We start from the raw sequence: 56,156 nt of genomic DNA, 5'->3' as shown, positions 1-56,156 counted from the left end.
GGTACGTGCCGATCGGGGCGACGCTCGGCAAGAGCTGGATCTTCGAGAAGGTGTACTCCTCGATGGACCGGGTGCTGGTGCACTCGGCCAGCTTCGGGTCCAACGCCCAGGCGATGGCGGCCGGGCTGGCGACCCTGGAGGTGATGCGCGAGGAGAAGGTGGTCGAGAACGCCCGGCAGGTCGGCGACCGGTTCCGGGAGCGGCTGGCGGCGCTGATCGACCGGTACGAGCTGCTCGCCGAGGTGCGCGGCCGCGGGCTGATGATCGGCATCGAGTTCGGCCGGCCCAAGTCGCTGAAACTGCGCACCGGTTGGACGGCCCTGCAGGCGGCGCGCAAGGGGCTGTTCGCGCAGATGGTGGTCGTTCCGCTGCTGCAGCGGCACCGGATCCTGACCCAGGTGTCCGGGGACCACCTGGAGGTGATCAAGCTGATCCCGCCGCTGATCATCACCGATCGGGACGTGGACCGGTTCGTCGACGCGTTCACGGAGATCATGGACGAGGCGCACCGGGGGAACGGCCTGATGTGGGACTTCGGGCGGACGCTGGTGAAGCAGGCGGTGGGCAACCGCTGACGCTGCGCGGAGTGGGAGGTCGGACGGGCCGACTTCCCACTCCGTGGGAGACACCGCGTCAGAGCTCGGTCCGGCGGCGCCGGACGACCACCACGAGATCGACGACGGCGAACAGGGTGAGCAACCCGAGGGCGATCGCGAAGCCGGTGAGGGTGCCCCGGCTGGGCGCGCCGTCCACCGGGGAGGAGGCTGCCCACAGTGCGAAGCCCGCCGTCCCCAGCGCGAACAGCGGGGTGAAGGTCAGCGAGAGCAGGTAGCGGAGCTTGAGGTCGCTGCGGGCGGTGGCCGGCTCGGTGCCGCTGCGCCACCGTCGCCGCGGGGTCGTGGTGCGCATGCTCGTTCACCTCCGGGCCGCGCGGGTGGGGGCTACGATTCCAGCGTACGTCCGAGGGGGAGAGCCGGGGAGGCACGATGACGGGGTCGGACGCCGGGGGCGCGGGCACCGCGGGGGAGGACGCCGAGGGCTACGCGGGCCTGCGGGTCGAGCGCGCCCGGGAGCTCGCCCGGCGGCACGGCTGGGCCTCGGTCCGGGTGCTGGAGCCGGGGCAGCTGATGACCATGGAGTACCGGGAGGGGCGGCTGAACCTCACGGTGCGGAACGGGGTGGTCGAGCGGAGCTGGGAGGGGTAGGCCCCGGCTGCGTGGTGCCCTCGGTGCACGCGGTGTGCTGGGCGGCTTGGGTGCCCCGGGTGCTCTGGGTGCGCTCAGCGGGATCAACGGGAGCAGCGGGCTCAGCGTGCGAATCGTCGGTGGAGCCGCTGCTCGGCGACGGCGATCAGCGGTTCCAGCAGGGGCAGTGAGAGCAGGACCAGCAGTCCGGCTGCCCAGCCGGCCAGTACGTCGGAGACCCAGTGGGTGCCCAGGTAGACCGTGGTCAGGCCGATCGAGCAGGCGGTGGCGGCGGCGACCACGGTGCCGGTGCGCCGCCAGCGGACCGCGAGGTAGGCGAGCACGCCCCAGGTGACCACGGCGTTGGCGGTGTGGCCGGAGGGGAAGATGGTCCCGCCGGAGAACAGCTCGGGCGAGCCGACGTACTGGGCGTAGTGCGGGCCGAGCCGGCCAGTGATGATCTTGACCGCGCCGACCGTGACGTTGAGCAGCAGCAGCGCGACGCCCATCACCAGCAGCGGGCGCAGCCGGCCGAGGCGGTGGGCGCGCCAGAGGAGCCAGGCGAAGGCGGCGATGGCGCTGGGGCCGCGCTGTCCGGCGACCACCCAGGTGTTGAGCAGTGGCTCCAGGCTGGGCCACCGGTCGTAGGGGCGCAGCAGGCGGACCGACCAGTCGAGGTCTACCAGGTCGGTGTTGAGCAGGACGCCGGCCAGCACCAGGAGGTAGGCGGCGAGGGAGGCCGCGAACAGGGCGGCCCGGCGGCGGCTCATCGGGGGCCAGCCCGGTCCGCCGGGGTCGGTCGCGCCGGGCGCATGTTCGGTCGGGCCGGGGGTGAGGGCGGTCGAGCCGGAGGCGTGCCCGGTCGGGCCGGGGACGAGGCCGGGAGCACGGTCGCGGTCCGGCAGCTCCCGACGGTCGGCGCTGCGGCGTTCCGGCCCCTGGCGCGGAATGCGAGCGGCGGTACTTCTGGATTGCACGGGGTGACCATACCCATCCGGCCGAGGCTATTCCGGAGGGAATTGTCATTTTCCCGGGAAATCGACAATTGGGTCGGCATCGGGTGGCCCGGGGAGTGATTTCCGGTATTCCAGGATCGAATGCCAGTGTGGTCTTCGAATGATTCTTCAAAAGCCCCGGTAAAGAAAACGGAGCGGGAGGCCGGTTCGCCCGGCTTCCCACTCCGTGGTAACCCTGTGTAGGTTCCGTGCTCAGTCGAGGGGGCCGCCAGCGACGTAGATCACCTGGCCGGACACGAAGCCGGCTCCCTCGCCGGCCAGGAACGCGATGGTGTTGGCGACGTCCTCGGGCTCGCCGACCCGCTGGACCGGGATCTGGGAGGCCGCAGCCCGCTTGAAGTCCTCGAAGTCCATGCCGACCCGGGCCGCGGTGGCCGCTGTCATGTCAGTAGCGATGAAGCCGGGGGCGACCGCGTTGGCGGTGATGCCGAACTTGCCCAGCTCGATGGCCAAAGTCTTGGTGAAGCCCTGCAGACCGGCCTTGGCGGCCGAGTAGTTGGCCTGGCCGCGGTTGCCCTGGGCGGATGAGGAGGACAGGTTGACGATGCGGCCGAAACCGGCGTCGACCATGTGCTTCTGCACCGCGCGGGTCATCAGGAAGGCTCCGCGCAGATGCACGTTCATGACCGTGTCCCAGTCGGACTCGGACATCTTGAAGAGCAGGTTGTCGCGGAGTACGCCCGCGTTGTTGACCAGCACGACCGGGGCGCCCAACTCGGCGACCACGCGGTCGACGGCGGCCTGGACCTGCTCGGCGTCCGAGACGTCGGCGCCGACGGCCAGCGCCCGCCCGCCGGCGGCGGTGATCCGATCGACGGTGTCCTTGCCGGCGGCCTCGTCCAGGTCCAGGACGGCCACCGCGTAGCCGTCGGCGGCCAGTCGGACGGCGGTGGCGGCGCCGAGGCCGCGGGCGGCGCCGGTGACGACGGCGACCCGGGGGGCGGTGCTCTGTTCGGTCATGCTCGCTCTCGTCTCTCTCGGGGGTGCCTCCGGGGGAGTGCCCCCGGAGAGGGTGCCCATACCCTACCGGCGAGTAGGGGAGGCGACCAGGGTGGAGAGGCGCAGGTGACGGTCGGTAAGGACCGACCGGTCGGCTTTCTGCTGAGAACGGGTTACTGCACGAGCGTGGCAGCGCGTAAATATGCCAATGTTGCCGAACCTGCGTCTACTATCCGCCCCTGCCTGCCAGCAAGGGCCCGCCGTTTGTATAGTGTCCGCCAGCAGCCACCGGCTGCACGGCTGGAGCGCCCTCCCTCATAGCTGGACGCCCACTCGCCGTTACTGCCCCACCCGGGTGTCCCACACACACCGGGTGTGACATCGGGACGGATACATGGTGCTGGGGGAGATCCCGACAACCCGCGTGTCCGCGCGACTGCAGCAGTCGCCCGGACACCTCATTCGCGTTGCACAGCAGGTTCACACCCGGCTGTGGTCGGAGCACGTCGGAGCCGATCTCACGGCTCCGCAGTTCGCGGTCCTGCTGGTGCTCGCCCTCGAACCGGGCGCGGACCAGCGGACCGTCGGCGAGCGTGCCTCGCTCGACAAGGCCACGATGGCGGAGATGGTCGCGCGGCTGGTCCGCCGCGGCCTCGTGCTGCGAAGGCGTGACCCGGCCGACGGTCGGCGCAAGCTGCTCGCCCTCTCGCAGAGCGGTGCCCAGGCGGTCCGCGAGGCCACCGGTGGTGTGGTCCGCGTCCAGCGGGTGCTGTTCGAGCCGCTCACGCCGGACGAGCAGGTCGAGATCGTCCGGGTGATGGCCAAGATAGCCAGGCTGGAGCCCGCGGCGGTCGCCGTCTTCACCGACGCCCGGCCGATACTGGACGCCCAGCGGGCGATCGGCTACCTGATCAGGGTCGGCCAGCAGGTGCACACCAAGCTCTGGTCCGAGCACGTCGGTGCGGAGCTGACGGCTCCGCAGTACGCCGTGCTGGACGCGCTGGAGCTGGAGCCGGGCGCGGACCAGCGCACGGTCGGCGAGCTGGCCTCGCTGGACAAGGCCACGATGGCCGAGATGGTCAGCCGACTGGTGCGCCGCGGTCTGGTGCAGCGCCGGCGCGACCCCTCGGACGGGCGGCGCAACCTGCTCTCGCTGTCGCCGGCGGGTCAGGACCTGCTGCACCGCTCGGCCGCCGGGGTGGCCGAAGTCCAGCGGCTGCTGCTCGCGCCGCTGGCGGAGGAGGAGCACGAGATGGCGCTCGCGCTCATCGCCAAGACGGGCAGGCTCTAGCCCAAGCTTTGGTAACAACAGCCAAAACGATTCACCAAAGTTCCTGGCGCTCACGGCCGTCGGCATCGGCCGATCGTTGACGTCGGTGAATCCGGACACACCGAAGTGCCGCTCGTCCCTGCGGGGAACGAGCGGTACTTCGATATGACCGACACTCAGGAATGTTGTTGTCGGGGGCGCCGGGCCTGATCGGCCGGCGCCCCCACGGCGTCCGTCAGTTCCAGTCGAACCCCTGCGGGTCCGGCCCGATCCGCTTGCCGGTGGCGACACCGGCGATCGCCGCCAGGTCCTCGGCGTCCAGCTCGAAGCCGGTGACGTCGAGGTTCTCGCGGATGCGCGACGGGGTGACCGACTTCGGGATGGCGATCACACCGCTCTGCAGGTGCCAACGGAGCACCACCTGGGCGACCGTGCGGCTGTGCTTCTCGGCGACCTTCGCCAGCGCCGGCTCGGCGAGCAGCTCCCCGCCCTGGCCCAGCGGGCTCCAGGCCTCGGTGGCGATGCCGTGCTCGGCGTGGAAGGCGCGCAGCTCCTCCTGCGGGAAGTACGGGTGCAGCTCGACCTGGTTCAGCACCGGCACGACCGAGGCCTCGTCCAGCAGGCGGGTCAGCTGCTCGGTGCCGAAGTTGGAGACGCCGATCGACTTGACCCGGCCGCCCTCCTTCAGCTGCTCCAGGGCCTTCCAGACGTTCAGGAAGGTGCCGTGCATCGGGCGCGGCCAGTGGATCAGGTACAGGTCGAGGTAGTCGAGGCCGAGCTTCTCCAGCGAGGCGTCGAACTCGCGCAGCACCGCGTCGCGGCCCTGCTCGCCGGACCAGTCGCGGGTGCCGGAGTTCCACAGCTTGGTGGTGACGTAGAGGTCCTCGCGGGCGAGGCCGCCCTCCAGTGCTTCGGTGATGGCCGCGCCGGTGCCGGCCTCGTTCTCGTAGATCGCCGCGGTGTCGATCGAGCGGTAGCCCGCTTCGATCGCCGTGCGCACGGCGGGGGTGGCCTGGGCGTCCTCGACCTGCCACACGCCGAAGCCGAGCTGGGGGATCTTCGCGCCGTCGTTCAGGGTGATGCTGGGGATGTTGCTCACGGGGAAGGGGTGCCTTCCTGGTCGTCCGTCGGTTCCAGAGGGGGCAACTGGCGCCCCGGCACGATTGTTCCCGCCGTTCGGGCGAATCTTTGGCGAAGCTTTACGACGGCGTGGCGTGCGCCGGAGCCGTACCGCGGGGCCGTACGCGGGGGTGACCGCGGGGTGGCGGGAGCGGGGCGACGGAAAACCTGTTGCGCGGGTCACACCGGGCTTGGCAGTCTCGCAGACATGACCTCCTGAGACCCGGGTCCTTCGTACCCATCCCCCGCCCGTCCGGCGCCCCCGCCGGACGCGTCGACGTCGCCGTGCCGATGCGCCGCACGTCCTGTGCCCGTTCCAGCGCGTGAGCGGGGCGGCCCCTCCGTACGGCCCGCGCGAGTTGATGCGCGGCCGGCTCCGGTGACTCCGCGCCGTCCGCACGTCCTGCACACCTTGCACATCCCGCTCCTCCCGCTCCTCCCGCACCCTTCGCATCGGAGTGTCATGCCGCTCACCCCCCTGCCGCTGGCCGACCCCGGCAGTCCCGACCTCTCCTCACCCCTGGCGTTCCTGCGCTGGCTGCAGCGCGCCCAGCGGCGCGGTCAGATCCGTGCCACCTGCTGGGCGCTGGTCGAGATGGGCGCCCAGGCCGCGCTGCCGATACCGCTCGGGCACGGCGTTCAGGCCGCCGTCGACGGCGACGCCGGCGGGATCTGGCGGGCCGGCGCGCTCGCGCTGCTGCTGTCCGCCACCGCGTCGGTCGGCACCGTGCTGCTGCACCGGCAGGCGGTCTGGAACTGGATCCACGCGGCCTGCCACGTACGGCAGTTGGTGGCCGGGCAGGCCTCGCGCCTCGGCGCCGGGCTGTCCCGGCGGATCGCCACCGGCGAGGTGGTCGCGGTCGGTAGCGGGGACGTCGAACGGATCGGCTGGTACGTCGAACTGGTGGCCCGGGTGCGGGCCGCGGTGATCGTCTGGCTGGCCGTCAGCGCGGTGGTGCTGGTGGTCGAGCCGGTGCTCGGGATCGGGGTGCTGCTCGGCGTTCCGGTGCTGGCCGCCTCGGTCTGGCCGCTGATCCGTCCGTTCGAGCGGCGCTACGAGAAACAGCGCGAACTCGGCGGCAAGGCCACCGAACTGGCCGCCGACACCGTCGCCGGGCTGCGGGTGCTGCGCGGGATCGGCGGTGAGGAACTGTTCCTTGAGCGGTACCGGGCGGCCTCCCAGAAGGTCCGCTCGGCGGCGGTGCGCTCGGCCCGGTTGTGGTCCCTGATGCAGGCCCAACAGGTGCTGCTGCCAGGCCTGTTCGTGGTCGGGGTGACGTGGTACGGCGCCCGGCTGGCGGCCTCCGGGGAGCTCGGCGTGGGCACCCTGATCGCGGTGTACGGCGCGACGGCCTTCCTGGCCGCTCCGCTGCGGATCCTGGGCGAGGCCGCGCACGCCTGGAGCGTCGCCCGGGTCTCCGCCGGACGGGCCGTGCGGGTCCTCTCGCTCACCCGGACCAGCGGCGCGGCCGAGGGCACGCTGACCCGGCCGGGCCGGTCCGACCTGCACGACCCGGCCACCGGACTGACCGCCCGGGCCGGTGAACTGACCGCGGTGGTCTGCGGGGACCCGGACGTCGCCGGGGCGCTCGCCGAGCGGCTCGGCGGCCACGTCCCGTCGGCCGAGGGCGAGCCGGAACTGCCCTCCGCCCGGCTCGGCGGCACCGAACTGGACACCGTGCCGCTGGTCGAAGCCAGGGCGGCGGTGCTGGTCCACGACAAGGAGCCGGTGCTGCTCTCCGGCACGCTGGCCGAGCTGCTGGACATCCCGTCCTCCGGTCGGGTCCCGGTGGCCGAGGCGCTCGCCGCGGCCCGCTCCGAGGACGTGCTGGAGGCACTGGTGGACGGCTCGCCCGAGTGCGCGGGCGACCCGATGCTCGCCCGGATCACCGAACGCGGGCGCTCGCTCTCCGGCGGGCAGCGCCAGCGGCTCGCCCTGGCCCGCGCGCTGCTGGCCGACCCGCCCGTGCTGGTGCTGGACGAGCCCACCAGCGCGGTGGACGCCCACACCGAGTCCCGGATCGCCACCGGCTTGCGGAACACCCGGGCAGGGCGCACCACCGTGGTGTTCGCGACCAGCCCGCTACTGCTGGACCAGGCGGACCGGGTGGTGCTGTTGCGCGAGGGCCGGGCGGTGGCGGCCGGTCGACACCGCGACCTGATGCGCACCGAGCCGGCCTACCGGGCCGTGGTCACCCGGGACGAGGAGGCCGCGCAGGTGGAGGAGGCCGCGCAGGTATGAGCGCCGCCGTCGACTCCGCCGTCGACTCCGCCGTCGAGCCCGCCGTCAACCGTCCGACCCCGTACGTGAGGAGCACGTCATGAAGCCCCCCGTCCATCAGGAGCAGGGGCCGGCCACCACCCTGCCGGTCGGCTCCCCGGCCGCCGTGCGGCGGTACCTGGGGGTGTTGGCGCGGCGCCACCGGGGCGGGTTCGCCGCGGTGGTCTCGCTGCACTCGATGGCCACCCTGGCCGGGCTGGTCGGGCCCTGGGTGCTCGGCAGCCTGGTCGAGTCGCTGGCCACCGGCACCGCCGGGGCGACCATCGCGGTGGCGGTCGGCTGGTACCTGCTGGCGCTGGCGGTGCAATCCGCCTTCACCGGCTGGTCCCGGATGCGCGGCGCGGTGCTCGGCGAGCGCGTGCTGGCCGACCTGCGGGAGGACTTCCTGGTCCGCTCGGTGGCGCTGCCGACCGGGGTGCTGGAGCGGGCCGGCACCGGGGACCTGGTATCCCGGGGGACCACCGACATCGACCGGCTTGACAAGTCGGTGCGCGAGGCCGTTCCCGAACTCGCCGTCGCGGTGGTGTCGTTGCTGCTGGTGCTGGGCGCCCTGCTGGTCACCTCGCCGCTGCTCGCGCTGACCTCGCTGGTCGGGCTGCCGCTGCTGTTGGTCAGCTCCCGCTGGTACTTCCGGCGCGCGCCGCAGTCCTACCGCAACGAGTCGGCCGGGTACGCGGCGGTCAGCAACGTGCTGGCCGAGACGGTGGACGCCGGGCGGACGGTCGAGGCGCTGAGGCTGGGGGAGCAGAGGGTCCGGCTGACGGACCGCAAGCTGGGCGAGTGGCTGGCCTGGGAGCGCTACACCCTGTGGCTGCGTTCGGTCTGGTTCCCGACCATCGACGCGGTCTACACCTCGGCGGTGCTGGCCACCCTGGTGGTCGGCGGGCTGTTCACCCTCAAGGGCTGGCTCACCGTCGGGCAGTTGACCACCGGCGTGCTGTACGCCCAGATGCTGACCGGCCCGGTGGACCTGATCCTGCGCTGGTACGACGAGCTGCAGATCGGACAGGCCTCGCTGGCCAGGCTGGTCGGTGTGCACGAGGTGCCGGAGCACGAGGGCGACGAGTCGGCCCGTCCGGACGGTCGCCGGGTCGAGGCCCGGGACGTCCGCTTCGGTTACCGGGAGGGTGCGGACGTGCTGCACGGGATCAGCCTGGACGTCGCCCCGGGCAGCCGGGTCGCGCTGGTCGGGCCGTCCGGGGCGGGCAAGTCCACGCTCGGGCGGCTGCTGGCCGGGATCTACGCGCCCGGGCGCGGCAGCGTCACCCTCGGAGGGGCGGCGCTGTCCCGGATGCCGGCCGAGCGAGTGCGGTCCGAGGTCGCCCTGGTCAACCAGGAGCACCACGTGTTCGTCGGCACGCTGCGGGACAACCTGCGCCTGGCCGCGCCCGAGGCGGATGACACCGAACTGCGGGCCGCGCTGGACGCGGTGGACGCCGGGGACTGGGTGGACGCCCTCCCGGAGGGGCTGGACACCGAGGTCGGCTCCGGCGGCACCTCGCTGACCCCGCCGCAGGCCCAGCAACTCGCCCTGGCCCGGCTGGTGCTGGCCGACCCGCACACCCTGGTGCTCGACGAGGCCACCTCGCTGCTGGACCCGCGGGCCGCCCGGCACCTGGAGCGCTCGCTGTCCCGGGTGCTGGAGGGCCGGACGGTCATCGCCATCGCCCACCGGCTGCACACCGCGCACGACGCGGACGTGATCGCGGTGGTCGAGGGCGGGCGGATCAGCGAGTACGGCAGCCACCCGGAGCTGGTCGCGGCCGGCGGCCCGTACGCGGCGCTCTGGCGGTCCTGGCGGGACGAACGCTAGAGCCTTTCCGGCGGATCCTGCCGGGCCGGCGCTCCGGTGGGTGCGGCAGTGTAACGGGGGTTCGAAACCCGTACGGGGTCGGATTGCCCCGTGCGGGTTACTCCTTTGTCCGGAAGGGCGCGTAGCCGGGCAAATCGCCACCCCGGCCAGCAGACTGCTCCGGTGACCAAGATTTCAGACGGCTCATCCCGGCCCCAGCGCAGCGAGATCGGCGGGATCCCCACGAGGTACATCGGGATCGGCGTCATCGTCATCCTCGCGGTGTGGTTCCTGTTCGCCAACCTCGACAAGGTCAAGATCCAGTTCTGGGTGTTCACTGTGACCGCGCCGCTCTGGATCGCGCTGCTGGCGACGCTGGTCGCCGGCGGCGTACTGGGCTGGCTGCTGAAGGGACGGCGCGGCCGGTGAGCACCAGCACCCCCGAACCGGCCCCGAGCGGGTCCTCCGCCTTCACGCCGCTGATCGAGCTGCGCGGGGTCAACAAGCACTTCGGTGAGCTGCACGTGCTGCAGGACATCGAGCTGACGGTCGGCCGCGGTGAGGTCGTCGTGGTGATCGGACCGTCCGGTTCCGGCAAGTCCACCCTCTGCCGGGCGATCAACCGGCTGGAGCCGATCGAGCACGGCACCATCCTGATCGACGGCCAGCCGCTGCCCGAGGAGGGCAAGGGGCTGGCCAGGCTGCGCGCCGAGGTCGGCATGGTGTTCCAGTCCTTCAATCTGTTCGCGCACAAGACCGTGCTGCAGAACGTCTCGCTCGCCCAGACCAAGGTCCGGGGCCGCGCGAAGCCTGAGGCCGACGCCAAGTCCCGCGCGCTGCTGGAGCGGGTCGGACTGGCCGCGCAGGCCGAGAAGTACCCGGCCCAGCTCTCCGGCGGCCAGCAGCAGCGGGTCGCGATCGCCCGCGCGCTGGCGATGGACCCCAAGGCACTGCTGTTCGACGAGCCGACCTCCGCGCTCGACCCCGAGATGATCAACGAGGTGCTGGACGTGATGCGCCAGCTCGCGAGTGAGGGCATGACGATGGTCGTGGTCACCCACGAGATGGGCTTCGCCCGGGCCTCGGCGAACCGGGTGGTGTTCATGGCCGACGGCCGGATCGTCGAGGACCGCGCCCCGGAGGCGTTCTTCAGCGCCCCCGAGAGCGAGCGCGCCCGGGACTTCCTGTCCAAGATCCTGAAGCACTGAGGACGGCGCAGTGAACCCCATGACGACGCTCGCGGCGCGGGCGCGCGGACGCCTGGCCGCCGCCCTGCTGCTCGCCGTGCTGGCGACCGGCTGCGGCAAGGCCGGCACCCCGCCGCCCAAGGGTCCCCAGCCCAGCGCGCTGCCCAGCTACCAGGTGCAGGACGCCGCCGCGATCACCGGCTCGCCGACCCTGGACGCCGCCCGCAACCGGGGCCACCTGGTGGTCGGCGCCAAGGAGGACCAGCCGTACCTGGGCCAGAAGAACCCGGCCACCGGCGTGTACTCCGGCTTCGACATCGAGATCGCCAAGATGGTCGGCGCCTCGCTCGGCTTCCCGCCGGAGAAGATCCAGTTCAAGACCATCGCCTCGGCCAACCGCGAGACGGCGCTGCAGAACGGCCAGGTGGACTACTACGTCGGCACGTACACCATCAACGACAACCGCAAGAAGCTGGTCGGCTTCGCCGGGCCGTACTTCGTCGCCGGGCAGTCGCTGTTGGTGCGCAAGAACGACAACAGCATCCACGGCCCGCAGGACCTGAACGGCAAGAAGGTCTGCTCGGCGGCCGGCTCGACGCCGTACCAGCGGATCCAGTCGCAGTACCCGAAGGCGCACCTGATCGGCTACGACACCTACTCGGCCTGCGTGGACAACCTGATCACCGGTCAGGTGGACGCCGTCACCACCGACAACGCGATCCTGCTGGGCTACGCGGCCAAGGTGCCGGACGAACTCAAGGTGGTGGGCCCGCTGTTCTCGACCGAGCCGTACGGGATCGGCACCCCCAAGACCGACACCGTGCTGCGCGGGGCGCTGAACGACGCGCTGGCGCACCACGAGGAGAACGGGGACTGGAAGAAGGCCTTCGACGTGACCCTCGGCCTGTCCGGGGAGCCCGCACCCACCCCGCCGACGATCAACCGGTACTGAGAGGGCCGCGCCGTGAAAACGCTGACCGACAACTGGTCGACCTACTGGGACGGCTTCCTCGGCACGCTCTCGCTGTTCGCGGTGAGCGCCGTGCTGTCACTGGTGCTGGGCGTGCTGATCGCGGGGTTCCGGGTCTCGCCCGTCCGGCCGCTGCGGGTGTTCGGGACGGTGTGGGTGACGCTGCTGCGCAACACGCCGCTGACCCTGCTGTTCTTCATCGTGGTGCTGGGGCTGCCCCGGTTCAACATCACCCTGCCCTTCTACACCTTCGCCGTGCTCGCCCTCGGCTGCTACACCTCGGCCTTCGTCTGCGAGTCGATGCGCTCGGGCATCAACACCGTGCCGACCGGTCAGGGCGAGGCGGCCCGCAGCCTGGGGATGAGCTTCGGGCAGACGATGGGCCTGGTGGTGCTGCCGCAGGCGTACCGCTCGGTGGTGGCGCCGCTCGGCAGTGTGATGATCGCGCTGGCGAAGAACACGGCGATCGCCGGTTCGTTCAGCGTCACCGAACTCCTGGGCACCTACCGGACCATCAACGAGCTGGGCTACAGCATCATCTGGACCTTCTTCTGGATCGCCGTCGGCTACCTGATCATCACCCTGGCCATCAGCGCCGTCTTCAACCTGCTGGAACGACGAGTGGCGGTGTCCCGATGACGGTCGAATCCTCGGCGCTGTACGACATCCCCGGCCCGAAAGCGCTGGCCCGGCACCGGCTGTACGGCGGGATCGCGTTGCTGCTGATCGCGGCGCTGATCGGCTGGGTCGTCTACATGCTGTTCCACACCCACCAGTTCACCTACGCCAAGTGGGAGCCCTTCGAGTACCGGGGCGTGCAGGACCTGCTGCTGCGCGGCCTGGGCAACACCCTGCGGGCTTTCGGCTGGACGGTGCTGTTCGCGCTGCCGTTCGGCGCGCTGTTCGCGGCGGGACGGCTGTCCGACCACCGGCCGGTGCGCTGGGTCGCCACGCTGGTGGTGGAGTTCTTCCGGGCCATGCCGCTGCTGGTGATGATCTTCTTCATCTTCGTCGCCCTCAAGGTGCAGCCGCTGTGGGCGCTGGTGGCCGGGCTGGTGCTCTACAACGGCTCGGTGCTGGCCGAGGTGTTCCGGGCCGGCGTGCTCGCGGTTCCCAAGGGGCAGCGGGAGGCGGCGTACGCGCTGGGCATGCGCAAGACCCAGGTGATGGCGTACGTGCTGGTGCCGCAGGCCAACCGGGCGATGCTGCCGGCCATCATCAGCCAGCTGGTGGTCGCGCTCAAGGACACCTCGCTCGGGTTCCTGATCACCTTCGAGGAGTTCCTGCACGCGGGCAAGCTGATCGCCACCAACCTGGACTACGACCTGCCGTTCATCCCGGTGGTGATGGTGATCGCGCCGATCTACATCGGGATGTGTCTGCTGCTGTCCTGGCTCGCCCGCTGGGTCGAGCGGCGCAGCCGGCGCAGCCCGAGCGTGCGGGGCGGGGCGCCGGTGGCCAAGGCGGGGGTGGCGATGGGGTTGCCGCCCTCGGCGCAGTCGTGAGTGGTGGGCTTCCCATCGGGACGGGGAGGCCGGGGCGGTCCTGTGCGCGCGGGGAGGCCGGGGCGGTCCTGTGGGTGGGGACGCTGGTTCGGGACTGAACCATAGGTGCGGATGGGGTCGAAGCCGAGACCTCCAAATTCCTCTTATGATTGCGAGGGCAGGCGGCAGACGACCGGGCGGAGGGGCCATGGAGCCGGTGTTCGACTCGCGGCACATCAGGACGTTCCACGAAGTCGTCCGGGCCGGTTCCTATTCGGCGGCGGCCCGGGAACTCGGCTACACCCAGCCCGCCATCACCCAGCAGATGAAGGCCCTCGAACGCACCGTCGGCGTCCCGCTGTTCACCCGCGCCGGGCGCGGACTGCGGCTCACCGAGGCTGGCGAGGCGCTCTCCCGGCACGCCGAGCTGATCCTCGGCAGCCTCTCCGCCGCCCAGCAGCAGCTCGCCGCGCTCGCCCGGCTGCGGGCCGGGCGGGTGCGGGTCTGCGCCTTCCCCAGCGCCAACGCCACCCTGATACCCGAGGCGATGGCCCGGCTGCTCGCCGAGCACCCGGGCGTCCGGGTCGAGCTGCTGGAGGCCGAGCCGCCGGACTCCGTCCAGCGGCTGCTGCGCGGGGAGTGCGACATCGCGCTGGCCTTCCGCTATCCCGGCCAGGCGACCGAGGTGCCGGACGGCCTGGACGAGATCCCGTTGATGGAGGACCTGCTCACCGTGCTGCTGCCGGTCGGGCACCCGCTCGGCCGCCGGCACGCCGTCCGGCTGGTCGACCTCGACGGCGAGCGCTGGATCGCCGGCTGCCCGCGCTGCCGGGCCAACCTGCTGCACGTCTGCGCGGAGGAGGGCTTCGCGCCGGATATCGTGTTCTCCACCGACGACAACCTCGCGGTGCAGAGCCTGGTCGCCGCCGGCGTCGGGATCGCGCTGATGCCCGCGCTGGTGCTCTCCTTCATGTGCCACCGCAAGGTCACCGGGCGGGCCGTCGAGCCGCACCTGCGGCGGCAGGTGAGCGCGTACGTCCTGCGCGAGCACCGGCGGATCCCGGCCACCGGGCTGGTGCTCGACCACCTGCGGCAGGCGGCGGCGAGCCGGGTCGGGTGCTGAATCGGGACGCACCCATAAGCAGGTATGGGGGTAATGCTTAGGAACCCTCCTTGGACGTGATAGGTCAGTAGGTCCCAACCTGCTGGTATGACACCCCCAGCCACGGTCGGCAGCGACCGGCTCACCGAGCGGATGACCGCGCTGGTCAGTGAGATCCGCGCCGTCGTGGACCGCGGACTGCCCCCCGAACTCACCGCGTACCTGGTCGGCGAACGCCTCGCCCTGCACCTGCACGCCACTGCCGACGGGCCCGACGCGCTGCTCACCCCCGCCCAGCGCGAGGGCGACCCGCAGCGCTACCGCCAGCACGTCCTGCACGCCGAGGCCGACGGCAGCTTCTCCGTCGTCGCCCTGGTCTGGCTGCCCGGCCAGCACACCCCGATCCACGATCACGTCTCCTGGTGCGTGGCCGGCGTCCACCAGGGCCAGGAGAGCGAGACCCGCTACCGGCTGGTCTCCGACGGGCGCAGCTCTCGACTGGTCGAGACCGAGCACGTGGCCGGCCCGGCCGGGACGGTCGCCGCCTTCGCCCCGCCCGGCGACATCCACCTGGTGCGCAACGCGTGCAGCAGCACCGCCATCTCCATCCACGTGTACGGCGCGGACGTCTCGCGGCTCGGCACCAGCATCCGGCGGGTCTACCAAATGCCCGCGGACCAGGAGCGGTGAGCGGCGGCGTGTCACTGACCCTCCGGGAGCGGGCCACCCGCACCCGCTCACTTCCCCCGCTCGGCGGGGACGCCCCCGGTCTGCTGCTCGCGGCGGTCGGGGTGGCCGCCGCGATCGCCGTCCACGCGGCCGTCCCCGCCGTGCCCAAGCTCACCGCCGCCGTCGTGCTCGGCATGGCGGCGGCCCACCTGCCCGGGCTGCGCCCGGTGGTCCGCGGGGTCGCCAGGCCCGGGCTGTCCACCGCCGGGAAGCGGCTGATGCGGCTCGGGATCGTGCTGCTCGGGCTCAAACTCAGCCTGGACGACGTGCTCGGCCTCGGCTGGGCCACCGTCGCCATGGTGCTCACCGTGGTCGCCGCCACCTTCGCCGGCACGATGTGGCTCGGCCGGAAGCTCGGACTGCCCGGGGACCAGCCGCTGCTGGTCGCCACCGGCTACTCGATCTGCGGGGCCTCGGCGATCGGCGCGGTCAGCCAGGCGGCCGGCAGCGAGGAGGAGGACGTCGCCTCCTCGGTCGCGCTGGTCACCCTGTGCGGGACGCTGGCGATCGCCGTACTGCCGCTGCTGCAACACCCGCTGGGGCTCGGTGAGATCGAGTTCGGGCGCTGGGTCGGGGCGAGCGTGCACGACGTCGGGCAGGTGGTCGCCACCGCGCAGACCGGCGGGCCCGGCGCGCTGCGGGAGGCCGTGCTGGTCAAGCTGATGCGGGTGGTGCTGCTGGCGCCGCTGGTCGCGGGCGTGGCGGTGGTGGCGCGGCGCAATCTGCGCCTTGCGCGCGCGGGTGCGGTGGACGGTGTCGTGGGTGAGGCCGGTAAGGCCGGTGGGGCCACGACCGGCAGCCGGCCGCCGATCGTGCCGCTGTTCGTCGCCGGGTTCCTGGCGATGATCGTGCTGCGGACCACCGGGGTGCTGCCCGACCGGGCGCTCACCCTGGCCGGGGACGCGCAGGAACTGCTGCTCGCCGCCGCGCTGTTCGGGCTCGGCAGTGCGGTGCACCTGCCGACCATGGCGCGGACCGGCGGGCGGATCGCGCTGCTCGGCCTCGGCTCGTGGGTGGTCGTCGCGGGCGTGTCGTACGCGGGGGTGCTGATCACGACCTGACGGGGGCGGCGTGCGGGTGGGCCGGGCCCCTTCGTGGGCCCGGCCGCGGCGGACTCGGTTATTGTCGGGCGGGTGATCGTCCCTACGGGGACGGCCAGCTGCCGAGTCAGTCGAGGAGGATGCATGACCACCGCACTGCCCGAACGGGACGGCCACGAGGCCGTCGTCACGCTCGACCGGCGGGAGGGCCCGTACGGTGAGGTGGTACTGCGGCAGCGCGGACGGCACCACGAGATCATCGCCAACGGCTGCTTCCTGATGGACACCGCGGACGGGCGCTCCGAGCGGCTGCTGGTCCAGGCGGCGCTGGACGAGCTGGACCGCACCGGGGAGGGTGTGGCCGTGCCGTCGGTGCTGATCGGCGGGCTCGGGGTCGGCTTCTCGCTCGCGTACGCGGTGGCCGAGCCGCGCTGGGGGCGGATCGCGGTCGTCGAGCGGGAGAGCGCGATCATCGAGTGGCACCGCTCCGGCCCGCTGGGCGCCTACTCCTCCGGTGCCCTGGACGACGAGCGGGTCGCGGTGATCCACACCGACCTGCTGGAGTACCTGGCGGCGGCCGACGGTGAGCGCTACCACGCGCTGTGCCTGGACATCGACAACGGGCCGGACTGGACCGTCACCGACTCCAACTCCGGCCTCTACGGGGCCGACGGGCTCGCCGTGCTGTGGCACCGGCTGCAGCCGGGCGGGGTGCTGGCGGTGTGGAGCGCCCAGCCGTCGTCGGACTTCGAGGAGGCGCTGCGAAACGCCGGGTTCTCGGACGTCGTCACCCAGGAGATCCCGGTCAGCCGGGGGGTGCCGGACGTGGTGCACCTGGCGCGGCGCGGCGGCTGAACGGGCCTGCTGCTCACGCTCGTTGGGGGTGGGCCGGCTGCTAGCGTGTGCGCTGCGGTGCACTAGTGCGGTCGAGCGGGCGGTGGTGGGTGTGGTGGACGGCGGGACGCCTTCGGAGCGGATCACGGACGAGCTTCGACGCCGGATTGCGGCAGGGGAGCTGAAGCCTGGCGCCCGCGTGCCGTCGACCCGGCGGATCATGCGGGAGTGGGGCGTCGCGATGGCCACCGCGACCAAGGTGCTCAACCGGCTCCGGGAGGAGGGGTTGGTGCGGGCCGTGCCCGGGGTGGGGACAGTGGTGGCGGCGGCGCCGACTGCGGCTGTGGCTTCTGGCGGGGCTGCGGGTTCTGTTCCGGCGGGTGCGGGGGCGGCTTCTGCTCCAGTTCGGGAGGCGGGGCGGGCGGCGGCTGCGACGGGTCCGAGGGGTCCGACGGCCGAGGCCGGGCCGACCGGCGCGACGGCCGGGGCGGGGGTGCGGCGGGCCAAGGGCGGGGAGCGGGACCTCGGCCGGGAACGGATCGTCGCGGCGGCGGTGCGGGTGGCCGACGCGGAGGGGCTGGCGGCGCTGTCGATGCGCCGGGTCGCCACCGAGCTGGGCGTCGCGACCATGTCGCTCTACCGTCATGTGCCCGGCAAGGACGAGCTGTTGCGGCTGATGATGGACAAGGTCTTCGGTGATCAGCCGATCCCCGAGGGGCCGGTGCCGGACTGGCGGACGGGGCTGGAGGAGGTCTCCCGGCTGCAGTGGCGGATCTACCGGACCCACCCGTGGCTGGCGTCCACGATGTCGTTCACCCGGCCGGTGCTGGCGCCGGACGCGGCGCTGCACACCGAGCGGGCGATGGCGGCGCTGGTGGGGACGGGACTGAGCGGGGAGGAGATGGCCCAGACCTCGGTCAGTCTGGCGGCCTTCACCTGTGGGCTGGCGGTCCACTTCGAGCGGGAGGCACAGGCCGAGCAGGACAGCGGGTTGTCCGCGGACGAGTGGATGGACCGGCTGGACGACGAGGACCATGACCGGTTGATGGCGGACCCGGAGCGGTTCCCGATGTTCGACGCGCTGAACCGGGGGCCGGAGATCGACCTGAGCCTGGAAGCGCTGTTCGAGTTCGGGCTGGCGCGGATGCTGGACGGGGTGGGGGCGTTGATCGAGGTGCGGGGGAGGGCGGGAGGGAACGGGTGACGACCGGGCTCCTCACCCGACCGTCACCCGTCATCTCTCGGCCGCCAGCCGTCAGCCGAACGGCCGGTGCTCCGGTTCCGCGGCGGCCTCGGCCGCTGCCTCCGGTGCGTCCGTCGTCGTGGGGACGCCGGAGATCCCGAAAGGGTCGAAGTCCGGCGGGGGGATCATCACCGGAGTGCCCTTGCGGGGAGCCGGCTCCGCCCCGCCCGTCGCGGCGGACGCCACCGAGGCGGCCTGGGCCGGGATCAGCGGCGGGGTGGTGGGCGGTGGCGGGACGGCTGGGCCCTGGGCGGCGACGGTGGTGCCGAAGGGGTCGGGCTTCTGCTCGGAGGCGACCGTCGTCCCGAACGGGTCCGGGGCCGCCGTGCCTGCGGTGGGCTGGGCGGCGGGGTCGTTCGTGGCCGCGGCGGTGCCCGCGATGCCGAAGGGGTCGAAGTCCGGCGGGGGGATCATCACCGGAGTGCCCTTGCGGGGAGCCGGCTCCGCCCCGCCCACCGGGGCGGCCGGTGCCGCCTCCTCGGCGACGGGCGCGAAGGGGTTGAAGTCGGCGGGGGGGATCCGCACCGGAGTGCCGCGCAGGTGCACCGGCAGTTCCTCCGGCTCCGCGACGGGCTCCGCGACGGGCTCCTTCACCGCCGGAGCGGCGGGCGCGCCCGGCGTCGCGACCGGCTCGCCGTCCCAGCCGAACTGGATGCTCTTCAGCAGCTCCGCGAACGCCTCCGTGTAGAACTCCCAGTCCTCCGGCCGGGCCGTTGACAACTGGGCGCACAGCACCGTCCCGCTGTCCGGCAGCGGTACGAAGGCCTCGACGGCGGAGGTGACCACCCAGCGGCGCTGTCCGTCGGCCGCCAGCGCCCCGGGCACCGGGACGGTCCGTCCCTCGACCAGGACGGCGGCCGGCCCGGCCGGCAGCAGGACCGTCCAGACCTCGGCGTGCCGCCGGACGGTGGCCAGTTCGGTGGCGAGCGCGGTGATCGGCAGCGGGTGCCGGGCGAGCGAGATGACCAGGGTGGCCTCGGAGGCGCGCCCGTCGAGGTCCAGGGCGCACATGCCCGCGTAGCGGACGCCCGCGTCCTGGATCAGGTCGGTCAGGGTCGCGGCGATCACCGCGAAGTCGCGGCGCGGCTCCCGGCCGGTGGCGCTGAACAGCTCGTCGGCGACCTCGGCCAGGTGGCCGGTCAGCTCGACGGCCGCCGCCACGGTGGCCCGGTCGGCGCCGTCGCCGTCCGGGGTGTGGTCGCCGTCGAGCGGGAGCGCGGGCACCGTACGGGCGGAGGCCCCGGCCGGTCCGCCGGGGGAGGTGAGCGCGTGGAAGCCCGGGGGGACGACCAGCCGGACTTCGGTGCCCGCGCCGGTGGCCAGTTCGACCGGCCGCCGGGTCTGCTGCCCGGCCGCGAGCGCGGCCAGTGCCGGGGCGAACGACGGGCGCAGCTTGGCGTCGGCGAACTCGCCGGTGACGGGCAGCTGGAACAGCGCGGCCGAGGTGGTGCCCCGGTCGGCGATGGCGCCGCGCACCGCGCCGCCGCCGTAGCGGTTGAGCAGGGCGGCGGTGACCCGGTCGGCGACGCGTGCGCCGGTGCCGGGCCGGGCCGTTCCGGCGGTGATCACCGTGCCGAGCCGGTCGAGGGCCTGGTGCACCGGCCCGTTGGGCGCCATCGGCAGGCCGAACAATGCCTCGGCGGCGGGGTGTTCAGCCGGTTTCGGGCTGCTCAGCGCGACCGCTGGGTGGCGCGAGGTGTGCTCGTCGAAGAGGGCGTCGGTGAGCGTGCCGAGGGTCGCGCAGACCTGCTCGGCTGCCGCGAAGGGGTTGGCCTCCGCACTGAACTGGACGTCCTGGGTCAACTGGTGAGCCCCCCGCTCTGCTCCGTCTGCTGTCGGTGGTTCGGGTGGGACCGGGCCCGCCCGGGCGGCGGTCCGTCAGGTCCCCGCCCATTCCTATCAGAGCCCACCGTCGTCACCGAACCGCAGGATCACCCGATGATCACTCCGAGGAGGCCTCGGCGGGACCCTCGGCGGCCTGGGCGGACGGTTCGTCCACGGGCCCGGTGGCCGGTGGCTCGGTGGACGCCTGCTCGGTGGGCGGTGGCTCGGGGGGCGGCACGGCCGTGGCCAGTGCGGTGAGCGCGTCCAGGATGCCGGGGACGGCCAGCAGTCCGGCGAGGTCCCGGACCAGCCGTCCTGACGGCCCGTCGGGCCGCTCGTCGGCGAAGAACGAGGCCAGCTCGGCGGCCAGCGCGGGCTCCCGCGCCGCGGTGAGGGTGAGCGAGGCGACGAACTCCTGCACCAGGTGCAGCTGCAGCTCCTCCAGCGGGACCGACCGCTCGGCCAGCCACTCCAGCGAGGTGATCTCGGCGTTGGCGATCCAGGCCCGGACGGTGAGCCGCAGCCCGGGGCTCGGGGAGGGGATCGCCAGGTGGGCGAGGATCTGGTCGTGCGCGGCCCGGCGCACGTCGTCGATCACCGCCGAGGTGCCCGCGCTGGCCGCCACCGAGCCGCCCCGCAGCAGCGCGGCGAAGCCGGGCCCGTGGCTCTGCACGAAATCCAGGTAGCGGCCCATCACTCGGTACAGCCGCTCCGAGAGCGGGCCCTCCATCGGCTCCTCGAACCGCGCCGAGAGCTCCCGCCCGGCGCGCCGCAGGGACGCCTCGTACAGCGCCTGCTTGCCCGGGAAGTAGTGGTAGACCAGCGGCCGGGAGGCGCCGGCGGCGGCGGCGATGTCGTCGATCGACACCTCCTCCGGTGGGCGCCGGCTGAACAGCTCCAGCGCCACGGCGATCAGCTGCTCGCGCCGTTCGTCCACGCTGAGCCGTCGGCGCGGCCGGTCGGCGGCGGCTCCCGGGGCGGGCGCGGTTCCCCGGTCGGGTGCGGCGGCGGTCCGTGCTGCGCGGTCGGCCGTCGGCGACGGCGTGCGGGGGGCCATGCACGTCAGCCTATCCGGCAGCCGTCCGCGGGCCCATGCGGCCCGTCCTGCCGACCGGTTCCCGGCCGGGCGGCCGGAAGGGAACGGCCAGGCCCCGGCTATTCGGCGCGGAGCTCCAGGTACCGGCGGTACGCCTCCAGGCCGTCGGGGACGAAGGTGTCGCGGGCGAGGCGCTCGGACAGTTCGGCCGGGGTGAGCCAGGCGTGCCAGGCGACCTCGGACTCCTGGGGGGAGACCGGGCCGTCCCACTCCGCCTCGTACATGTCGCACCACCAGGAGAGCTTGCCGCCGTCGGGCTCCCGGAACAGGAACTTGAAGAGCGGGCGCGGGGCGATGCCCCGCACGCCGAGCTCCTCCTCGGCCTCGCGGACGGCGGCCTCGGCGTAGGTCTCGCCGGAGCCGACCACGCCGCCGACGAACATGTCGTACGCCCCGGGGGAGAACAGCTTGGTGTCGGTGCGGCGGTGGACGAAGATCCGGCCGGCCCGGTCGCGGACCATGACGAAGACGCAGCGGTGGGTCAGGGCCTGCCGGTACACCTCCCCGCGCAGCGCCGTCCCGATCACCCGGTCGTTGTCGTCGACGATGTCCAGCAGCTCTTCGGAAGGGTCGGTCATGGACGACAGGTTAGGGTTTCGGGGCCCGCTTCGAACGCGGGACCGATCGATTCGGCGGCGACGAGCGACCTGAGGGCGGCACGCGGTGGTGGAGATCTGGGGCGAGACGGCCGAGGGATTCGAGCCCGTACGGGAGGCCTTCGCGCGGAACTTCGCGGAGTACGGCGAACTGGGCGCGGCCTTCGCGCTGTACCTGCGCGGCCGCAAGGTGGTCGACCTGTGGGGCGGTGACGCCCGGCCCGAGGTCGGCGGGCGGCCCGCGCCCGCGGTGCCCTGGACGGCGGACACCGCCCAGGTGCTGCGCTCGGTCACCAAGGGTCTGAGCGCGGCGACCGCGCTGCTGCTGGCCGAGCGCGGACTGCTCGACCTGGACGCGCCGGTGTCCTCGTACTGGCCGGAGTTCAAGGCGGCCGGCAAGGAGGCGGTGCCGGTGCGTTGGCTGCTGTCGCACCAGGCCGGAGTGCCGGCGCTGGACGTGCCGCTGCGCCTGGAGGACGTGCTGACCTGGGAGCGCGCCGTCGCCGCGGTAGCCGCGCAGGAGCCCGCCTGGGAGCCGGGGGCGGCGCACGGCTACCACCCGTACACCTTCGGCTGGCTGGTCGGTGAGGTGGTGCGCCGGGTGAGCGGTCGGACGATCGGACAGTACTTCGCCGAGGAGATCGCCCGGCCGTTCGAGCTGGACCTGTGGATCGGACTTCCGGCCGCCGCCGCGCCCAGGGTCGGCAAGCTGGTCGACCTGCCCGCCCCGGAGGCGGCCCGGAGCGGCCCGAGCGGCTTGCGGCTGCGGCCCAAGCAGTCCGTCCAGGACGCCTACCAGGACCCGACCTCGCTGACCGCCCGGGCCTTCGCCTCGGTGCTGCCCGGGGTGAACATGAACGACCCGGCGGTGCAGGCCGCCGAGATCCCCGGTGCGAACGGCATCGGCACCGCCCGTTCGGTGGCCCGGTTCTACGCGGCGCTGATCGGCGAGGCCGACCGCCCGGACGGCTCCGGCGCGCTGCTGCCGCCGCTGTTCGGCCCGGAGGTGCTGGCCCGCGCGGTCGGGCCGGCGGTGAACGGCCCGGACCGGGTGCTGATCGTCAACTCCACCTTCGGCCTGGGCTTCTGGCGGCACGGGCCGACCGCGCCGATGGCCTCCCCGGCGAGCTTCGGCCACCCGGGCCGGGGCGGTTCGCTGGGCTTCGCCGACCCGGAGCTCGGGCTCGGCTTCGGTTACGTCACCAACGGCATGCAGCCGGGCGTCACCGGGGACGTGCGGTCGCGCAACCTGATCCGCGCGGTGCGGGGGTGTCTGGGGCTGAGCGTCTAGCCCGGGCGTCAGGCCTCCGGCTTCGGGCCCCAGGGCTCGGGTCTCAGGGTTCAGGCCTGGCCGGTCTCGAAGCGGCTGATCTTCCCGCCGTCGACCGTGAAGCGCCAGGCGGTGCGCATCGCGCCCCAGGTGTCATTGGTGAACTCGGCGACCAGCGCGTGGCCGCCGTCTGACTCGGTCTGGACGGCCATGCGGCCGCGCGAGGAGAAGATCTCCCGCTCGGTCCAGTCGGCGAGGTCGCGGTCGGAGCCGTCGTCGGACATGGTCGCGCCGGGGGTGAGGGCGGCGGTGAAGGCGTCGCGGTCGCCGGCGTTGATGGCGATCACGAAGGCGCGTACGGCGGGGTCGGTGAGCTTGGCGGGGGCGATGGTCATGCCGGACTCCCTGGGAGGGGTTGCGGAACGGGGAGTCCTGTCTACGGCGTTCGCGCGGGCCGTCCGGGCATGTCGGCGGCGCGTCGGGGAAATCAGCGGATTCATGTGCTTAGATCCCGCAAAGGGTGATTTGCCCGGTAGGCCCGCCACGGGGAGTGGCGGTGGAGCGGGAGGCCGGACGAGGTCTCCCGCTCCACTTTCTGTCCGGGGAACCGGCGGCCTGTCCGGGGAACCGGCGGTCTGTCCGGGGGACGGCTTTCCGTCCGGGGAACGGCCTAGAAGAAGCCGACCGCGTCGGTGGAGTAGCTGACCAGCAGGTTCTTCGTCTGCTGGTAGTGCTCCAGCAGCGCCTTGTGGTTCTCCCGCCCGATGCCGGAGTTCTTGTAGCCGCCGAAGGCCGCGTGCGCCGGGTAGGCGTGGTAGCAGTTCGTCCAGACCCGGCCCGCCTGGATGGCGCGCCCGGCCCGGTGGGCGGTGTTGATGTTGCGGGTCCACACGCCGGCGCCGAGCCCGTACTGGGTGTCGTTGGCGAGCGCGACCGCCTCGTCGAAGCCGTCGAAGCGGGTGACCGAGACGACCGGCCCGAAGATCTCCTCCTGGAAGACCCGCATGCTGTTGACGCCCTCGAAGACCGTCGGCGTCACGTAGTACCCCCCGGCCAGCGAGCCGCCGAGGTCCGCCCGCTCGCCGCCGACCAGCACCTTGGCGCCCTCGGCCTGGCCGATCTCGAAGTAGGAGAGGATCTTCTTCAGCTGCTCGGCACTGGCCTGCGCGCCGACCTGGGTCTCGGTGTCCAGCGGGTCGCCCTGGCGCATCGCGCGTACCCGGGCCAGGCCGTCGCCGAGCAGCCGCTCGTAGACCGGGGACTCGATCAGCGCGCGGCTGGGGCAGGTGCAGACCTCGCCCTGGTTGAGGGCGAACATCGCGAAGCCCTCGACGGCCTTGTCGTAGAAGGCGTCGTCGGCGGTGGCGACGTCGGCGAAGAACAGGTTCGGGCTCTTGCCGCCGAGCTCCAGGGTCGCCGGGATCAGGTTGTCGGCGGCGGCCCGGGCGATCAGCCGGCCGGTGCCGGTCTCGCCGGTGAAGGCGAGCTTGCGGACCCGGGGGCTGGCCGCCAGCGGGGCGCCGGCCTCCTCGCCGAAGCCGGTGACGATGTTGAGCACACCCGGCGGGACCAGGTCTGCGGTCAGCTCGGCCAGCAGCAGCACCGAGGCCGGGGTCTGCTCGGCAGGCTTGAGGACCACCGCGTTGCCGGCCGCGAGCGCCGGGGCGATCTTCCAGATCGCCATCAGGATCGGGAAGTTCCACGGGATGATCTGGCCGACCACGCCCAGCGGCTCGTGGAAGTGGTACGCCACGGTGTCCTCGTCGAGCTGGGAGAGGCTGCCCTCCTGGGCCCGCAGCGCGCCGGCGAAGTAGCGCAGGTGGTCGACGGCGAGCGGGAGGTCGGCGGCCAGCGTCTCGCGGACCGGCTTGCCGTTCTCCCAGCTCTCGGCGACGGCCAGTTGCTCCAGGTTGGCCTCCATCCGGTCGGCGATCCGCAGCAGCACCTGCGCCCGCTCGGCGGCGGAGGTGCGGCCCCAGGCCGGGGCGGCGGCGTGGGCCGCGTCGAGGGCGGCCTCGATGTCCTCGGCGGTGCCGCGGGCGACCTCGGTGAAGACCTCGCCGGTGACCGGGGTCGGGTCGCCGAAGTACTCGCCGCGCACCGGGGGCTTCCAGCCGCCGGCTATCCAGTGGTCGTACCGGGAGCGGTAGGCGACGATGCTGCCGGGTGCGCCGGGGGGCTGGTAGACCGTCATGCTCTGTGTCTCCTCGCGACGTCGGGCGCCCCCGGCGCCGATCGGGCGGGGGCGGCACGCCGGACCGCCGCCCGGTCGGGGGCGGTCCGGCGGGAGGGTGCGGACACGCAGTCGGGCCGGCGCCCCGCCGGGGCGCCCGCCGACGAGCACGATAACCGCCGGGCGCGCGTGCGGCTACGGTCCGTACCACCGGCTCGTACGGACGGTGTGCGTTCCGGATGTCGCCGGGCCGGACGCCGCGGGCCCGGGCGTGCGCGGGGGGCGCGTTCACCGTCTCGCGGACCCCGGGTATGCATCAGGGCGCGGGGGCGCGCGCATGGGGTCGCGCCGGATCGCATCGGACCGGGGCGGCGCGCGGCAGGTCGGGCCGCGCCGTCCCGGACGGCACCGGAGGCCGGCGGGCGGCGTCTGAGGGCCTCGGACGCCGGCGCGCCGACGGTCGGGGGTCGGGTCAGACCGCGTGGTACCGGCCGGTGCGGGCCTCCCAGCTCAGGTAGCCGGCCAGCCAGGTGAGCAGTCCGTCCGCGTACCGCTGGGCGATCGCGCGTTCGATCCTGGACAGCCCCAACTCCCGGTAGACGTCCGGGAGTCGCTCGTGCAGCTCGGCGCAGCGCTCGACCATCAGCTGGGCCTCCGCCATCACCGCGGAGCAGGCCTCCTCGGCCGAGCAGTGGCGCTCGCGCTGGACGATCATGACCAGGTTGTTGACGTCACCGCGCGGGGCTTCCAGCGGGAAGGAACGCACGTCGTTGCTGAGCGACGGTATGTCGGCCGCCAGCTGCCGGAGTTGACGCAGCACCGGGTGGTGCAGGACGGAGGCGGGGACCTCGAACTGGCCGAGCCGTTCGACCATGTCGAAGATCGTCTCCATGGCCGCGGTGCCCCGTCTGAGCTCCAGGTAGCCGTCCCGGTCCGGTGGCCGGGTGGAGATCCGGCCCGCCGCCTCGGCCGGGTGGCTGGCGAAGTAGTACTCCCAGTTGTAGGCGGCGCGGGCCTGCCAGCGGGCGGGCATGCCGCGCACGCTCCGGCTCCAGAGGTCGGCGAATGCGGTCTCCACCGGGGAGCGCTGGTCGGGGCGGGCGCCGTGCAGGACGGCGATCAGCCGCTCGCAGATCGGGGCGACCTCGGTGGGGCGGCGGCCGAGCGGGCCGTCGAACTGGTCGTCGAAGAGGAAGTAGAAACCCATCAGGTCGGCCGCCAGGGCGAGTTCGTCCGGTCCGGCGTCCGGGTAGCCGAGCGCGGCGAGGTCCACCACCTCCCAGTGGGCGTAGCCGGGGTGATCGGCGTCGGGGAGCAGCGGGTGGCGGATCAGCCAGTCGCGGTGCAGGGCGGTGGCGTACCGACCGTGCGGACTGCGTCGGTGCGGGAACGGAATCTGAAGTGAGGTGTCGTCAGACATCGGACTCCCGGTGCAGCGGTGGGTGGGGGCGCTTGTGGTTCGATCACTGGGCGTGGGGGAGTTGACGCAGCGAGGCGCACGGGGTGAGGGTGGGTGCGCAAGATCATCCGTGCCTCGCGGGCCGTAGGGTATCTGATGCAATGATCGGACGTTAGGGATATAGGGCAATTGCCCTTGGCAAGCCGTCCGAACCCTCGCCGTCCGCCCCAGCCTGCGCGAATGCCGCACAGTCGGCCGAACGCGGCGCTAACCTCGGCTCCACGAACAGTGATGGACCGGCTCCGCGCGCGCGACGGGTGGAGCCGTGCCGCGAGCGGGTGAGGCGGAGGCACGTCGGTGACCGATCAGGGCAACGAACTTCGGACGGGAACCGGTTCCGAGCGGAACGAGGACGATCCCGCCCCCCGGATCCGGCTGCGCGACCGCGACACCGAACTGCGCTCCGTGGAGGCCGCCGTCGACCGGCTCTGCCGCGAGTTCGCCGCCGGCGGCACCGAGATCGGCGAACTGCTCGCCTTCTCCGGCCGCCCCGGCATCGGCAAGACCAGCCTGCTGCACGAGGTCCGGCGGATCGCCAGCCTGCGCGAGGGCGCCACCGTGCTGTTCGCCCGCGGCGGCGAACGGCAGTTCAAAGAGCCGTACCACGTGCTGCGCCAGCTCCTCCAGCCCGTCCTGACCCGGCTGGAGCCCGACGAGTTCGGCCAGGTCATGGGCACCTGGGAGGAGGTCGTCGGACCGGCCATGGGCCTCAAGCAGCCCAAGGCCGGCGCCCGCCGCCTCGATCCCCAGGGCGTGCGAGACGGCCTCGACTACGTGCTCACCCAGCTCGCCCCGCGCCGCGCGCCGATGGTGATGATCGTCGACGACCTGCACTGGGCGGACGCCGAATCGCTCTCCTGGCTCGCCAAGTTCGCCGTCCGGTCCGGCGAACTGCCCGTCCTGCTGGTCTTCGCCTTCCGCGAGGACGAGAACGACTGGCCCACCGAGACCCAGGACCTGCGCCGGGGCGTCCTCAACCTCGCCAGCCGCAAGCACGAGCTCAGCCGGCTCACCCTGAACTCCGTCACCGACATGATCCGCGCCGAACTCGGCGACCGGGCGGAGGACGCCTTCTGCTACGAGTTCTGGAACGTCGTCAACGGCAACCCCTTCGAGGCCGTCGCCCTGCTCGACCAGGTCCGTGACCAGGAACTCGAGCCGGTCGAGGAGAACTCCCGGCAACTGCGCGAACTCGCCGTCGACGCCACCGGGATGACCCTCAAGAGCTGGCTGGACCGGCTCGGCCCCGCCACCCTGCGCTTCGCCTGGGCCTGCGCGATGCTGGGCACCGACATCCGGATCGACCTCGTCACCCGGATCTCCACCCAGAGCGCCGAGGCCGCCCGGGAGTCCATCAAGCAGCTGCGCAAGCAGCGCGTGCTCACCCAGTCCCCCAACGGAAACCTCGAGTTCGTCCACCCGCTGATCGCCAGCTCCATCTACAACACCATGCCGGAGGCCACCCGGCTCGGCATGCACGGCATCTCCGCCGTCGAGATCGAGAACGCCGGACTCGGCCTGCTCGCCGCCTCCCGCCACCTGGTCGAGACCCACTCCGGCGAGGGCGACGACCGGATCGTCAAGAAGCTGCGCCGCGCCGCCGTCGAACACCAGCTGATCGGCGCCCCCGAGGCCGCCCAACGCTGCCTCCACCGCGCGCTCAACGAGCCGCCCGCCGACGACATCAAGGCCGAGGTGATGTACGAACTCGGCTGCTCCGCACTGCTCACCGACCCCGTCGCCACCGTCAACCAGCTCAAGCTCGCCCTGGACCCCGACGAGGGCCCGCTGCGCCCCGAACTGCGGGTGGACGCGACCTTCCGGCTCTCCGAAGTGCTCGCCCACAGCGGTGAACTGGGCCAGGCCGCGCTGGTCTGCCAGAAGGAGGCCGAGCAGACCCCCGACCCGGTCCGGCGGCAACGGCTGCAGGCCGCGTCGTTCATGTGGCACGCCTTCCGCAAGTCCGAGGAGGACGGCCCCGGCCGCTCCGCCCGGCTCGCCGAGCTGTACGAGAACCTGACCGGCCGGGAGGCCGCCGACCGGGCCGTGCTCGTCATGCGCGCCTGGGACCTCACCCTGCGCGGCGAGCCCTCCACCGAGGCGCTCGCGCTCGCCGACGAAGTCCTGGAGGGCGGCCGGCTGCCCAAGGGCCTCGGCTGGACCGACACCACCTGGGGCTTCGAACTGCCCGCGATGCTCTGCCTCACGTACATCTACAACGACCGCATCGCCCAGGCCGAGCGGCTGGCCGCGGACGCCATCATCCAGTTCGAGCTGGCCGGTTGGAGCGGTGCCCACCGGGGCTTCGCGTACTTCCTGATGGGGCTGGCCCGGTTCCGCCGCGGGCTGCTCGCCGAGGCCGAGGACTTCCTGGGCCGGGCCTACCGCATCTCCGAGCGGATCGGCGCCAAGCTGCCGCTGGCCTGGGACGCCGTGGGCGTGCTGGTGGACACCCTGATCGCCCGCGGCCGGGTCGAGCAGGCCTGGGAGCTGGCCAACGAGTTCGGCTTCCATCCGCCGTACCACGCGACGGCCATGGTGCTACCGGACGCCGCCTCGCTGTACGGCAAGCTGCTGGTCGCCAAGAACCGCTACGCCGGCGCGGCCGCCGCGCTCACCGAGGCCGGAGCCCAACTGGAGGTCCGCGGCTGGCACAACACCGTCTGGGCGCCGTGGGCCGGGCACCTGGCCGTCGCGATCTCCGCCGACGAGCCGGAGCGCGCCCGCGACTACGCCCACAAGGCCGTCCGGGACGCCCGCAAGTTCGGCACCGCCTCGGCGATCGGCAGCGCGTTGCGGCTGCAGGCGCGGATCGAGGACGGTCAGCAGGCGGTGGAGGTGCTGGAGCAGGCGGTCGAGCACCTCGGGCAGTCCCCGGCCGGGTACGAGCACGCCGTCGCGCTGGTCGACCTCGGCGCCGCGCTGCGCCGGGTCGGGCGGCTGGAGGACGCCCAGGAGTACCTGTACCAGGGCATCGAGCTGGCCCAGCACTGCTCGGCGGAGAAGCTCGTCGACCGGGCCCGGCGGGAGCTGGCCAACTACGGTCTGCGGCCCAACCGGTTGGGGCTGCACGGCTTCGGGGAGACGCTGGAGGCGCTCAGCGGGCCGGAGCGGGAGGTCGCCGACCTGGCGGTCAAGGGCGTTCCGCCGCAGCGGATCGCGGAGGAGCTCGGGGTGCACCTGAGCCTGGTCAACCGGCGGTTGGCGGCGGTCTACCGCAAGGCGGGCACCGGGCCGGACGGGCTGGCTTCGGCGCTGGGGCTGCGGCCGGAGCGGGGCGGCGAGGAGCCGGGGGCGTAGCGGCTCGGGGGGCTGCCGACCGGCGCCCCGTGGGCGGTAGCTCGCGGTGGCGTTCGGGCGGCGCGCGGAGGCGTGAGAGCGCCCCTGCCGGGCCCGCCCTCGCTAGGCTGACGGACACCACGGGGGGCCGCCTAGACGCCCCCCGGACGGAACGGGACACCGGGCGGAAGCGGCGGCACCGCTGCCGCCAGTGAGGAGCAGGCCATGGCGAGCGAGGCCACCAGTGTGCGCCGCGAACCCCTCGACCCCTCGGGCGCGGGCGCGGCGATCCAGCGCTGGACGCTGACCGCCGGCCCGTACGAGGCGAGCGTGCTCACCCTCGGCGCCACCCTGCACACCCTCAGCGCTCCGGACCGCGCCGGGCGCACCGCCCAACTGCTGCTGTCCACCGACGAGTTGGCGCAGATCCTGGGCCCGGCCCGGCACTACGGCACGGTGGTGGGCCGGTACGCCAACCGGATCGACGGCTCCAGCGTCACCATCGAGGGCGAGGAGCACCCGCTCGCCCCGACCGGCGGCGGCCTCACTCTGCACGGCGGGCCGGACGGCTTCGCCCAGCGGATGTGGGCGGCCGAGCCGGTCGAGGGCGGGGTGCTGCTGAGGCTCCACAGCCCGGACGGCGACCAGGGCTTCCCGGGGGCGCTGGACGTCACCGTCACCTACACGCTGTCCCACACCCCGGGCACGGGTGGCGAGCTGGTGATCGACTACCGCGCCGTCACCACCAAGCCGACCGTCGTCAACCTGACCAACCACGCGTACTTCAACCTCTCGGGTGAGGGCAGCGGCGACGTCCTGGGCCACCTGCTCACCCTGGACGCCGACGGGTACACCCCGGCCGACGAGCGGCAGATCCCGTACGGGCGGACCGAGCCGGTGGCCGGCACGCCGTTCGACTTCACGGTGGCCACCCCGATCGGCAAGTCGGTGCACGACGAGCACCCGCAGCTGGCCGGCCCGGGCGGCTACGACCACAACTGGGTGCTGCGACCCCGCCCGGCGGACGGCGGCCCGGCGCGGGCGGCGCTGCTGGAGGACCCGGTCAGCGGCCGCACCCTGGAGGTGCTGACCACCGAGCCGGGTGTCCAGGTCTACACGGCGAACAAGTTCCAGGGCGCGGTCACCGGTGCGAGCGGGGTGCCGTACGGGCCGTTCGCCGGGATCGCGCTGGAGACCCAGCACTTCCCGGACTCCCCGCACCACCCGGCCTTCCCGAGCACCGTGCTGCGGCCGGGGGAGGAGTTCCGCTCGACCACGGTGCTGCGGCTGGGCGTCAGCTGATCGGTGCAGGTCCCGGTGATCAGCGCAGGTCCCGGCGCATGCAGAGCCGGGGCCAGCGGTCGAGGCCGTGCTCGGCCTCCTGGCGGCGGATCCCGCGCAGGCCGGGGGTGAGTTCGGCGTCGGTCAGCGGGCGGAAGCCGCAGCGGGCGTAGTAGGGGGCGTTCCAGGGGACGTCGGCGAAGGTGGTCAGGGTGAGTGCGGGGGCGTCGGTGCCCGCGGCGAGGTGCTCGATCAGGGCCCGGCCGATGCCCTGCCGGGCGTGGTCGGGGTGGACCGAGACCTGCTCGACGTGCAGCGCGCCGTCCACCGGTTCGGCCAGCAGGTAACCGGCGATGCTGCCGTCGGGCGCCTCGGCGACCAGGGCGGTGCCGTGCTGCAGGTAGCGGGCCAGGTCCTCCGGGGCGGGGGGTGCGTCCTCGGCGACCTCGGGCATCCCGATCTCCGCGAAGGGGGCTCCGGCGGCCCGCTCCAGTTCGCCGAGCAGGGGCAGTTCGTCCTCGGTGACGGCTCTGATGCGCATGCGCACCAGTCTGCTGCAAGCGCCTTCCGGCCACGCAGGGTGGTTCTGTCGGCCGGTCCGGATCGGGGTGAAACGGACGAAGGCGGACATTGCACCGCGCCGTCAACTACCGTGCGGCCACGCCCAGGACACGCGGGCGTAACGATCCCGGTTTCTTGCAGAAACTTGCTGCAAGACCTTTCCGTTGATCTTGCGCCGCTGTTAACTTCCTTCCCGAGCCCGACGGCAGCAACGGTGCGGTCGGCACGAGGCAGCCATTATGCGCCTGTCTCCGAACATCTCGGGCACCCCCACCCTCCCTAGGAGTTCTCATGCGGCGTGGCATCGCGGCCTCTGCCCTCGTTGTGGCCCTCGCGGTCTCGATGGCTGCCTGTGGCAGCAGTGGCGGCTCCGGCTCGGACGGCAAGGCCGACGGCCCGGTCACTCTCACCTACTGGGACACGTCCAACGCCACCAACGAGGCTCCTAACTACCAGGAACTGGTCAAGAAGTTCGAGGCGGCCAACCCGAACATCAAGGTCGACTTCGTCAACGTGCCGTTCGACCAGGCGCAGAACAAGCTGCAGACGGCCATGGGGGCCAAGGGTGCGCCCGACGTCTTCCGCTCCGAGGTCGGCTGGACCGCCGCCTTCGCCAAGGCCGGCTTCCTGGAGCCGCTGGACGGCACCCCGGCCGCCGCGGACGCCTCCGCCTTCCAGCCCAGCCTGATCCAGCAGGCCAAGTACGAGGGCAAGCTGTACGGCGTCCCGCTGGTCACCGACACCCTGGGCCTCCTCTACAACAAGGACCTGTTCGCCAAGGCCGGCATCACCGACGCCCCCAAGACCTGGGACGAGCTGAAGACCGACGCCGCCGCCGTCAAGGACAAGGCGGGCGTGGACGGCTTCTGGATGAAGGCCGCCGACGGCTACTACGCGATGCCGTTCCTGTTCGGCGAGGGCACCGACGCGGTCGACGCAGCCAACAAGAAGATCACCATCACCTCGCCCGAGGCCGTCAAGGGCATCGAGACCTACAAGTCGATGTTCACCTCGCCCGGCACGGCCAAGGCCGACGTCACCACCGACGCCTACGCCCACATGATGGACGCCTTCAACAGCGGCAAGGTCGCGGCGATCATCCAGGGCCCGTGGGAGATCACCAACATCTACAAGGGCTCCGCGTTCGCCGACAAGAAGAACCTCGGCATCGCCCCCGTCCCGGCCGGCTCCAGCGGCAAGGCCGGCGCCCCCACCGGCGGCCACAACATCGCCGTCTACGCCGGCGCCGACAAGGCCCACAAGGCCGCCGCCGAGAAGTTCGCCGCCTTCATGACCTCGGCCGAGAGCCAGGCCTTCATCGCGCAGAAGAACTCCACCCTGCCGACCCGCTCGGACGCCTACACCGCGGACGTCAAGGCCGACCCGGGCATCGCCGGCTTCCAGGCCATCCTCGGCAGCGCCAAGCCGCGCCCCGAACTGCCCGAGTACAGCTCGCTGTTCGACTCGCTCGGCACCAACCTGGGCAAGACCGTCCAGGGCACCGGCACCCAGGACGCGCTGAACACCGTGGCCACGGACTACGCCAAGCTCCTGCCGGGCTTCGCCAAGTAGTCACCACCGCCCGGCCCGCCGACCCCGGCGGGCCGGGCCGTCGGCTCCCCCGAGAAATCCCCCCGAGAAGGTGCAAACGATGTCAGTCGCCGTGCAGGGCGCCACCGGCAAGGGCAGCCGGGAGCGCGATCAGCGTCCGGGTCCGCTGGAACGCCTCAAGCGCTCCTACGCGAGGCACTGGTACGCCTACGCGATGATCGCCCCGGTCGTGCTGGTGCTCGGCGCACTGGTGTTCTACCCGCTGGTCCAGGGCATCTGGCTGACCCTCACCGACGCCAACAGCCTCAACGTCGCCCGCAAGATCGGCGTCAACGAGATCCCGGCCAGCTACCAGTACATCGGCTTCCACAACTACGCCGACATCCTCTGGGGCCCGGGCTCGTACGACCGCTTCTGGTCCCACTTCGTGTGGACCATCGCCTGGACGGTCATCTGCGTCTGCCTGCACTACACCCTCGGCCTCGGCCTCGCCGTACTGCTCAACAAGAAGCTGCGCGGGCGCGCCGCCTACCGGATGATGCTCATCCTCCCGTGGGCCGTCCCGACCTTCGTCACGGTCTTCTCCTGGCGTCTGATGCTCTCCGACGGCGGCGTGGTCAACACCCTGCTCTCCACCCTGCACCTGCCCGAGCCCGGCTGGCTCACCGACCCGTGGGCGCAGAAGGCGGCCGCGATCCTGGTCAACACCTGGGCCGGCGTGCCGTTCATGATGATCTCGCTGCTCGGCGGGCTGCAGTCGATCCCGGCCGAACTGTACGAGGCCGCCGAGATGGACGGCGCCACCCGCTGGCAGCAGTTCCGGCACATCACCCTGCCCGGGCTGCGCAGCGTCTCCTCCACCGTCGTGCTGCTCGGCGTGATCTGGACGTTCAACCAGTTCAACGTGATCTTCCTGCTGTTCGGCAAGGGCGCCCCGGACGCCCAGCTGCTGGTCACCTGGGCCTACCGCCTGGGCTTCGGCCAGATCCCCCGGGACTACGCCGGGTCCGCCGCGTACGGCGTGATCCTGCTGTCCATCCTGATCGTCTTCACCGCCTTCTACCGGCGCTGGCTCGCCCGCAACGAGCAGGCCAACGGCTGAGGCCCCGGACCGAGTCCACCCGGACCCCAGCCGACCCCCACCGGTCGACCCACGAAGGCAGGTAACCCCGATGAGCACCACCACCGAACGCCCCGCTCCCACGACGACCGCGGCCCCGGCCGCGCGGCCCGTCAAGTTCCGCCCGCGCGGCGAGAGCAGCCCGCTGTCCAAGGCGCTGTCCCACGGCGTCCTGATCCTGGCCAGCCTGATCGCGCTGTTCCCGGTCGCCTGGATCCTCTTCGTCTCGCTCGGGCCGGACAAGAACGACTACCTCCACCCCGGCCAGATCTTCGGCAAGCTCACGCTGTCGAACTACCAGCACGTGCTGGGCGACACCGACTTCTTCACGTGGTTCGGCAACTCGCTGCTGGTCGCCGGGGTGACCACCGTGTTCGGCGTGCTGCTCGCCGCCACCGCCGGCTACGCCGTCTCCCGGATGAGGTTCCCCGGGCACCGGCCGCTGATGTGGTCGCTGCTGGTCACCCAGATGTTCCCGATCGCGGTGCTCATCGTGCCGATGTACACGATGCTCTCCGAGCTGGACCTGCTGGACAGCTACGCCGGCCTGATCCTGGTCTACTCCACCACCACCGTGCCGTACTGCGCCTGGCTGATGAAGGGCTACTTCGACACCATCCCGGTGGAGATCGACGAGGCCGGCCGGGTCGACGGGCTCAGCCCGTTCGGCACCTTCTGGCGGCTGGTGCTGCCGCTCGCCCGGCCGGGCCTGGCGGTGGCCGCGTTCTACTCCTTCCTGACCTACTGGGCCGAGGTGCCGTTCGCCTCCACGTTCATGCTCAGCTCCGACAAGTACACGCTGGCCGTCGGCCTGCAGAGCTTCGTCAGCGAGCACGACGCCCAGTGGAACCTGATGGCCGCCACCGCAGTGCTGATCGCCATCCCGTCCGCGGCCTTCTTCTACCTGGTGCAGCGCCACCTGGTCACCGGTCTGACCGCCGGTGCCTCCAAGTCCTGACGCCGCGCGCCGGCCCGGCGCTCCGCACGTCCCAGCGCTTCCCGATGACCAAGCGCTCCCGCTCCTCTAGTCCCCAAGGGATACCGTCCATGACCCAGAACCTGGCCGACACCTCCCGGCCTGCCGCCGAGACCGCTCACGAGGCGAACGCGGGCGTGTCCAGAGGCTGGTGGCGGGACGCGGTCATCTACCAGGTGTACCCGCGCAGTTTCGCCGACTCCAACGGGGACGGCATGGGCGACCTGCCCGGCATCCGCAGTCGCCTGCCGTACCTGCGGGACCTCGGCGTGGACGCCGTCTGGCTCTCCCCGTTCTACGCCTCGCCGCAGGCCGACGCCGGCTACGACGTCGCCGACTACCGCGCGGTGGACCCGATGTTCGGCACCCTGCTGGACGCCGACGCGCTGATCCGCGACGCCCACCAGCTGGGGCTGCGGATCATCGTCGACCTCGTCCCCAACCACTCCTCGGACCAGCACGAGTGGTTCCAGCGCGCCCTGCGCGAAGGGCCGGGCTCCCCGCTGCGCGAGCGTTACCACTTCCGCCCCGGCAAGGGCGAGAACGGTGAACTGCCGCCCAACGACTGGGAGTCCATCTTCGGCGGCCCGGCCTGGACCCGCACCGAGAATCCGGACGGCACCCCCGGCGACTGGTACCTGCACCTGTTCGCCCCGGAGCAGCCCGACTTCAACTGGGAGAACCAGGCCGTCGCCGACGAGTTCCGCTCGATCCTGCGCTTCTGGCTGGACATGGGCGTGGACGGCTTCCGCATCGACGTCGCCCACGGCCTGGTCAAGGCCCCCGGCCTGCCCGACCTCGGCGGCGCCGACCAGCTCAAGCTGCTCGGCAACGACGTCATGCCGTTCTTCGACCAGGACGGCGTGCACGAGATCTACCGCAGCTGGCGCAAGATCCTCGACGAGTACCCGGGGCAGCGGATCGGCGTCGCCGAGGCCTGGACCCCGACCGTCCAGCGCACCGCCAACTACGTCCGCCCGGACGAGCTGCACCAGGCCTTCAACTTCCAGTACCTGGGCACCGATTGGGACGCCACCGCGCTGCGCGAGGTGATCGACCTCTCGCTCGACTCGATGCGCCCGGTCGACGCCCCCACCACCTGGGTGCTCTCCAACCACGACGTCACCCGGCACGCCACCCGCTTCGCCAACGAGCCCGGCCTCGGCACCCAGATCCGCACCCCCGGCGACCGCGCGCTCGGTCTGCGACGGGCCCGCGCCGCCACCCTGCTGATGCTCGCGCTGCCCGGCTCCGCCTACGTCTACCAGGGCGAGGAACTCGGCCTGCCGGACGTCACCGACCTGCCCGACGAGGTCCGCCAGGACCCGTCCTTCTTCCGCCAGGCCGGCCAGGACGGCTACCGCGACGGCTGCCGCGTCCCGATCCCGTGGTCCGGCACCGAGGCCCCGTACGGCTTCGGGCCGGTCGCGGGCGGACCGTCCTGGCTGCCGCAGCCGGCCGAGTGGGCCGAGTTGAGCGTCGAGGCGCAGACCGGCGACCCGACCTCCACCCTGGAGCTCTACCGCAGCGCGCTGGCCGTCCGACGGGCCCAGCCCGACCTCGGCGCCGGCACCGAGGTCCACTGGCTGGAGGGCCCCGAGGGCACTCTCGCCTTCCGGCGCGGCTCCTTCGTCTGCACCGTGAACACCACCGGCGAACCGGTGCGCATCCCCGCACCGGGCCGGCTGCTGCTCGCCTCGGCCGAACTCGTGGTGGACGGCGGCGAGACGGTGCTCGCTCCGGACGCCACCGGCTGGTGGGCGGTCTGACGTGGTTGCAATAGGCTCTGGGACCGTGACTACGGCGCGACTCTCAGACATCGCGGCGCAGGCGGGGGTCAGCGAAGCCACCGTCTCCCGCGTACTCAACGGCAAGGCGAACGTCTCCGCCGCCACCAGGCAGACCGTCCTGGCGGCGCTCGACGTGCTCGGCTACGAGCGGCCGACCCGGCTGCGCCAGCGCAGCGCCGGGCTGATCGGGCTGATCACACCGGAGTTGAGCAACCCGATCTTCCCCGCGCTGGCGCAGGTGATCGAGCAGGTGCTCAGCCGGCACGGGTACACGCCGGTGCTGTGCACCCAGACCCCCGGCGGCTCCACCGAGGACGAACTGGTCGACATGCTGGTGGACCGGGGCGTAGCGGGCATCGTGTTCGTCTCCGGACTGCACGCCGACTCCACGGCCGACCACGACCGCTACGCCCGGTTGTCCGGGCGCGGGGTGCCGTTCGTGCTGATCAACGGCTACAGCGAGAAGATCGACGCGCCGTTCATCTCGCCGGACGACCGCTCCGCGATGTGGATGGCCGTCCAGCACCTGGCCGAACTCGGGCACGAGCGGATCGGCCTGGCGGTCGGGCAGCGGCGGTACGTGCCGGTGCTCCGCAAGATCGAGGGCTTCACGGCGGCGATGCGCGAGGTGCTCGGGCACAGCGAGGAGCAGGCCGAGGGCCTCGTCCACCACACGCTCTTCAGCGTGGAGGGCGGGCACGCGGCGGCCGGCGCGCTGCTGGACAAGGGCTGCACGGCGATCGTCTGCGGGAGCGACATGATGGCGCTCGGGGCGATCCGGGCGGTGCGGCAGCGGGGGCTGTCGGTGCCGCAGGACGTGTCGGTGGTCGGCTTCGACGACTCGCCGCTGATCGCCTTCACCGAACCGCCGTTGACGACGATCCGGCAGCCGGTCGAGGCGATGGCGACGGCCGCGGTGGACGCCCTACTGGAGGAGGTGGGCGGGAACGCCGCCCAGCGTGGGGAGTTCATGTTCCAGCCGGAGCTGGTGATGCGGGGTTCCACGGGAGCCTGTGCGCGCTGAGGCCGGCGGGTGCCGTCCAACTGACGGGCCCCGGAGGGCGGTTGCTCTCCGGGGCCCGTCGGCGTGCGCGCGGGGTGGGCCGGCTGCTCAACCCTCCTGGGCGGCCGGGCGGTCGGTGCTGACCCGGTGGCCGTCGGTCGCGTCGCCGGTCCGGGTCTCGGTGCGGCGGCCGCGGGCCAGGTAGTCGCGCAGGACCAGTTCGACGGCGTCCTGGGGGTTCTTGGTGCCGGAGAGCAGCATCGCGTCGATCGCGAGGTTCGCGTCGAGCGTGACGGTGACCTGGGCCATGGTGACTCCTCCTCGGGTGCGGAGCAGCAGCATGCCCCGCGGACCGGGGTTTGACCATGCGGCGGTCGGCACGTGGGTACGCCGAAGCCCGGGGGGAGCGACCAGACTCTCCCCGGGGCTGTCGGGCGACGGCGGCTGACAGCTGACAGATGATGAAATCTGTTATCCGTCAGCTGTCATTCGTCAGCCGTGCGGTGCGCATGGTGCGCGTGGTGTGCGCGGTGTCCTCAGACCCGGCCGGCGAAGTCCGGAGCCCAGTTGGCGATGGTCTGGAGGCGGACGCCCGAGCTCGGGTTGGCGGCCTCGACGTACTGGCCGTTGCCGATGTAGATGGCGACGTGGTAGACGCCGGAGTCCTGGCCGTTGTTCGACCAGAACAGCAGGTCGCCCGGCTGCAGGCTGTCCAGCGAGACGTGGGTGCTGGCGGCGGCCTGGTCGGCGGCGACGCGCGGGATGTTGATGCCCGCGGCGCGCAGCGCGGCCTGGGTCAGGCCGGAGCAGTCCCAGCCGCCGTTGCCGGTGCCGCCGTAGACGTACGCCTGACCGATCTTCGACTGGGCGAAGGAGACGGCCGCGGCCATGCTGCCGGTGGCGGTCTGGGCCGGGGCCGGGGTCTGCGCCTGGGCGGTCGGCTTCGAGGCGGGCTTGGAAGCCGGCTTCGAGGCGGTGGACGTGCCCTGGTCGATCGGCTTGGCGTTCACGGCACCGCCGTTCGCGGCCTGGCCGGACTTCTTCGAGCGGTCGAACCAGGCGAAGTCCGAGCCGGACGTGGTGGCGGTGGAGGACTGGTCGGCCTGGGCCGAGCCGCCGTCACCGAAGGTCAGCTGCTGGCCCGGGTAGATGGTGTCCGGGCCGTCGGTCAGGGTGCTGCGGTTGAGGTCGTACAGCCGCTGCCAGCCGCCCTGGACGTTGTGCTTGGTGGCGATCGAGGACAGCCAGTCGCCGTCGACGACGGTGTAGCTGCCGCCCTGGGCCTGCGCCTGACGCTTCTGCGCCCAGCTGCTGTTGGCGGAGGAGTCGGCGGACGAGGCGGAGTCACCCGAGGTCTGCGCCTGGTCCTGGGCGGGCGCGGCCGGCTTGGCGGGCGTCGCCGCCCGGGTCGGTGCCTGGGCGGGCTTGGTGGCCGGCTTGGCGGCGGTGGAGCCGGCCGAGGTGTCGACCGCGGCGGCGGCGCCGCCCTTGGTCAGCCCGGCCTGCACCGAGCAGACCGGCCAGGCGCCGGGGCCCTGCGAGGCGAGGACCTTCTCGGCGACGGCGATCTGCTGGTCCTTGGTGGCCTGGTTGGCCTGCGGGGCGTACGCGGTACCGCCGAAGGCGGCCCAGGTGCTGGAGGTGAACTGCAGGCCGCCGAAGAAGCCGTTGCCGGTGTTGATGCTCCAGTTGCCGCTGCTCTCGCACTGGGCGACCTTGTCCCAGGTGGCGACGGAGGCGGCGTTGGCGGTGCCGGTGGTCAGGCAGGGGACGGTGAGGCCGACGCCGGCGACGCCGAGGGCGGCGATCACGCGACGGGTGCGGCTGGACAGGCGGTTGCCGTTGGAAGGCAGCATGAAGACGCGGTCCTCTCCCACGCCTGCGAGGTGAGCTGTCGGATTCGGGCTGGAGTTGCCCGGCCGCGCTGTGGGCGCGGCTTCACCCCTAGCCCTGGACCGTTCCGGAAAACGGTCTAGGGCGACTTACCTGTGGTTCCCCCGCTCCTGCCGTGATGCGTTTTCGCGCTGCCAGGACATCCGACGGCAGGACTCGGCGTCGCGGATGAACTGGGTCCGTGTGGTCACGAACGGGGAGCACGTTATGCAGACGTAAGTTAAAACTGCAAATACCTGTGACGCACATCACGGTTTAGCGGGAAACGCCAAAAGGCTCGAAATTCATGATCGTAAATGATCGTTTTCTTGCAAATTAGCAGTGGATCGCGATAACTGGCTGCGTCTCAGGAATGAAGTGACGGAGCGTTGGAGCGTGACGGGGGCGCTCCCGCGCGCCGGGGGAGCGACGGCGAATCGAGTGCTGGACGGCGCGCCGACAATTCATCGACAAATGGCACCAGAACGGACATTGCGTCGTATTGCCCGCTTAACTCTCCTGTAGGGCGATCCGAACACGTCGAAAGGGCCCGGAACGCAGTCGTTCCGGGCCCTTCGGTGGTGCGAGTGCCGCGACGGGCGGTCGCGGGCTCTGCGGCGGGCGTTCCGCCGGGTCGTACGGGGAGGTGTCCGTCAGCCTTCCAGGGGCCCTTCGGCGGCCGCATGGGCGCGGCGGGAGCCCTCACCGGCCGCGGCGGTGGCGGCGGCTTCCGCCTCGGCCTCGGCCAGCTCCTCCGCCGTCGGCGTGGGCAGCGCGGCCAGGTAGGTGGAGGCGATCAGCTGGCCGACCGTCGGGTACGCGCCCAGCGGCGCCGCCGACGGGCAGCCGGTCTCCTCGGCGGCCGTGGCGAGCAGCTCGGAGTCCGCCTCCGGGCCGATCACGAGCGGGGCCAGCGCGGGGCGCTGGGAACCGGTCTCCTTGAGGTGGTTGACGGCGGCGGCGACCGAGCCGGGCACGTCGAGCGCCGCGGGGACGACCGGGACGGCCAGTCGGGCGGCCAGCAGCACGCCGGTGATCCCGGCCGCGGCGGCCGCTTCCTCGCCGCCGACGGTGGTCAGGACCACGCCGTCCGCGGCGGTCGCGATGGCGAACAGCCGGGCCCGGTCGGCCCGGGCCAGCCCGGCCTCGGACAGTCGCACGTGGACGGCCTCGGCCAGCAGCGGGTGCGGGCCCAGGGCGTCGGTGACGGTCGCGCCGTACTCGGTCGCGAGGGCCTGAAGCCCGGTCAGGAAGCCGTGCGGGCCGGGCACCAGCGGCACCACGACGGGCGTCGGCAGTCCGGCCTCGGCGGCCGCTGCCAGCAGCTCCGCGACGGTGCGCTCCTCGGCGCCCCCGGTGGTGGCGCCGTCGGTCGGGAGGTAGCCGACCGCGGCCTGGACGCCGGTGTGCTCACTGCGGACGATCGAGAGCAGTTCCTCGACGACCGAGCGGGACTCGGGCCCCGGGGTCGCGGGTACGGCGAGCACCAGGGCCGGCGAGCCGGTGCGGATCTCGGGGCGCTCGGGGCGGCGGTGGCGCCCCCGCGCACGGGAGCCTGGAGTGCGGACGGGCAGTGGCGCGCCCGGGATGGCTGCGGTGCTCATGCCGGAGATCGTAGGACATCTGCCCGTCAGGCCTGCAGTCGGCTGCCGTACGGGTTTCGGGTGGTCGTGGTGCGGAGGCCGTGTCCCTGCCGCGCCGGTCCGGGCCGTTTGCCTACAATCCGGACATTCCTCACCCAACCCCCGTTCGGACTCGCACGGTTGCCCGGACGTGCGCCGCGGGGCGTCGCGTTGCACGAGGGGTGCGTGAGATGTCTCACAGCCGGAGGATGGACTGACGGAGGGTCACGAAAGTGCGACTCCCGGCATTCGAAGATCAACATTCAGCGGGGGGCCGCTCACGGCCGGTTATGGACAACCCGTCGATTCCATCGGCTATGTCCGTTTACGTACCGTCAGGAGAAGGGCCCGTGAAGAGTTCGCGGCGACCGGTAAAAGGCCTCGTGCACCTGCAATGTCCCGTGCTGATGCACGTGCACTGCAGCTATCATCGCGTCAAGTGAGGCGTTGTGCCGGACCGGTACGGGGCCGGTCCGTTCGGCGGGTGCCGGGGCGCCGCGCTGGACGACAACTCCGGAGCTCTTCGGGAGACTTCTATGCACGACTCGCAGGTAACGCACGGCTCGAACCACACCTACAACGGGATGGCCGCCGCAGACCTCAAGGGGGTGGTCTGGCAGAAGAGCCTGCACAGCAACTCCCAGGGCAACTGCGTCGAGTTCGCGGCCCTGCCGGGCGGCGACGTGGCGATGCGCAACTCGCGCTTCCCGGACGGTCCGGCGCTCATCTACACCCGGGCCGAGATCGCGGCGCTGCTGCTGGGCGCCAAGGACGGGGAGTTCGACCACCTGGCGGTCTGACCGGCCGCCGGGCCACCATCGGGGGGCCGTCGTGGGTGCTGACACCACGACGGCCTTTGTCTTTGTCCGGCGGCCCTGCCCGCGTCCGGGCGGTCCCGCGGCGGGATGTGCCGGCCGTACGGGATGTGCCGGCGGTAGGGAACGTGCCGGCCGTACGGGATGTGCCGGCCGTACCGGACCGGGGCCTGGCTGAAGGGCCCGGGGTGTGGTCCTCCCGGGTCGCCCCTCGGTCGGCCGTGCGCCGTGCGGCGCTAGGCCGAGCGCCGGTGCCGTCCACCGACGTCGACTCGTCCGTCGAGCGCGTGACCGTCGAATCCGGCGCCGTCGAGCCGACTGCCGCCCAGGCCGCCGCAGTCGAGTCCGCTGCCGCCGGCCGGCCCCGCCTCGAACATGGCCCAGACCACCTTGCCGCTGCCCAGCGGGTGCCAGCCCCAGGAGTGGCTGAACGACTCCACCAGGTGTAGCCCGCGCCCGGATTCGGCGACGAAGTCCGCCTCCCGCGCCACCGGGCCGGTGCTGCTCGGATCGCTCACCGCGCAGACCACCTGGGGTGCGCGGTGCACCAGGCTTATTCGGATCGGCAGTCGCCCCTCCGGGGTCGGCCGTGTGGGAGAGTCGTACTCGCCCAGGGCGCCGCCCGACGGGTCGGGCCGTGCGCCGATCGCATGCCGGAGCGCGTTGGTGACGAGTTCCGAGGCCACCAGTGCGACGTCGTCGAACAGCTCCATCAGGCCCCAGCGCTGGAGAGCGGTCCGGGCGAAGTCGCGAGCGGATCTCACGGCTTCGAAGCGAGGAGCGAGCGTACAGGTGACCACGTGTGGGTCAACTGCCAAAGCCGTACCGGTGCTCATGAAGAGCTCCTCCCATAAGGGGGCGGACACGGCTGGACCCGCCGGGGTCATGCCGGTCACCTCCGACTCGCTCGGCCGCTCGGCCGCCCCTTCGACCAGACGCGCGCGCACTCGAACGCCCGATGGCGCGGGGGACGCCGCCGGGTCGGTGCACGGAGTCGCGCGTGGGGTCGACGCGGAGCCCGCGGGATTGCCAGGGATGTGCAGGTGCACGTGCACCATGGTGGTGTGCGCTCACTGCAGATGCAAGAGTCGATTCACGTGCAGTCGCACTATTGGCATATGCAAGCGCCGGATGCACGTGCATCCTGGTGTGCGGAGTGTGGAACTGATAGGAACATCCGTCAGTATCGGCACCGTGAGCGCTCAACTGATGGCAGACTGTGCGCTGTTTGCCCTAGGTGGAGGTTTCGACCGCATGACCACAGTTCAGCCGGGCGGCGGCTCGATGGTCCGCCGGATCCTCCTCGGCTCGCAGCTGCGTCGCCTGCGTGAGGCGCGCGGCATCACCCGTGAGGACGCGGGCTACGCGATCCGCGCGTCCGAGTCCAAGATCAGTCGTATGGAGCTCGGCCGGGTCAGCTTCAAGGAGCGCGACGTCGCCGACCTGCTCAGTCTCTACGGCGTCGACGACGGCCTGGAGCGGGAGGCCCTGCTCGGGCTGGTCCGCGAGGCCAACAAGTCCGGCTGGTGGCACAGCTTCAACGACGTGCTGCCGGGGTGGTTCCAGACCTATGTCGGACTGGAGGAGGCCGCCCAGCTGATCCGCACCTACGAGGTGCAGTTCATCCCCGGGCTGCTGCAGTCCGAGGAGTACGCACGGGCGGTTTTCGGCCAGAGTCGGCCGGTCATCAGCGAGGAGGAGGTCGAGCGGCGGGTCAGCCTCCGCCTGCGCCGCCAGAAGCTGCTGACCGAGGGGGCCAGCCCGCGCCTGTGGGCGGTCATCGACGAGGCGGCCCTGCGCCGGCCGGTCGGCGGGCCCAAGGTGATGCGGGGTCAGGTGCAGTACCTGATCGACGTCGCCGAACAGGCCAACGTGGTCATCCAGGTCATGCCGTTCCGCTTCGGCGCGCACGCGGGCGAGTCCGGGGCGTTCTCGATCCTGCGCTTCCCGGAGCAGGACCTCGCGGACGTGGTCTACCTGGAGCAGCTCACCAGCGCGCTGTACCTGGACAAGCGGGACGACGTCGACGCGTACATCCAGGTCATGGAGCGGCTCTGCGTGGACAGCCTCACGCCGGAGCGCACGATAGACCTGCTGTCCTCGATCCTGAAGGAGCGCTGAGCAACTCCCTGTCGGGGCGGGGGAGATCGTCCCTCGGGCCGCTCCGGGAATCGCTCCGCCGGTCGTGAACCCGCTCGGCCGCCGCCCGTCAACCGCGGGTCGGCGGCCGTTCGCGTTCCGGCGGCAGCGGCTGCGGCGGGCGGCCCAACTCCCAGGGCAGGTCGTAGCGGCGGAACAGGTCGGCCCGGATCGGCGCCAACGGGATCTCGGCGCCCGGCAGCAGCACCCCGATGCAGCCACCCATCAACGCGCTGCGCAGCAGCGCGTGTTCGGCGACCGGGTCCGGTGCACCCCAGTCCTCGAGCAGGTTCTGCAGGATCGCGCCGAGTTGCTGCTGCTCAGGGTCCTGGACGAAGGCGCCGGTGTCGGGGTCGAGGATCAGGGCGAGGTGCGAGCGCATCACCCGGGGGTGGTCCATGGCCAGGCCGAGGACGGCGTCGATCGCGCGGGCCAGGCGGGCCCGGGGGGAGGCGTCCGGCGGCAGTTCGGCGAGTGCGCCGGACAGTGCCTGGTGCATCATCCGGTGCGTCGCGGCCTGCATCAGCAGTCGTTTGCCGTCGAAGTAGTAGGAGAGCAAACCGCGGGCGAGTCCGGCCCGTTCGGCGATGTCGGTCAGCGTGGTGCCCGCGTAACCGTGCTGGTCAACCAGCTCGACCGTGGCCCGCATGATGCGTCGGCGGGAGCGCTGCCGCATCTCCTCATTGACCGAATCCCCGCGAGGTGCCATCGTGTCTGCTCCGAACGTTCGTTGACTCCGGGCCAATATACTTGCGAAGCCAGTAGCCGCATCGTGGAACCGTGTCCCGACGGGCACCGGCCCGGCGGCCGGTACAAAACCGGTACAAAAGACGGCCGGCTCCACCAACACGGGGGTTTGGTGGAGCCGGCACCAGGGCCCGGCGGTCGGGTCGGCCGTGGGCGGGGCCCGGTGGGTCAGCGCTCGGTCAGGACTTCGGCCCGGGCCACGGACGGTCCGGCAGACGGGTAATCATAATCCGGCACTGAAACGGGAGTGACGTTTCGGCGGCGGTCCACCACTGCTCCCACCGTCGCCACCACCAGTCCGACCACTGCGACCGCCGTGACCAGGACCAGCGCCGGCCGGTAGCCGTCCAGCTGGGCCTGGGCGCTGTCGCCGCCCGCGCTCCCGGCCGTGATCATCGCGGTCGCGCCGGCCAGCACCACGGCGGTGCCGACCTGGATCGCCGTGTTCACCAGTCCCGAGGCCAGTCCCTGCTCATCGTCGGCCACCCCGTCGGTGGCCGCGATGTTCACCGAGGGGAAGGCCAGCGCGAAGCCCACGCCGAGCAGCAGCATCGAGGGCAGCACCAGCGCCAGGTACGAGCTGCGCTCGTCCAGGCGCAGGAAGAGGGCGAAGGCGCCGACCAGGGCCAGCAGGCCGATCGGCAGCAGTCGGCCGGTGCCGAAGCGGTCCACGATCGGGCCCATGAACGGCGCCGAGAGGGCGATGAAGGCGCCGGCCGGCAGCAGTCCCAGGGCCATCTGGAGGGCCGACCAGCCGAGCAGGTGCTGGAGGTAGAGGGTGACGACGAACTGGAAGCCGCCGTACGCGCCGGCCATAGCGAAGGCGACCACGTTGGCGCGGGCCACCGACCCGTTGCGGAAGATGCCGAGCCGGACCAGCGGGTGGGCGGCACGGCTCTCGATCAGCAGGAAGGCCGCCGCCAGTGCGGCGACCACCACCAGCGAGCCGAGGGTGCGCAGGCTCAGCCACCCGGCGCCCTGGGCCTCGGTCACCGTGAACACCAGCAGCAGCACGGTCGAGGTGCCGGTGATCGCGCCGAGCACGTCGTAGCCGCCCTTGGCGGGCTCCTCGACCGGGCGGGGGAGCAGGCGGACGGCGAAGAGCAGGGCGAGCAGTGCGACCGGGACGGGCATCAGGAAGGTCCAGCGCCAGCCGACCGAGGTGAACAACCCGCTCAGTACCAGGCCGAGCGAGAAGCCGCTGGCGCCGCAGGTGGTGTAGATCGACAGCGCCCGGTTGCGGGCGGGGCCCTCCGCGAAGGTCGTGGTGATGATCGACAGGCCGGCCGGGGCGGTGAAGGCGGCGCTGACGCCCTTGAGGAAGCGGGCGGCGATCAGCAGGCCGCCGTCGTCGACCAGGCCGCCGACCAGCGAGGCGGCGGCGAAGACGCCCAGCGCGACCAGGAAGACCCGGCGGCGGCCGAGCAGGTCGGCGGCCCGCCCGCCGAGCAGCAGCAGGCCGCCGTAGCCGAGTACGTAGCCGGAGACCACCCACTGCAGGGTGGAGGTCGAGAGGTGCAGTTCGGAGCCGATGGACGGGAGGGCGACGCCCACCATCGAGACGTCCAGGGCGTCCAGGAACATGGCGGCGCAGAGCACGATCAGGGTGCCCCAGAGGCGGGGTGTCCAGTTCAGCCCGCTGGTTGACGGAGCGTCGGTTGGCGTGACGGTCGCGGTGGTCATGGGGAGGACATTACATGCGCGTGCATTCAATGCAAATGAATAAGATGTGAACGCATAAATTTACGCTGCACCTGCTAGGGTGGCGGGGTGGCTGAACTCGACCCCTTTGAAGCCTCGGCGGAGGCCGGTCTCATCGCGGAATGGCGTGAGCTGCTGGCCCGCCACGCCGTTGCCGTCTGTACGCTCGACCGCGAGCTCGGCGAGAAGCACGGGCTGGGCATGAGCGAGTTCGAGGTGCTGGAACGCCTGGTGGAGGGGTGCGAGGCCGACGGTCGGGCCGCCCTGCGGGCGAGCGAACTGGGGCCCACCGTCCATCTGAGCCAGAGCGCGCTGTCCCGGCTGATCGCCCGCCTGGAGAAGGGCGGACTGGTGACCAGGGCGATGTGTCCGAGCGACCGGCGGGGCATCATGATCGCCCTCACCCCGGCCGGGCGGGAGCGGTACGACCAGGCCCGGGCGTTGCACCGCGAGGTGCTCGGGCAGACTCTGGGTGGCCGGTTCGCGCCGCTCTGCGGAGAGTCCGACCTCGACTGACCCTGCGTCAACGCCCTGGCGGGGATTGCTTCTCGGGCTCTCAGAGCAGTGAGTGGAGCCCTGGTGCGACGGCCAGCAGAACGGCCGCGGCGGGCGCCGCCAGGGCGACGGCGGTCAGCCGCAGCCGGTGCGGGACGGACAGTCGGGGGCGCCCCGCGAGCAGCCGGTCCACCCGCTTCGGGGACTGCGCCAGACCGGGCGGGCAGGAGCCGAACACCCCGCGGTCCAGGTTGAGTTCGGCCAACGCCAGGGCAGTGGTGTGCCGGCCGTGCCGGCGCGCGGCCCGGTCGTCGGCGGCCAGCTCGACCAACTCCGCCACCTGGTCGCGGAAGGCCCGGAACACGCCGATGCCGGGGAAGCCGGAGGCGAGCGCCTGGGCGAACTGCTGGAGCCAGTGGTGCCGGGCCCGGACGTGCCCGCGCTCATGGCTCAGCACGGCCGCCAACTCCCGGTCGGTGAGCTGCTGGAGTGCGCCGGTGGTGACCACCAGACGGGAGTTCGGGCCGGGCAGCGACCAGGCCTCGGGGCGGACGTTCTCCAGCACCACCAGCCGCTCCTTGCGGTTCCGGGCGGCCTCGATGGCATCAGGCAACTCCGGTGCACGGGTCGCCAGTTGGGCGTGGCGCCGGTTGCGCAGGGCCTTGGCCGTACGGACCTCGCGGGTGAGCGCCAGCACCGTCTGCAGCGCGCCCGCGGCCAGTACGGCGGCGCACAGCCGGCCCCAGCCCTCGGCGTCCTGCAGACCGTACGCGGCCTCCACGCCGTACGGGGCGCCGGCGAACACCCAGTCGCGCAGCGCGGGCTCGGCGGCGGACGCGGCGAGCACCAGGCCCAGGGCGCAGCACAGCAGGACGGCCACCACGATGCACTGCCACACCAGCAGCGCCAGCACCGGTTCGCGCTCCACCCAGCGGGCCCGGGCCAGCAGCCGGGGCACCACGGTGGACAGCAGCAGGCCGAGCAGCAGCAGGCCGATCAGGGCAGTCATCGCATGGGCTCCCCGAGTACGCACGGAACGCGACAACGCGCTCCCCGCCAACCTATGCGCTGTCGACGCCCGGTGGAACGGCTTTCGGCCGGCCAGTGACCAACGCCACCCGCCGGTGCGGGCCTTGGGGCCGTCCTCGAACTGCCGTCCGCGGGGCGCGTCACATGGCCAGGAGCATGGCGAACATGCCGATCCCCATGGTCAGCCGACAGGCCCGGGGCAGTCCGGTGGTGCCGAGGGCGAGGGTGCCGGCGGGGGTGTGCAGCAGCCGGGCGCCGGCCCAGAGGGAGTAGCCGCCGAAGTAGAGCAGCAGGGCGCCGGTCAGCAGCGGGGTGCCGAGCGCGGCGGCGTGGTGGTGGCCGCCGGGGGAGGCGGTCATCGCGAGGGCCATGTACGTCATGGCGAGCGCGCCGACGGCGTGGTGCAACCGGTGCGCCCGGCCGGCCGGGGCGCACAGGGCGGCGAGCAGGAAGGCGGCGGCGGGCAGGCCGAACAGGCCGGCCCAGACGGCGGCCGGGACGGTCGCGCCGGTGACGGCCATCGCCGCCATGCCGAGCCCCATCAGGGCTTCGGCGGCGTCGGACTCCCGGGTGAGCGAGGGGTGGGCGCGGCGTGCGCCCGGCGTCGTGGTGGCGCAGGGGGAGTGTCGCAGGCGGGTCAGGCAGGAGGCGCCGGCGGTGGCGGTGAGAAGGGCGAGGAGCCAGTTGACCAGGGTGGGTCCGTGCAACGGCGGCCTCCCAGGGGGCGGACGACGGGCGACGATCGTCCCGTCCACGATCACCGCTCCGCCCCGGCGCCACCAGGGCGCGCACAGGGGCGCACAGTGGTGACCGCCGCGGTGCGGTCCACCCCGGCAGGCCCACACCCCCGACCGCCGGCTCAGCCCTGGAGCCGCCCCGAGGCGACGACCCGACTGAGGAACTCCCGGGTCCGCTCCTCCCGGGGATCGCCGAGCACCTGCTCCGGCGGCCCCTGTTCGAGCACCACCCCGCCGTCCAGGAAGCAGACCTGGTCGGCGACCTCGCGGGCGAAGCCCATCTCATGGGTGGAGAGGACCATCGTCATCCCCTGCTCCTTGAGGTCCCGCACCACCGACAGCACCTCCCCGACCAGCACCGGGTCGAGCGCCGCGGTGATCTCGTCGAGCAGCAGCAGCCGGGGCCCGGCCGCCAGCGCCCGCACGATGGCGACCCGCTGCTGCTGCCCGCCGGACAGCCGGTCCGGGTACTCCCCGGCCTTGGCCGCCAGCCCGAGCCGGTCCAGCAGCGCCAGCGCCTTCTCCTCGGCCTCCGCCCGTCCCACCCGGTGCACCCGGCGCGGCGCGAGCGTGACGTTCTCCAGCACCGTCATGTGCGGGAACAGGTTGTACGACTGGAACACCACCCCGATCCGGCGCCGCACGGCGTCCTCGTCCGCACGCGGGTCGGTGATCTCCTCGCCGTCCAGGAAGATCGCCCCGTCGTCGATCCCCTCCAGCAGGTTGACGCACCGCATCAGCGTGGACTTCCCGGAGCCGGAGGCCCCGATCAGCGCCGTCACCGAGTGCTCGGGCACGGCGAGGCCCACGTCGCGCAGCACCACCTGACCGCCGAAGGTCTTGCGCACGGACTCCAGCCGGAGCACGTCCGTCCCGCTCACACCGCACCTCCCTGCAACTGCCGACGGTTCGTCCGCGTGGTCAGCCAGTCGGCGAACCTGGTCAGCGGAACGGTCAGCACGATGAACACCAGCCCCGCCACCAGGTACGGCGTGAAGTTGAAGGAGCGCGCCGCGATGATCTTCGCCGCGTACACCGCGTCGATCGCACCGCCGATCGAGACCAGCCCGGTGTCCTTCTGCAGGCTGACGAGATTGTTGAGCAGCGGCGGCACCACCCGCCGCACCGCCTGCGGCAGCACCACGTACCGCATCGCCTGCGCGTTGGTCAGCCCCAGCGACCGCGCCGCCGCCCGCTGGCTCGGGTGCACCGACTCGATGCCCGAGCGGAACACCTCCGACACGTACGCCGAGTACGTCAGCACCAGCGCGGCCCCGCCGAGGAGCAGCGGATCGGTGGTCACCCCGGTGAGCCGCAGCGCCGGCACCCCGGTGATCATCACCAGCAGGCAGATGATCATCGGCAGCCCGAGGAAGAAGTCCACGTACGCGGTGGCCAGCAGCCGCACCGGCAGGAAGACCGGCCCGCGCAGCGTCCGCAGCACCGCGAGCAGCAGCCCGAACACCAGGATCAGCACCCCGCAGCCGAGCATCAGCTCCAGGTTCAGCCGCAGCCCCCGCAGTACCTCGGGCAGGGCCTGGCGCGCGTAGTCCAGGTTGAAGAAGGTCCGCCGAGTGACCTCCCAGCCGGGGGAGTTGACGATCAGCAGGTAGAGCACGACGGCCGTCGCCGCGGTGGAGGCGGTGGCGATCAGCGCCGAGCGGCGGGCGCGGGCCCGTCGGTACGCCTCGTGCGCCAGCCGCCGATCGGAGGGGCGGTACCCGGCGTCCGCCGCCGTCCGGTCCTTCGGTTCCCCCGGCGCCGCCGGGCCCTCCGCGGTGCCGGCCGGCCCGGCCGTGCCGGTGCCCCCGCTCACTTCAGCACCGATGCGGAGACGGCGTCCGACAGCCACTGCTTCTCCAGCTTGGCCAGCGTCCCGTCCGCGCGCAGCGCGTCCACCGCCTGCGAGACGCACGGCGTCAGCCCGGAGCCCTTGTCCAGCACCAGGCCGAACTGCTCACCCTTCGAGGCGGATTCGAACTGCCCGACCACCTGGGCCTCCGGCACCTCGGCCCCGGTGATGTAGAAGGCCGTCGGCAGGTCGACCACCAGCGCCTCGACCTGACCGTTCTTCAACGCGGCCTTCGCCAGGTCGTTGGAGTCGAACACGGCCGGCTGGCCGCTGGGCTTGATGGTGTTGGTGATGGTGTCCAGGCTGGTGGTGCCGACCTGCGCGCCCAGCTTGGCGCCCTTGAGGTCGGCGATGCTCCTGGCGCCCGCCGCCTTGGAGCCCTTGAGCGCGATGACGGCCTGGCGCACGTCGTAGTAGCCGGAGGAGAAGTCCACCGCCTGCTTGCGCTCGTCGCTGATGGACACCTGGTTGACGTCGAAGTCGAAGTCCTTGGCGCCCGGCGCGGTCGCCTTGCCGAACGGCGCGACCACCCAGCCGACCTTGTCCTTGGGGTAGCCCAGCTTCTCCGCCACCGCGTACGCCACCGCCGACTCGAAGCCCTTGCCGTTCTCCGGCTTGTCCTCGGAGAACCACGGGTCGTACGCCGGCTTGTCGGTGCCGACGGTCAGCTTTCCGGCGGTCCGCGTCGCCAGCGCCCCGGGCGCGCAACCCGCCGTGGCCCCGGCCGTACTGGCGGCCCCGTCGGACTTGGCGTCCTGCGGCGCGCACCCGGTGAGCACGGCGGTGGCGACCACCAGCGCGGCGAGGGGCAGGACGGCGGACGGCTTGCGGAGGCTCATGGCAGGGCTCCAGGGGGAGGGACCGGGCGGGAGAGCGCGGTACGGGCAGGGCGGGGAGGAACGAGACGGGGCGGGCACGGGCGCTGCGCGGGCCGGGCCGGGCGGGCCGCTTCCCGGCGGGTCACTTCCCCCGGTGGCGGCGCCGGAACACACACGGCATGGTCGGCGTACGGGCCCGCGTCCGCGGCGCCCCGGGCCGGATCAGCGGCAGCCGGCCGGTCGCGGCCGGCCCGACCACCGCGGCCGGGTCAGCGACGACAGCGGCGGCGACAGCAGTGCGCGCGGCAGCGGCGGCGACAACAGGCCTGCTGACGGGCGGGCAACCGGCACGGGCCGTCGTGGCGCTCGGTCACCGTGATCACCTCCGGGAACATGCGGGGAGGTTCGCATCAGGACGGCTCGTCTGTCCAGGACATCCAGGACACCGTCCACATGTCGGACACAGGCCCGAAGGCGTGCGCCCGGCGCAGGTTTTGGGGTCGGAGCGGCGGTGCACGAGAGTTTTGTCGGTCCAGGCCCCCTTGAACGGGAGAACCTTTCGTACTTATGGTGTCCTCGTTGAAATAACTCCTGTCGAAGTGAGTCCACGATGCAGAATCTTTCGCCAAGGCTCGCTGCGGCGGCCGACGCCCCGGTCTCGACCCTCGCCACCCACCCGGCGTGGCTGCGCCTGAAGGAGGCCGTCGAGACGCTGCGCCCGCTGCAGTCCAAGGACGGCTCGATCGACCTGTCCGTGGTCCAGCGGCACACCGTCGACCCGCTGGTCGCCACCGTCCGGGCCGCCGTCGCGGAGCTCGCCCCGAACTTCCCGCACGACGCCGCCTACCTGGCCGCCGTCGACGTCGACCTGGCGAAGTGGGCCGACACCGGGTACCGCGAGCCCGACTTCCTGGACTCGCTGCTCGCCTTCCAGCCCGCCGACCAGCGCGAGGACGGCCTCGAGCACCTGGTCCTCTTCCCCATGTACACCCAGAACGGCAACCCGGACCGCAATCTGGAAGCCGTCCTGCTGCGCGTGGTGTGGCCCGAGTGGCTGGACGAGCTGGAGCGCACCCGCTTCGACAACCCGATGTTCGTCCCGATCACCTTCACGGACTTCACGGCCGGGTACGACACCAACTCCGCCGTCCTCTTCCCCGAGACGGTCTCCGTGCGCAAGGCGCCGGAACGTTTCACCTGGGGTGGCATCTTCTGCGACCGCGAGGCCGCCCGCTTCCGCGCCGTCTCTACCAGCGCCGTCCAGCAGCTCGGCCTGGAGATCCCGGCCGACGCCGAGGGCCTGCTCCAGGACCAGCAGCGCGCGCAGGAGACCTTCGTCCTGTGGGACCTCGTCCACGACCGCACCCACAGCCACGGCGACCTGCCGTTCGACCCCTTCATGATCAAGCAGCGCAGCCCGTTCTGGATGTACGGCCTGGAGGAGCTCCGCTGCGACCTCACCACCTTCAAGGAGGCGGTGAAGCTCGAGGCCGAGGGCAACCCGCACGCCCGCGACGTCCAGTACGCGATCCTCTTCGACCGCATGTTCCGCTTCCCGGTCAGCGGCGACCGCGTCCGCAACTACGACGGCCTCGGCGGCCAGCTGCTCTTCGCGTACCTGCACAAGCACGGCGCGCTGCGCTGGCGCGACAACCGCCTCACCATCGACTGGGACCTCGCCCCGCAGGTCACCAACGCGCTGTGCGGCGACATCGAGACCCTCTACCGCGACGGCATCGACCGGCCCAAGCCGGCCCACTGGCTCGCCGCGTACGAGCTGGTCTCCCGCTACCTCACCCCGCACCCGGCCTCCACCTGGGCGAAGGGCCCCGAGGCCCTCCCGCTCGACATCACCGACGGCAAGGCCCTGAACAAGGCGCTGTGCGACGCCGTGCTCCCCGACGAGTTCCCGCTGAGCATGTTCTACGAGGCCCTGTCCAAGAAGCTCCGCGGCGTCATCGCCGCCACCGCCGGCATCACCGGCGCCGGTATCCAGGGAGTCGCCGCGTGACCACCACCCCCTCCACCAAGCTGGCCGGCAAGGTCATCGCCGTCGCCGGGGCCAGCGGTCCGGCCGGGCAGGCAGTGCTGCGCCGCCTCGCGGCCGACGGCGCCACCGTGATCGGGGCCGACATCGACCCCCAGCGCCTGGAGTCCGCCCTGGACGCCACCCGCGTCGCGGTGCGCGGGGCGAAGGTGAGCGGCCAGGTGATCGACCTGCTCGACCCGCAGGAGGTCCACGACTGGGCCGACCACCTGGAGGCCGAGCACGGCCACGTCGACGGCCTGTTCCACCTGGTCGGCGGCTGGCGCGGCAGCAAGACCTTCTTCGACAGCCGCCTGGACGACTGGGACTTCCTGCACGACACCGTCGTGCGCACCCTCCAGCACACCTCGCTGGCCTTCCAGCCCGCGCTGGTCCGCAGCCCGGCCGGCCGCTACGCGATGGTCTCCGCCGCGGCGGCGCACAAGCCGACCGCCGGCGGCGCCGCCTACGCGGCCGCCAAGGCCGCCACCGAGGCCTGGACCCTCGCCATGGCCGACTCCTTCAAGAAGGAGACCACCTCCCCGGACGGCGAGCCCACCGCGGCGGCTGCGATCCTGGTCATCAAGGCGCTGGTCAGCCCCGAGATGCGGGCCGAGAAGCCGGAGGCGAAGTTCGCCGGCTTCACCGACACCGCCGACCTCGCCGGACACCTGGCGGACCTCTGGGACCGCCCCGCAGCAGAACTGAACGGACAGCACCTGTGGCTGACAGCCCGATGACCGACCTCACCCGTACGGACGCGGTACGGCGGCACGACCCCGCCGTCCGCGGCTTCGCCAGCGACAACTACGCCGGCGTGCACCCCGAGGTCCTCGCCGCGATCGCCCTCGCCAACGGCGGCCACCAGGTCGCCTACGGCGAGGACGACTACACGGCCCACCTCCAGGACGTCTTCCGTCGCCACTTCGGCGACAAGGCCGAGGCCTACCCCGTCTTCAACGGCACCGGCGCCAACGTGGTCGCCCTCCAGGCACTGCTGCCGCGCTGGGGCGCCGTGGTCTGCGCCGACACCGCCCACATCCACGTGGACGAGGGCGGCGCCCCGGAGAAGATGGGCGGCATCAAGCTGCACACCGTCCCGACCCCGGACGGCAAGCTCACCCCCGAGCTGCTCGACCGGCAGGCCTGGGGCTTCGGCGACGAGCACCGTGCCCAGCCGCTCGCGGTCTCCATCACCCAGAGCACCGAGCTCGGCACCCTCTACACGGTCGACGAGATCCGCGCGATCACCGAGCACGCCCACCAGCTCGGCATGCTCGTCCACATGGACGGCTCCCGGCTGGCCAACGCCGCGGCGGCGCTCGGCCGGCCGATGCGGGAGTTCACCACCGACGCCGGCGTCGACGTGCTGTCCTACGGCGGTACGAAGAACGGTCTGCTGCTCGGTGAGGTCGTGGTGGTGCTCAACCCGGAGCGGGTGCGCAACATCAAGTACCTGCGCAAGACCTCGATGCAGCTCGCCTCGAAGATGCGCTTCGTCTCCGTCCAGTTCGAGGCGCTGCTCTCGGGCGACCTCTACCTGCGCAACGCCGGCCACGCCAATGCGATGGCCAGCCGGCTGGAGGCGGCGGTCCGGAAGATCGACGGCATCGAGGTCGTCCGTCCGGTCCAGGCGAACGCGGTGTTCGCGATCCTCCCGCGTGAGGTGAGCGAGCGACTGCAGAAGCGTTACCGCTTCTACTTCTGGAACGAGCACACCGGCGAGGTGCGCTGGATGTGCGCCTTCGACACCACGGAGGCCGACATCGACGCCTTCGCGGCGGCCATCGCCGAGGAGATGGGCCGCGTCTGACAGCGCCCCTGACAGCTGATCGCCTCCGCCCGGAGCGCCGGGCGGAGGCGATTTGCATGTGGCGGGTCGGTCCCCGTACAGTTCCGGAGTCGCCGCGGGAGACCGGGGCGACAAAGCGGAAAGCGAATCCGATGAATGAAACTCCGGAAAACGGAGCGGAAAACATCTGATAAGCTGGAAACACGAAAGAACGAAGCGCCCGGAGGGTCCGCTGGAAGGCGGTCCAAAGGAAGTGTCCGTTCCTTGAGAACTCAACAGCGTGCCAAAAGTCAACGCCAGATATGTTGACATCCCCGGCCTCGATCGCTTGATCGGGGTTGG

The 56,156-nt window shown here is 72.2% G+C and carries 50 protein-coding genes, 2 pseudogenes and 1 riboswitch (1 of these 53 running past the window's edge); of the genes and pseudogenes, 30 read left to right on the top strand and 22 right to left on the bottom strand.

The features are described 5' to 3' along the window. A protein-coding gene (locus ACZ7BZ_RS05400; RefSeq protein ID WP_465750331.1) for an aspartate aminotransferase family protein crosses the window boundary here: on the top strand, positions 1–575 show its end. The gene continues 826 nt to the left of window position 1, outside the view; only the last 575 of its 1,401 coding nucleotides appear in the window; the start codon falls outside the window, past its left edge; the stop codon is at positions 573–575. Positions 576–633: 58 nt separating this feature from the next. Here ACZ7BZ_RS05400 and ACZ7BZ_RS05395 read toward each other — a convergent pair whose 3' ends face one another. Continuing rightward, positions 634–909 carry a DUF6343 family protein gene (locus ACZ7BZ_RS05395; protein WP_465750328.1) on the bottom strand — a complete coding sequence of 92 codons (276 nt, stop codon included), beginning with the start codon at positions 907–909 and terminating at the stop codon, positions 634–636. Positions 910–986: 77 nt separating this feature from the next. Here ACZ7BZ_RS05395 and ACZ7BZ_RS05390 point away from each other — a divergent pair, with 77 nt between their 5' ends. After that, positions 987–1,205, top strand: a complete 219-nt coding sequence (locus tag ACZ7BZ_RS05390) for an I78 family peptidase inhibitor (RefSeq protein WP_380453232.1) — start codon at positions 987–989, stop codon at positions 1,203–1,205. Positions 1,206–1,306: 101 nt separating this feature from the next. Here the strand turns inward: ACZ7BZ_RS05390 and ACZ7BZ_RS05385 are convergent, their stop codons facing one another. Both ACZ7BZ_RS05385 and fabG read right to left on the bottom strand, forming a co-directional pair. Beyond that, complete coding sequence (locus ACZ7BZ_RS05385; RefSeq protein WP_470357205.1) at positions 1,307–2,161, bottom strand: phosphatase PAP2 family protein; 855 nt, start codon at positions 2,159–2,161, stop codon at positions 1,307–1,309. A 231-nt stretch (positions 2,162–2,392) separates the two neighbouring features. Beyond that, positions 2,393–3,160 carry a 3-oxoacyl-ACP reductase FabG gene (fabG, locus tag ACZ7BZ_RS05380; protein ID WP_380453228.1) on the bottom strand — a complete coding sequence of 256 codons (768 nt, stop codon included), beginning with the start codon at positions 3,158–3,160 and terminating at the stop codon, positions 2,393–2,395. 403 nt (positions 3,161–3,563) lie between these two features. Between fabG and ACZ7BZ_RS05375 the strand changes: the two genes are divergently transcribed. Beyond that, on the top strand, positions 3,564–4,430 hold the full coding sequence (locus ACZ7BZ_RS05375) for a MarR family winged helix-turn-helix transcriptional regulator (RefSeq protein ID WP_470357204.1): 867 nt from the start codon (positions 3,564–3,566) through the stop codon (positions 4,428–4,430). 214 nt (positions 4,431–4,644) lie between these two features. Here ACZ7BZ_RS05375 and ACZ7BZ_RS05370 read toward each other — a convergent pair whose 3' ends face one another. After that, positions 4,645–5,508 carry an aldo/keto reductase gene (locus tag ACZ7BZ_RS05370; protein WP_470357203.1) on the bottom strand — a complete coding sequence of 288 codons (864 nt, stop codon included), beginning with the start codon at positions 5,506–5,508 and terminating at the stop codon, positions 4,645–4,647. Between the two features lie 483 nt (positions 5,509–5,991). On the opposite strand from ACZ7BZ_RS05370, the gene ACZ7BZ_RS05365 reads away from it, so the two are divergent. The 13 genes and pseudogenes from ACZ7BZ_RS05365 to ACZ7BZ_RS05305 all read left to right on the top strand — a co-directional run bounded on the left by ACZ7BZ_RS05365 (position 5,992) and on the right by ACZ7BZ_RS05305 (position 18,151). After that, positions 5,992–7,770 carry an ABC transporter transmembrane domain-containing protein gene (locus ACZ7BZ_RS05365; protein WP_470357202.1) on the top strand — a complete coding sequence of 593 codons (1,779 nt, stop codon included), beginning with the start codon at positions 5,992–5,994 and terminating at the stop codon, positions 7,768–7,770. Positions 7,771–7,849: 79 nt separating this feature from the next. Next, positions 7,850–9,622: an ABC transporter ATP-binding protein gene (locus ACZ7BZ_RS05360; RefSeq protein ID WP_470357201.1), complete on the top strand. Its 1,773-nt coding sequence runs from the start codon at positions 7,850–7,852 to the stop codon at positions 9,620–9,622. A gap of 162 nt (positions 9,623–9,784) precedes the next feature. Then, positions 9,785–10,030, top strand: coding sequence for a LapA family protein (locus tag ACZ7BZ_RS05355; RefSeq protein ID WP_470357200.1), 246 nt, complete (start codon positions 9,785–9,787; stop codon positions 10,028–10,030). Positions 10,031–10,080: 50 nt separating this feature from the next. Beyond that, positions 10,081–10,809, top strand: a complete 729-nt coding sequence (locus tag ACZ7BZ_RS05350) for an amino acid ABC transporter ATP-binding protein (RefSeq protein ID WP_470357537.1) — start codon at positions 10,081–10,083, stop codon at positions 10,807–10,809. Positions 10,810–10,828: 19 nt separating this feature from the next. Then, positions 10,829–11,740 (top strand): glutamate ABC transporter substrate-binding protein, encoded by a 912-nt coding sequence (locus ACZ7BZ_RS05345; RefSeq protein WP_470357536.1) that lies wholly within the window; start codon positions 10,829–10,831, stop codon positions 11,738–11,740. A gap of 12 nt (positions 11,741–11,752) precedes the next feature. Further along, on the top strand, positions 11,753–12,397 hold the full coding sequence (locus ACZ7BZ_RS05340; protein ID WP_470357199.1) for an amino acid ABC transporter permease: 645 nt from the start codon (positions 11,753–11,755) through the stop codon (positions 12,395–12,397). After that, positions 12,394–13,263: an amino acid ABC transporter permease gene (locus ACZ7BZ_RS05335; protein ID WP_380453215.1), complete on the top strand. Its 870-nt coding sequence runs from the start codon at positions 12,394–12,396 to the stop codon at positions 13,261–13,263. Before ACZ7BZ_RS05340 ends, ACZ7BZ_RS05335 begins: the two co-directional genes overlap by 4 nt. 196 nt (positions 13,264–13,459) lie before the next feature. Continuing rightward, the gene (locus ACZ7BZ_RS05330) at positions 13,460–14,365 is read left to right on the top strand and encodes a LysR family transcriptional regulator (protein ID WP_380453304.1); all 906 of its coding nucleotides are present in this window, start codon (positions 13,460–13,462) and stop codon (positions 14,363–14,365) included. Between the two features lie 87 nt (positions 14,366–14,452). After that, positions 14,453–15,034: a cysteine dioxygenase family protein gene (locus tag ACZ7BZ_RS05325; protein WP_470357198.1), complete on the top strand. Its 582-nt coding sequence runs from the start codon at positions 14,453–14,455 to the stop codon at positions 15,032–15,034. 14 nt (positions 15,035–15,048) lie between these two features. Next, positions 15,049–16,134 carry a YeiH family protein gene (locus ACZ7BZ_RS05320; protein ID WP_470357535.1) on the top strand — a complete coding sequence of 362 codons (1,086 nt, stop codon included), beginning with the start codon at positions 15,049–15,051 and terminating at the stop codon, positions 16,132–16,134. A gap of 123 nt (positions 16,135–16,257) precedes the next feature. Beyond that, complete coding sequence (locus tag ACZ7BZ_RS05315) at positions 16,258–16,968, top strand: spermidine synthase family protein (protein ID WP_470357197.1); 711 nt, start codon at positions 16,258–16,260, stop codon at positions 16,966–16,968. A 28-nt stretch (positions 16,969–16,996) separates the two neighbouring features. After that, a pseudogene (locus ACZ7BZ_RS05310) lies at positions 16,997–17,257 on the top strand (winged helix-turn-helix domain-containing protein); the annotation flags it as partial. Between the two features lie 183 nt (positions 17,258–17,440). Continuing rightward, positions 17,441–18,151, top strand: coding sequence for a TetR/AcrR family transcriptional regulator (locus ACZ7BZ_RS05305; protein WP_470357534.1), 711 nt, complete (start codon positions 17,441–17,443; stop codon positions 18,149–18,151). 51 nt (positions 18,152–18,202) lie between these two features. On the opposite strand, the gene ACZ7BZ_RS05300 is transcribed toward ACZ7BZ_RS05305, so the two are convergent. The 3 genes from ACZ7BZ_RS05300 to ACZ7BZ_RS05290 form a co-directional block, all read right to left on the bottom strand. Further along, positions 18,203–19,993: a hypothetical protein gene (locus ACZ7BZ_RS05300; protein WP_470357196.1), complete on the bottom strand. Its 1,791-nt coding sequence runs from the start codon at positions 19,991–19,993 to the stop codon at positions 18,203–18,205. A gap of 139 nt (positions 19,994–20,132) precedes the next feature. Next, on the bottom strand, positions 20,133–21,071 hold the full coding sequence (locus ACZ7BZ_RS05295; RefSeq protein WP_470357195.1) for a TetR/AcrR family transcriptional regulator: 939 nt from the start codon (positions 21,069–21,071) through the stop codon (positions 20,133–20,135). Positions 21,072–21,169: 98 nt separating this feature from the next. After that, positions 21,170–21,688, bottom strand: coding sequence for an NUDIX hydrolase (locus ACZ7BZ_RS05290; protein ID WP_470357194.1), 519 nt, complete (start codon positions 21,686–21,688; stop codon positions 21,170–21,172). A gap of 85 nt (positions 21,689–21,773) precedes the next feature. Here ACZ7BZ_RS05290 and ACZ7BZ_RS05285 point away from each other — a divergent pair, with 85 nt between their 5' ends. Continuing rightward, positions 21,774–22,997: a serine hydrolase domain-containing protein gene (locus ACZ7BZ_RS05285; RefSeq protein WP_470357193.1), complete on the top strand. Its 1,224-nt coding sequence runs from the start codon at positions 21,774–21,776 to the stop codon at positions 22,995–22,997. A 50-nt stretch (positions 22,998–23,047) separates the two neighbouring features. Here the strand turns inward: ACZ7BZ_RS05285 and ACZ7BZ_RS05280 are convergent, their stop codons facing one another. The 3 genes from ACZ7BZ_RS05280 to ACZ7BZ_RS05270 all read right to left on the bottom strand — a co-directional run bounded on the left by ACZ7BZ_RS05280 (position 23,048) and on the right by ACZ7BZ_RS05270 (position 26,569). Further along, entirely contained in the window at positions 23,048–23,371 is a 324-nt protein-coding gene (locus ACZ7BZ_RS05280) for a nuclear transport factor 2 family protein (protein WP_380453200.1), read from the bottom strand. A 275-nt stretch (positions 23,372–23,646) separates the two neighbouring features. Then, entirely contained in the window at positions 23,647–25,170 is a 1,524-nt protein-coding gene (gene exaC, locus ACZ7BZ_RS05275) for an acetaldehyde dehydrogenase ExaC (protein ID WP_470357192.1), read from the bottom strand. 451 nt (positions 25,171–25,621) lie between these two features. Further along, positions 25,622–26,569: a terpene synthase family protein gene (locus ACZ7BZ_RS05270; protein ID WP_380453196.1), complete on the bottom strand. Its 948-nt coding sequence runs from the start codon at positions 26,567–26,569 to the stop codon at positions 25,622–25,624. A gap of 336 nt (positions 26,570–26,905) precedes the next feature. Between ACZ7BZ_RS05270 and ACZ7BZ_RS05265 the strand changes: the two genes are divergently transcribed. Together ACZ7BZ_RS05265 and ACZ7BZ_RS05260 are read left to right on the top strand one after the other, a co-directional pair. Further along, positions 26,906–29,908, top strand: a complete 3,003-nt coding sequence (locus tag ACZ7BZ_RS05265; protein WP_470357191.1) for a helix-turn-helix transcriptional regulator — start codon at positions 26,906–26,908, stop codon at positions 29,906–29,908. A gap of 204 nt (positions 29,909–30,112) precedes the next feature. Further along, positions 30,113–31,189, top strand: a complete 1,077-nt coding sequence (locus ACZ7BZ_RS05260; RefSeq protein WP_470357190.1) for an aldose epimerase family protein — start codon at positions 30,113–30,115, stop codon at positions 31,187–31,189. A gap of 19 nt (positions 31,190–31,208) precedes the next feature. On the opposite strand, the gene ACZ7BZ_RS05255 is transcribed toward ACZ7BZ_RS05260, so the two are convergent. After that, positions 31,209–31,709: a GNAT family N-acetyltransferase gene (locus ACZ7BZ_RS05255; RefSeq protein ID WP_470357189.1), complete on the bottom strand. Its 501-nt coding sequence runs from the start codon at positions 31,707–31,709 to the stop codon at positions 31,209–31,211. 311 nt (positions 31,710–32,020) lie between these two features. On the opposite strand from ACZ7BZ_RS05255, the gene ACZ7BZ_RS05250 reads away from it, so the two are divergent. The 5 genes from ACZ7BZ_RS05250 to ACZ7BZ_RS05230 all read left to right on the top strand — a co-directional run bounded on the left by ACZ7BZ_RS05250 (position 32,021) and on the right by ACZ7BZ_RS05230 (position 38,190). Next, positions 32,021–33,301 carry an extracellular solute-binding protein gene (locus tag ACZ7BZ_RS05250; protein ID WP_470357188.1) on the top strand — a complete coding sequence of 427 codons (1,281 nt, stop codon included), beginning with the start codon at positions 32,021–32,023 and terminating at the stop codon, positions 33,299–33,301. A gap of 79 nt (positions 33,302–33,380) precedes the next feature. Continuing rightward, entirely contained in the window at positions 33,381–34,382 is a 1,002-nt protein-coding gene (locus ACZ7BZ_RS05245) for a carbohydrate ABC transporter permease (protein WP_380453188.1), read from the top strand. A 70-nt stretch (positions 34,383–34,452) separates the two neighbouring features. Beyond that, positions 34,453–35,358, top strand: coding sequence for a sugar ABC transporter permease (locus tag ACZ7BZ_RS05240; RefSeq protein WP_465750280.1), 906 nt, complete (start codon positions 34,453–34,455; stop codon positions 35,356–35,358). An 89-nt stretch (positions 35,359–35,447) separates the two neighbouring features. Then, positions 35,448–37,145 (top strand): glycoside hydrolase family 13 protein, encoded by a 1,698-nt coding sequence (locus ACZ7BZ_RS05235; protein ID WP_470357187.1) that lies wholly within the window; start codon positions 35,448–35,450, stop codon positions 37,143–37,145. A gap of 25 nt (positions 37,146–37,170) precedes the next feature. Continuing rightward, complete coding sequence (locus ACZ7BZ_RS05230; RefSeq protein WP_380453182.1) at positions 37,171–38,190, top strand: LacI family DNA-binding transcriptional regulator; 1,020 nt, start codon at positions 37,171–37,173, stop codon at positions 38,188–38,190. An 87-nt stretch (positions 38,191–38,277) separates the two neighbouring features. On the opposite strand, the gene ACZ7BZ_RS05225 is transcribed toward ACZ7BZ_RS05230, so the two are convergent. From ACZ7BZ_RS05225 to ACZ7BZ_RS05215, 3 genes are all read right to left on the bottom strand, one after another. Then, positions 38,278–38,478 carry a hypothetical protein gene (locus tag ACZ7BZ_RS05225; protein ID WP_380453180.1) on the bottom strand — a complete coding sequence of 67 codons (201 nt, stop codon included), beginning with the start codon at positions 38,476–38,478 and terminating at the stop codon, positions 38,278–38,280. Between the two features lie 227 nt (positions 38,479–38,705). Next, entirely contained in the window at positions 38,706–40,025 is a 1,320-nt protein-coding gene (locus ACZ7BZ_RS05220; protein ID WP_470357186.1) for a transglycosylase family protein, read from the bottom strand. A 7-nt stretch (positions 40,026–40,032) separates the two neighbouring features. Further along, positions 40,033–40,195, bottom strand: a riboswitch (cyclic di-AMP (ydaO/yuaA leader). A 499-nt stretch (positions 40,196–40,694) separates the two neighbouring features. After that, entirely contained in the window at positions 40,695–41,645 is a 951-nt protein-coding gene (locus ACZ7BZ_RS05215) for a sirohydrochlorin chelatase family protein (RefSeq protein WP_470357185.1), read from the bottom strand. Between the two features lie 554 nt (positions 41,646–42,199). Between ACZ7BZ_RS05215 and ACZ7BZ_RS05210 the strand changes: the two genes are divergently transcribed. Continuing rightward, positions 42,200–42,463: a DUF397 domain-containing protein gene (locus ACZ7BZ_RS05210; RefSeq protein WP_380453175.1), complete on the top strand. Its 264-nt coding sequence runs from the start codon at positions 42,200–42,202 to the stop codon at positions 42,461–42,463. 380 nt (positions 42,464–42,843) lie between these two features. Here ACZ7BZ_RS05210 and ACZ7BZ_RS05205 read toward each other — a convergent pair. Next, positions 42,844–43,314 (bottom strand): annotated as a pseudogene (locus tag ACZ7BZ_RS05205) (ATP-binding protein); the annotation flags it as partial. Positions 43,315–43,732: 418 nt separating this feature from the next. On the opposite strand from ACZ7BZ_RS05205, the gene ACZ7BZ_RS05200 reads away from it, so the two are divergent. Further along, positions 43,733–44,599 (top strand): helix-turn-helix domain-containing protein, encoded by an 867-nt coding sequence (locus ACZ7BZ_RS05200; RefSeq protein WP_380453173.1) that lies wholly within the window; start codon positions 43,733–43,735, stop codon positions 44,597–44,599. An 88-nt stretch (positions 44,600–44,687) separates the two neighbouring features. Here ACZ7BZ_RS05200 and ACZ7BZ_RS05195 read toward each other — a convergent pair whose 3' ends face one another. Both ACZ7BZ_RS05195 and ACZ7BZ_RS05190 read right to left on the bottom strand, forming a co-directional pair. Continuing rightward, positions 44,688–45,293: a TetR/AcrR family transcriptional regulator gene (locus ACZ7BZ_RS05195; RefSeq protein ID WP_470357184.1), complete on the bottom strand. Its 606-nt coding sequence runs from the start codon at positions 45,291–45,293 to the stop codon at positions 44,688–44,690. Between the two features lie 239 nt (positions 45,294–45,532). Beyond that, positions 45,533–47,047: an MFS transporter gene (locus ACZ7BZ_RS05190; protein WP_470357183.1), complete on the bottom strand. Its 1,515-nt coding sequence runs from the start codon at positions 47,045–47,047 to the stop codon at positions 45,533–45,535. Between the two features lie 87 nt (positions 47,048–47,134). Between ACZ7BZ_RS05190 and ACZ7BZ_RS05185 the strand changes: the two genes are divergently transcribed. Next, positions 47,135–47,581, top strand: coding sequence for a MarR family winged helix-turn-helix transcriptional regulator (locus tag ACZ7BZ_RS05185; protein ID WP_470357182.1), 447 nt, complete (start codon positions 47,135–47,137; stop codon positions 47,579–47,581). A 40-nt stretch (positions 47,582–47,621) separates the two neighbouring features. Here ACZ7BZ_RS05185 and ACZ7BZ_RS05180 read toward each other — a convergent pair whose 3' ends face one another. From ACZ7BZ_RS05180 to ACZ7BZ_RS05160, 5 genes are all read right to left on the bottom strand, one after another. Continuing rightward, positions 47,622–48,569: a M56 family metallopeptidase gene (locus tag ACZ7BZ_RS05180; protein WP_380453168.1), complete on the bottom strand. Its 948-nt coding sequence runs from the start codon at positions 48,567–48,569 to the stop codon at positions 47,622–47,624. A 160-nt stretch (positions 48,570–48,729) separates the two neighbouring features. After that, a complete protein-coding gene (locus tag ACZ7BZ_RS05175) occupies positions 48,730–49,296 on the bottom strand; it encodes a DUF5134 domain-containing protein (RefSeq protein WP_470357181.1) in 567 nt (188 codons plus the stop codon). A gap of 152 nt (positions 49,297–49,448) precedes the next feature. Further along, the gene (locus ACZ7BZ_RS05170) at positions 49,449–50,207 is read right to left on the bottom strand and encodes an amino acid ABC transporter ATP-binding protein (protein WP_470357180.1); all 759 of its coding nucleotides are present in this window, start codon (positions 50,205–50,207) and stop codon (positions 49,449–49,451) included. Beyond that, positions 50,204–51,025, bottom strand: coding sequence for an amino acid ABC transporter permease (locus ACZ7BZ_RS05165; protein WP_470357533.1), 822 nt, complete (start codon positions 51,023–51,025; stop codon positions 50,204–50,206). Before ACZ7BZ_RS05165 ends, ACZ7BZ_RS05170 begins: the two co-directional genes overlap by 4 nt. A gap of 113 nt (positions 51,026–51,138) precedes the next feature. Beyond that, complete coding sequence (locus ACZ7BZ_RS05160; RefSeq protein ID WP_470357179.1) at positions 51,139–52,017, bottom strand: ABC transporter substrate-binding protein; 879 nt, start codon at positions 52,015–52,017, stop codon at positions 51,139–51,141. A gap of 589 nt (positions 52,018–52,606) precedes the next feature. On the opposite strand from ACZ7BZ_RS05160, the gene ACZ7BZ_RS05155 reads away from it, so the two are divergent. The 3 genes from ACZ7BZ_RS05155 to ACZ7BZ_RS05145 are packed head-to-tail and all read left to right on the top strand — an operon-like array spanning position 52,607 to position 55,835. Next, positions 52,607–54,007 carry a DUF6421 family protein gene (locus ACZ7BZ_RS05155; RefSeq protein ID WP_470357178.1) on the top strand — a complete coding sequence of 467 codons (1,401 nt, stop codon included), beginning with the start codon at positions 52,607–52,609 and terminating at the stop codon, positions 54,005–54,007. Next, positions 54,004–54,762 (top strand): SDR family NAD(P)-dependent oxidoreductase, encoded by a 759-nt coding sequence (locus ACZ7BZ_RS05150; protein WP_470357177.1) that lies wholly within the window; start codon positions 54,004–54,006, stop codon positions 54,760–54,762. The genes ACZ7BZ_RS05155 and ACZ7BZ_RS05150 overlap by 4 nt, the downstream gene beginning before the upstream one ends. Further along, positions 54,759–55,835, top strand: a complete 1,077-nt coding sequence (locus ACZ7BZ_RS05145) for a threonine aldolase family protein (RefSeq protein ID WP_470357532.1) — start codon at positions 54,759–54,761, stop codon at positions 55,833–55,835. The genes ACZ7BZ_RS05150 and ACZ7BZ_RS05145 overlap by 4 nt, the downstream gene beginning before the upstream one ends. Positions 55,836–56,156: the final 321 nt, after the last annotated feature.

The sequence above is a fragment of the Kitasatospora sp. NPDC036934 genome (assembly GCF_055608425.1).
This window is presented reverse-complemented; position numbering and strand designations above follow the sequence as displayed.

Excerpts from the sequence above, each read along its gene's own strand:
- ACZ7BZ_RS05395 (WP_465750328.1), bottom strand. The coding sequence starts at position 909 with ATGCGCACCACGACCCCGCGGCGACGGTGGCGCAGCGGCACCGAGCCG.
- ACZ7BZ_RS05390 (WP_380453232.1), top strand. The coding sequence starts at position 987 with ATGACGGGGTCGGACGCCGGGGGCGCGGGCACCGCGGGGGAGGACGCC.
- ACZ7BZ_RS05255 (WP_470357189.1), bottom strand. The coding sequence starts at position 31,709 with ATGCGCATCAGAGCCGTCACCGAGGACGAACTGCCCCTGCTCGGCGAA.
- ACZ7BZ_RS05160 (WP_470357179.1), bottom strand. The coding sequence starts at position 52,017 with ATGAGCCTCCGCAAGCCGTCCGCCGTCCTGCCCCTCGCCGCGCTGGTG.
- ACZ7BZ_RS05220 (WP_470357186.1), bottom strand. The coding sequence starts at position 40,025 with ATGCTGCCTTCCAACGGCAACCGCCTGTCCAGCCGCACCCGTCGCGTG.
- ACZ7BZ_RS05240 (WP_465750280.1), top strand. The coding sequence starts at position 34,453 with ATGAGCACCACCACCGAACGCCCCGCTCCCACGACGACCGCGGCCCCG.
- ACZ7BZ_RS05315 (WP_470357197.1), top strand. The coding sequence starts at position 16,258 with ATGACCACCGCACTGCCCGAACGGGACGGCCACGAGGCCGTCGTCACG.
- ACZ7BZ_RS05345 (WP_470357536.1), top strand. The coding sequence starts at position 10,829 with ATGACGACGCTCGCGGCGCGGGCGCGCGGACGCCTGGCCGCCGCCCTG.
- ACZ7BZ_RS05270 (WP_380453196.1), bottom strand. The coding sequence starts at position 26,569 with ATGTCTGACGACACCTCACTTCAGATTCCGTTCCCGCACCGACGCAGT.
- ACZ7BZ_RS05260 (WP_470357190.1), top strand. The coding sequence starts at position 30,113 with ATGGCGAGCGAGGCCACCAGTGTGCGCCGCGAACCCCTCGACCCCTCG.
- ACZ7BZ_RS05325 (WP_470357198.1), top strand. The coding sequence starts at position 14,453 with ATGACACCCCCAGCCACGGTCGGCAGCGACCGGCTCACCGAGCGGATG.
- ACZ7BZ_RS05200 (WP_380453173.1), top strand. The coding sequence starts at position 43,733 with ATGACCACAGTTCAGCCGGGCGGCGGCTCGATGGTCCGCCGGATCCTC.
- ACZ7BZ_RS05280 (WP_380453200.1), bottom strand. The coding sequence starts at position 23,371 with ATGACCATCGCCCCCGCCAAGCTCACCGACCCCGCCGTACGCGCCTTC.
- ACZ7BZ_RS05210 (WP_380453175.1), top strand. The coding sequence starts at position 42,200 with ATGCACGACTCGCAGGTAACGCACGGCTCGAACCACACCTACAACGGG.
- ACZ7BZ_RS05335 (WP_380453215.1), top strand. The coding sequence starts at position 12,394 with ATGACGGTCGAATCCTCGGCGCTGTACGACATCCCCGGCCCGAAAGCG.
- ACZ7BZ_RS05365 (WP_470357202.1), top strand. The coding sequence starts at position 5,992 with ATGCCGCTCACCCCCCTGCCGCTGGCCGACCCCGGCAGTCCCGACCTC.
- ACZ7BZ_RS05215 (WP_470357185.1), bottom strand. The coding sequence starts at position 41,645 with ATGAGCACCGCAGCCATCCCGGGCGCGCCACTGCCCGTCCGCACTCCA.
- exaC (WP_470357192.1), bottom strand. The coding sequence starts at position 25,170 with ATGACGGTCTACCAGCCCCCCGGCGCACCCGGCAGCATCGTCGCCTAC.
- ACZ7BZ_RS05145 (WP_470357532.1), top strand. The coding sequence starts at position 54,759 with ATGACCGACCTCACCCGTACGGACGCGGTACGGCGGCACGACCCCGCC.
- ACZ7BZ_RS05295 (WP_470357195.1), bottom strand. The coding sequence starts at position 21,071 with ATGGCCCCCCGCACGCCGTCGCCGACGGCCGACCGCGCAGCACGGACC.
- fabG (WP_380453228.1), bottom strand. The coding sequence starts at position 3,160 with ATGACCGAACAGAGCACCGCCCCCCGGGTCGCCGTCGTCACCGGCGCC.
- ACZ7BZ_RS05155 (WP_470357178.1), top strand. The coding sequence starts at position 52,607 with ATGCAGAATCTTTCGCCAAGGCTCGCTGCGGCGGCCGACGCCCCGGTC.
- ACZ7BZ_RS05180 (WP_380453168.1), bottom strand. The coding sequence starts at position 48,569 with ATGACTGCCCTGATCGGCCTGCTGCTGCTCGGCCTGCTGCTGTCCACC.
- ACZ7BZ_RS05290 (WP_470357194.1), bottom strand. The coding sequence starts at position 21,688 with ATGACCGACCCTTCCGAAGAGCTGCTGGACATCGTCGACGACAACGAC.
- ACZ7BZ_RS05245 (WP_380453188.1), top strand. The coding sequence starts at position 33,381 with ATGTCAGTCGCCGTGCAGGGCGCCACCGGCAAGGGCAGCCGGGAGCGC.
- ACZ7BZ_RS05225 (WP_380453180.1), bottom strand. The coding sequence starts at position 38,478 with ATGGCCCAGGTCACCGTCACGCTCGACGCGAACCTCGCGATCGACGCG.
- ACZ7BZ_RS05360 (WP_470357201.1), top strand. The coding sequence starts at position 7,850 with ATGAAGCCCCCCGTCCATCAGGAGCAGGGGCCGGCCACCACCCTGCCG.
- ACZ7BZ_RS05195 (WP_470357184.1), bottom strand. The coding sequence starts at position 45,293 with ATGCGGCAGCGCTCCCGCCGACGCATCATGCGGGCCACGGTCGAGCTG.
- ACZ7BZ_RS05190 (WP_470357183.1), bottom strand. The coding sequence starts at position 47,047 with ATGACCACCGCGACCGTCACGCCAACCGACGCTCCGTCAACCAGCGGG.
- ACZ7BZ_RS05235 (WP_470357187.1), top strand. The coding sequence starts at position 35,448 with ATGACCCAGAACCTGGCCGACACCTCCCGGCCTGCCGCCGAGACCGCT.
- ACZ7BZ_RS05250 (WP_470357188.1), top strand. The coding sequence starts at position 32,021 with ATGCGGCGTGGCATCGCGGCCTCTGCCCTCGTTGTGGCCCTCGCGGTC.